Source organism: Ochrobactrum sp. XJ1 (genome assembly GCF_024701725.1).
Taxonomy (GTDB): domain Bacteria; phylum Pseudomonadota; class Alphaproteobacteria; order Rhizobiales; family Rhizobiaceae; genus Brucella; species Brucella anthropi.
Genome location: NZ_VDGD01000006.1, coordinates 339,974 through 389,186, shown reverse-complemented (window position 1 = coordinate 389,186; position 49,213 = coordinate 339,974). Strand labels below are relative to the sequence as shown.

The window sequence follows — 49,213 nt, the reverse complement described above, 5'->3', positions numbered from 1 at the left end:
GATCCAGCGTAACAATCCCCCGACAAACGCAACCAGGCACCAGCCCAAAACCAAATCAAAACCCGCCACAACGCGGGCTTTTTTTTGACCAAAGCAGCCGGGGCAGCTGCAAAACTTCCCCGTCCCGACCATAACGACAAACTGACCCGTTTAAGCTATCAAACAGCCTCGTTATCAAAGGAAGACAATCGTGAACCTCGATCGCTCCGCGCTGGCTGATCTCAACATATTCGTGACAATCGTACGCCGCAAAAGCATGAAACTGGCCGCAATCGAGCTCGGCGTAACAACCTCCGCTGTCAGTCATCGTATGAAAAAACTGGAGGCGGATTTGGGTGTGCGATTGCTCAACCGTACCAGCCGCTCCCTCACGCCGACCGAAGCCGGTGCGGCACTCGCGACACAACTTGAAAACGGACTGCGGACGATAGGGGAAGCCTTGGAAGCTCTGACCAGTCAGCGCGACTTTCCATCGGGGCGCATAAGGCTCAACGCGCTGCGTGATGCCGCACGACTGATCATCGCGCCCATCTTACCGCGCTATACGCAAACCTATCCCGACATGCATCTCGACATCACTATAGATGACCAGATGGTTGATATCGTCGCTGAGGGTTTCGATGCGGGGATCCGTTATGGCGACCGGGTGCCGCAGGACATGATCGGCGTTGCGCTAACCGGGCCTTTGCAATGGATTGTGGTTGGTTCTCCGGTTTTGATATCGAGGGCAGGGTGCCCCGAAACGCCGGACGATCTGCTCCGCTTGCCGTGTATAGAGACGAGGCTCGGAGACAATTCCCGATATGCATGGGAATTGGGGAACGGTGCTTCCTTGCGCCGAGTCGATGTGAAAGGACCGATTTGCGCCAATGAAACCGAACAGGCTGTGGAAGCCGCTTTGGGCGGGATCGGCTTTGCCTATTGTCTGGAGCCATTGGTCAAGAACTATCTGGACGCAGGTACACTTGAAGCCGTGCTACCGGACTGGGCTTCCGAAGGTCCGCCCCTGACCATGTATTATCCAAGCAGACGACAGGTTCCATCTGGTTTGCGGCGGCTGATTGATCTCATCCGCGAAGACCAGGGCCTCGCGAAATTGGTGGTCGCTGAGGAAGTCGGATCACGTTAAGAGCCGTTGTTGATTATTCGTCATTCTTTCGTTGAGTAACATTCAGCAGATTAGCATTGCCTCGACTCCCCTTCGGGATCAAATATGCGTCACACCTGTTATGCATGGGATCGGCGCTGTCTTCCATGCGTGGTCAAACCATTTCACTCATGGAGATGCGTTATGCATTATTCTGCAGCGGCTGATCGCTATCAGTCAGATATGCTCTATCGCCGCACCGGTCGGAGCGGCATCGACCTGCCAGCGATATCGCTTGGCCTCTGGCACAATTTCGGTGGCCGGGATGTCTACGAAAACGGTCGCGCGATTCTCCGTCGCGCCTTCGATCTGGGCGTGACCCATTTCGATCTAGCGAACAATTATGGCCCGCCTCCCGGATCTGCCGAAGAAAACTTCGGTCGCATCATGGCCAGCGATTTCCGGCCTTATCGCGATGAGATGATTATCTCATCGAAAGCCGGTTGGGACATGTGGCCGGGGCCTTATGGTGGCATTGGCGGCAGCCGCAAATATCTGATTGCCAGTCTCGACCAGTCGCTGCAGCGGATGGGACTCGATTATGTCGACATCTTCTATTCGCACCGTGTCGATGCCACGACGCCTCTGGAAGAGACGATGGGAGCGCTCGCGCATCTGCATCGCCAGGGCAAGGCGCTCTATGTCGGTATTTCGAGCTATTCGCCGGAACTGACGCTGAAGGCGGCGGCGATCCTGAAGGAAGAGCGCGTGCCGCTTTTCATTCACCAGCCGAATTATAACATGTTCAACCGCTGGATCGAGAATGGGCTTCTCGATACGCTGGATGAGCTGGGCGCCGGTTGCATCGTGTTTTCGCCGCTGGCTCAGGGTTTGCTGACATCGCGCTATCTGAACGGCATTCCGGAAGGTGCGCGGGCGAATCAGGGCGGCTCCCTGAAAGCCAGCGCAGAGAACGAAGAACTGCTGGGGCGCATCCGGGCATTGAACGTCATTGCGGAGCGTCGTGGACAGACTTTGGCCCAGATGGCAATTGCGTGGACGCTTCGCGATCCGCGCGTGACCTCTTCGCTCATCGGGGCAAGCTCGGTCGCGCAGCTTGAAAACTCTTTGGGTGCTCTGAAGGGACTGGAATTCAGTGCCGAGGAACTGGCTGAAATTGACCAGTATGCGCATGATGGCGGAACCGACTGGTGGAAGAGCTCGACTTCGCTTTGAGCGTCAAGTTTAACGAACAAAATGATAAAAGGCCGTACGCTTTGCGTGCGGCCTTTTTGCTGGAGCGCATCCCGAAAAGTGTGAAACGGTTTTCGGGATGCGCTCCAAAACAAATATTGAGAGCGCCGATCTGATTCAATCAGATCGAAATGCGCTCTAGGATTAAGATGCGGCGAAAGCAATTCACGTGGCGAGATGAAATTGCTATAGGCGAGAGGGGTTCACGGCTGGCGCACGATCCCGCGCCAAGTCTGGCCTTCGGGGGAAGTATATTCGAGAAGATGTCGCTGCGGTCTATTAAGGGCAGTTTGAAATATCCGCTGATCCGTGCGGGGCTGGAGGCTATTGCCTTTTCCGGTGCGTCGGCGCTTTTCCCTTCTGCCGGTGGGCGCGGTGTCGTCTTCACGATGCATCACGTCAAACCGGAAGGTGCGACAGATCGGTCAGACCCCAACGCCATTCTTTCGATTACGCCGCAAACGCTTGAAATGGCGATAGAAGCGGCATTGGAAGCGGGCCTTGTGCCGGTGCATTTGCATGACTTGCCGAGGCTGCTTTCCGAACAAGGCAGCACCCGGAAATATGTCGCCTTCACGCTGGACGATGGTTATCGGAACAATGCAGACTTCGCGGCCCCTGTGTTTGCCAGATACAGCATTCCCTACACGATTTTCATCACGACGGGTTTCGTGGAACGCAAGCGATCCATGTGGTGGCGGACCATTGCGGCTCTGGTGACGGAGGCCGACAGTTTCCAGTTCGACTTTGGCGGCGGTGTTCTCGATGTGCGCGCAGCAACTCCGGCCCAGAAATCAGCGGCCTTTGCCCAGCTTGTGCAGTTCATGCAGTGTTTCGATGAAGACGAGGCAGTAGCCCGCATAGACGCAGCTGCACAAACGGTCGGGATCGACGCAATTTCGCTTGTCGATGAATCGGTGATGAACCCATCGGAATTGCGCGCTCTTGCGCTCGATCCGCTTGTGCATCTTGGCGCGCACACTGTCACTCATGTCAATTTACGTCGTGTCGACGACGAAAGACTGGCCAAGGAAATCGCTGACTCGACCGAATCAGTAGAACGCTATGCTGGTTACAGGCCGCGATCCTTTGCCTATCCATATGGATGGAAGGCGGCCGTTGGCGAACGCGAGATCAGGGCGGTTTCAGAAGGCGGGTTCGATGTGGGCGTGACCACCCAGCCTGGTGTGCTGCAGCAAACAGGTGTGATGCCAGCTGCAGCGATTCCGCGTATTTCACTCAACGGCTATTTTCAGAAGAAACGCTATATAAAGGTGCTTGTTTCAGGCCTGCCATTCAAGCTGCTCTAGCAATGGTACACTTCCAGAAACATTGCCCTGAAACACGAAAGGCCGCCTGTCGGCAGCCTTCGTAAAACCTGATCTGAAGAAAAACTGGAGCGGGCGAAGGGATTCGAACCCTCGACCCCAACCTTGGCAAGGTTGTGCTCTACCCCTGAGCTACACCCGCTCGCGCCAGTCATTCCGGAAACCGTTCGTTTCCGTCAGGCAGGCGCTATATGGACCAACGCTCCGGAGATTGCAACAGGGAAATTTGCTTCTTTGTGCAAGATATTTTCCGGTTCCCTCCAAAGCTGTGGATGAAGTCAACGCCCGAGGCGTGTGACGCTGATCAGCGAGGCAAACAGTGCGAAGCCGGATGCGAAGAAGAGAATATAGGGTGTTCCTTCCACTCCCCATTGCGACAGCAGAAAGGCGACGAAAGCCGCCCCCAGCGATTGGCCGAGAAGGCGCGCCGTGCCCAGCATGCCGCTTGCGGCACCGCTGCGTGAGCGCGGCGTCGAGGTAATCATCATGCGATTGTTCGGTGCCTGAAAGAGGCCGAAACCAATTCCGCAAATTGCCATGCGCCAGCATATATCCGGGATCGATGGATGTTCCGGCAACATGCCCACCAGAGCAAGGCCGATGGCGAATATGATGAGCCCAAGCAGGCCCAGAATCGCCGGTGAGTGTTTGTCGGACAGTTTGCCCGAAAGCGGCGCGACGATGGCAAGCGCAATGGGCCAGGGCATCATCAGGAAACCAACCTCGATCGGCCTGAAGCCAAAGACGACCTGAAAGAGGAACGGCAGCGAGATGAACGCCATCATCTGCGCCAGAAACGACATGATCGAAGTGCAGATGGAAAGCGTAAAGACGGGAATGCGCAAGAGGTCGAGCGGCAGCAGCGGATCGGCCATGCGCAGCGACCGCCGTGTGAGGAGAACAGCCGCGGTTACGCAGCCCACCGCCTGCAACAGCACGACGAAGGACCCGATTTCGTTGCCTGCACTGTCGATGGTTGTGACCAGAAGGCCGAAGGTGAGCGCTGACAGGATGGCGCTGACCACGTCGAATTTGCGTGCGGAGTGCTCATTCTCGGGCAGGCTTTTGAGGCCCATCACGACGGCAGCAATGCCGAGTGGAATATTGATGACGAAAAGCCACGGCCAGCTCAGGGACGATAGCATGACACCGGCAAGCGTCGGCCCGATGGTCGACGAAACGGCGACGAAGAGTGCATTGAGGCCGATGGCTGTACCGAATTTCGCCTGCGGCACCGTATAGCGCAAAAGGGCGGTGTTGACGCTCATCAGGCCTGCTGCACCCAGTCCCTGTATGATGCGGGCGAAAGTGAGTGCTTCCAGTGAGCGTGAGAAAACGCAGGCGACGGAAGCGACGGTAAACAATGCCACGCCGCCAAGATAGACACGCCTGTAGCCATAGATTTCACCAAGTGCTGCCAACGGAAGCAGGGTGACCACAATTGCAAGCTGATAGCCGTTGACGATCCAGATCGAGGCAGCAGGACCAGCCGAAAAATCGGCGGCAATCGTCGGGAGGGCGACATTTGCGATAGTGCCATCGATGACGGCAAGCGTCAGACCCACCATCAGGGTTGCCCATGCCCAATAGATTCTCGGCTTAGGCAAACCGTCCGGAGCGACGGACGTGCCTTGATGGATCGCGGTTTCGTGCTTCATATTATGACCAGTATTCGGATTAATATGGCTGGCGCTTCCATGTTCGCCGGAACCGCTTCAAATGCCAAAAATAAAAACAGGTTTCCTGTAACCTTAACCCTATTGGGAAGGTCGGCAAGTTATCTAGCCGAAAATTGCCGGACGAAAACTGTTTTCGGGCCATAAACTGGCCGAGTAACGCTATTGTGTGCCACTTTCCGCCTGAACCGGCAGTTTCATGACATGCGCATACTTGTGCGGATTGAAGCTCAGATAGAGCGGGCAGATGCTCGCGACCAGAACGAGGTGCATGATCCAGCCGGAAGCAAACGAACCGGTCAGGCCATGCAGGAAAGCGGTCGCGACGGGACCGAGAGCCGCGATCAGAAAGCCACCGCCCTGCATCATGGCAGCCAGTGCGCCTGCTTCTTCCGGTTTGGGCAGGTGATCGAGTGATGTAATCATGGCGAGTGCGAAGCTGCCGCCGAGACCTGCGCCGCAGATCGCAGACCAGAAGAAAGGCGAAAGCTGGGGTGCCAAGGCAAGGCCTGCGAAGCCAATTGCCTGCATAGCCAATGTCAACAGCAGCCACGGGCGGCGGTCGGTACTGTGGCGCGCGACGAGCGGCAGTCCGAAAGCCGCTAGCGCCTGTGCAACAGCCATCACCGCGACGAGATTGCCGGTGGTGGAGGCAGCAAGCCCTAGCGATTGATAATAGGGCGCGAGCCAGGCGACCATGGACGAGTAGCCCGCATTGACGAGACCGAAAGCAGCCATCAGCACCCAGGTGCGAGGGCGCCGCAGCAGGTGCCCGGTTATTCCGGATTTTTTGCCCGGCGATGACGTTTCGCGGAGAATGGGCAGTGCCGTCAGCAAAGCCAGGAAGGCGGGGATTGCAAGGACGGCAAGGGCGAAGCGCCAGTTATGCTGGCTGCCCGCAAGCCATGGCGTCAGCCGCGCGCCGAGAGCGCCGCCGCCCATTATCATGGCAGAATAGAGCCCGGTTACGGTGGCGATGCTTGACGGGAAATTGGCTTTGATGAGGCCGGGCATCAAAGCTTGAATCATTGCAACGCCAGCACCGCACAGTACGGCGGTCAACACCAGCGAAACCCCATTCGGTACAAAGCCGCGCAGGAGGGAGCCTGCCGCAAGAATGGCAAGTGCTGCGAACATGCTGCGCCGGGTGCCGAACAGCGACTGGATACGCGGAGCCGCAAAAGCGCCAAGCCCCATCAGCATCATTGGCAGGAAGGTGAGCAGGGATAACCCACCGAAACCCATACCGGTATCGGCTGCGATATTCGAAAGTACCGGCCCCGGTGCGGTCAGGAATGGACGCAGGTTGAGGCCGATCAGGACGACGAGCGTGATGAGGGCGAGACTTGCTGTGTTCTTGCTGCCGGTCGCCGGATGGATGGTAGTCTGCATGTTTCAGGCGCCAGTCTTCTTCTTGCTTTCCCATACTTGATAGAGTTCAGGATCGTTTTCCGGCGGGGAATGTTCGAAACTGATGCCTGTCTGTGCGCTGAGAGGCTTGGCGAGTTCAACGGCGATTTTCGCGGTCGAAAGGCCGAAGGGTTCGGCCTGCTCATTGGAATAGGCGAAGCGGATTTTTTTGACACCGGCCATGCGCATCGCGGCAAAGCACATGGGGCAGGGCTGGCCGCTGGCATAGACTTCACAGCCGTCGAGCCGTGGCGATTGCAACGTCTTGCCCGCCGCGCGCAGTGCCAGCAATTCGGCATGGGCGGTCGGATCGCAATCGGCCTGCATGCGATTGACGCCTGTGGCGATGACCTTGCCGCCCTTGACGACCACGGCTCCGAACGGACGTCCGCCTTGTTCGACATTGTCGAAGGCGAGCTTTATGGCCTGATCGAGATATGTGCTGTCGCTGCTCATTTCGCGCCAGCCTTCTCCAGCAGGGCCACCATCGGCGCATAGCCGCGGCTGCGGGCATGCTGAAGCGGCGTGACGCCGTCATTATCTGCCAGATTGACGTCGGCCCCGGCATCTATGAGGAGCTTCACAATATCGATATGACGCTGGCCGCCGTCGCCGAGCATGATGGCTTCGAGGAGTGCCGTCCAGCCAAGATTGTTGACGTGATCGACCTTGACGCCAGCCTCGATCAGCGTGCGTACCGTTTCGACATGTCCGCGTTCGGAGGCGGGAATGAGTGCGGTTCCGCCATAGCGATTGGTGCTCTTCAGGTCAGCACCGTGCGCAAGCGTCATCTTGAGAATTTCGAGGTGTCCGCGTGCGCCCGCATAAAGATAGGGGCTGTCCTTGATGGCATCCTTGGCATTGACGTCGGCGCCAGCATCAATGAGCGCACGGGCGACATCGACGTGATTGGCATGGGTTGCCGCCAGAAGTGCCGTCTCGCCATTCTTGCCCCGCGCTTCGAGGTCTGTTCCGGCCTTGATGGCTGCATTGACCGCCGCCAGATCGCCAGCCGCTGCGGCCTGAAGAAGAGACGTTTCGGCTTGGGCTTGGGCTGCGGCGTGGTGGCCCGGCAATGTCGGTTCGGTCATAACTATCGTCCCTGCAATCAATGCCAAGGCACTCAAGCTGAATATTGTTTGACGCATCGGCTGGTTCTCCTGCTTGTTGCGTTCATACAAGCAGGGTGTCATATTTGGAAATTAAATGTTGAACTGATATCCAGTGGGCTTATGAATACTTCTTTCAATCTCGATCTTTTGCGGGCCTTTGTGGCCGTTGTCGACAGCCGTAGTTTTACGGCTGCGGCCTTGCAGCTGCACTCGACCCAATCGACCATAAGCCAGAAGATCATACGGCTGGAGGAAGCTGTTGGACAGGCGCTTCTGGAACGTGCCCGGCATGATGTGCGCCCGACGGATGCAGGCGAAAAGCTGCTGGGCTATGCGCGCCGTATCCTGCACTTGCATGACGAGGCGGCAGCCGCGATGACCGGCACAGCACTTGCTGCCGTGTTCCGCCTCGGCCTGCCGGAAGATTTCGCCTCACGGCTGGTTACGCCTGCGCTGGCGCGTTTCATGCGCGCACATCCGAACACGAAACTTGAGGTGACGAGCGGGCTCAGCCGTGACTTGCAGAAAGGTTTCGAGACCGGTGAGTTTGACCTTGTCATGGTGAAACAAAAACGTGGCGAAACGGTTGGGACCATGCACTGGTCGGAGCCGCTGTCCTGGCTCGATAGTGCCGATTTTCCCGTTTCCCATGTTGATCCGCTGCCGCTCGTAGTGTTCCCGCCGAACGGGCTTTATCGCAGCGACATGATGGAGGCTCTCGATCGGGTGGGCAGGCGCTGGCATGTGGTTTTCACCAGCTCCAGTCTGGCGAGTATTCAAAGTGCGGTCGCCGAGGGGCTGGGTGTCAGCCTGCTGCCGACGCGTGTTGCGCTTCCCGGTCATCAGGTGGTGCCTGCCGCAGCAGGATTGCCGTCCGTCGAGCCGATGGAAATCGTCATCCGGCACATGGACAACGGCCCCGACCAGATCCGTCAGCTTGCAGAAATGCTGGCGGAGATTGTCGGAGACTGAGAAGGTCTCAGACAGGCCGCCGACCCGTGCTCTCCCTCGACAATTGCTTGCTCTGATTGATTGTATCGTTTCGAGTGTATTTCACGAAATTTCCGGTCTTTCATTCTCTGTTTAATTTCTGAAAAGCACATCCGTTTTCAGATTGACTGATTTTGTATCCAGGATATTGTGTCCAGAAAAGTTGGGAGGCTTTTCTATTGGCGGCTTTTGAATGGCGCAGTCAGACCCGTTTGCTGGACGAAGTGGCAGAGGCACTTCGTGAGCGAATCTATGCTGGTGACTATGCGCCGGGCGCGATACTCAGGCAGGAACATATAGCGGCTGAGTTCGGCATCAGCCGGACGCCCTTGCGTGAAGCCTTGCGCGTTCTGGAGCGTGATGGGCTCGTCATTCACCTGCCAGGTCGGGGGGTGCGTGTCGCTTCCGCCGATCTCACCCGTCTGATCGATGCTTATGCCGTGCGCGAAGTGCTGGACGGTGTGGCTGCGCGCTTTGCCGCCGAACGGGCGAGCGATGCGGATATTGCAAAACTGCGTGCGCATGTTGCTGGACAGGGCACGGTCGTCGATCCGTGGGACCCGAAAGCCTATACCCAGTCAAATGTCGATTTTCATATGGCGGTGATGAACACGGCGGGCAACGCTTCGCTGATCGCCTTCGTGCCGCTTCTGCGGATGACATCGCAGGTTTTTGCGCCTTCGTTCTCGTTGTCCGTTGACAGGGCGCGCGATGCGATCCGCGAACATGGAGCCATTGTCGAAGCCATCGCTTCGCGCGATGGGGAGGAAGCCGAGCGGCTGGCGCGGGCGCATATTCGCGCCACAACCGCGAGACTGGAGGCGGAAATGCCTCTTCGGGAGAATGAAAATGAAACATGAGAACAAGACGGGAGGAGCCGGCTTGCTCCGTTATGGCAATTTCATCGCAGGCGAATGGCAGGATGCCGTTGGCGGCGAGCATATCACGCTCCGAAATCCTTCCGACGGCAGCGATCTTGCGCTGATTGCGCGGGGCACCAAGGCCGATATCGATCAGGCCGTGGCGGTAGCTCGCAAGGCGCTTTCCGGCGACTGGGGCAAGCTGACCGCGACCGAGCGTGGCCGTGTGCTGCACCACATTTCGGATGAAGTGCTAAAGAATATCGATCTTCTGACTGATCTGGAATCGAAAGATGTCGGCAAGCCGGTCACTCAGGCTCGCGCCGATGTGGTTGCACTGGCGCGTTATCTCGAGTTTTATGGCGCTTCCGCTGACAAAGTGCATGGCGACACGCTGCCTTATCAGAACGGTTTTACGGTTCTGTCGATCTATGAGCCGCACGGCGTTACGGGCCACATCATTCCGTGGAACTATCCGATGCAGATTCTGGGCCGCAGCCTCGGCGCAGCGCTGGCCATGGGCAATGCAGCCGTGGTCAAACCTGCTGAAGAAGCCTGCCTGACCATCTTGGAATTTGCAAAAATTGCCGAAAAGGCCGGTCTGCCGAAGGGCGCGCTCAATGTGGTGACTGGACTTGGTGCGGAAGCGGGTGCGGCGCTCTCCGAACATCCAGACGTCAATCACATCTCGTTTACGGGGTCGGTGCGCACGGGTGAAGCGGTGCAGGCTGCGGCTGCGAAGAACACCGTGCCGGTGACGCTGGAACTCGGCGGAAAATCGCCGCAGATCGTTTTCGCTGATGCCGATCTCGACCGCGCTTTGCCGTTTTTGGTCAATGCGGGAATTCAGAATGCCGGTCAGACCTGCTCGGCGTCGTCCCGCATTCTGGTTGAGCGTAGCATTTATGAGGAAGTCGTCGCCCGCATGAGCGAGCGTTATCGCACATTGAAGGTTGGCCCGGCCAGTGCCGATCTGTCTGTTGGCCCAGTGGTGTCGCAGCGCCAGAAGGCGATTGTTGACGGCTATCTGGATCTTGCGAAAGAGAGCGGTCTGGCGATTGCTGCGCAAGGCGTTTTGGCAGAAGACGCGCCGGAAGGCGGGGCCTATGTGTTGCCGACGCTGATCCGCGACGTGCCTGCCGATCATCGTCTGGCGCAGGAAGAAATCTTTGGTCCGGTGCAGGTCATTCTGCCTTTCGACACTGAAGAAGAAGCCATCGCGATTGCCAATGGCACGTCCTATGGCCTCGTCTGCGGCATCTGGACCAATGATGGCGGGCGTCAGTTCCGCCTGGCGCGGGCCATCCATTCCGGGCAGGTCTTCATCAATAATTATGGTGCTGGCGGCGGTATCGAACTGCCGTTCGGCGGCGTGAAGAAATCCGGTCATGGCCGCGAAAAGGGTTTTGAGGCGCTTTATGGATTTGCCTCGCTGAAGACCATCTCGGTCTGGCACGGCTGAAATAGCATTTTCAGGGAAAGTGGGAACCGGTTTCCCGTCTGAAAATGCGATGAAAATAGCATTCGGGAGAAACATAGTGTCGCTTGAAGGTAAGGTCGCGCTCATCACGGGAGCAGGTTCGGGGTTTGGCGAAGGCATGGCAAAGCGCTTCGCTGATGGCGGCGCGAAGGTCGTCATCGTCGACCGCGACAAGGCAGGCGCTGAGCGCGTCGCAGGCGAAATCGGTGACGCGGCACTCGCCGTTGCTGCCGATATTTCCAGGGAAGCCGATGTCGATGCCGCAGTGGAAGCCGCTCTGTCGAAATTCGGCAAGGTGGATATTCTGATTAACAATGCCGGTATCGGCCATAAACCGCAAAATGCCGAACTGGTTGAGCCGGAAGAATTCGACCGCATTCTCGGCGTCAATGTGCGCGGTGTCTATCTGATGACGCGCAAGCTCATCCCGCATTTCAAGGGCAATGGAGAGGGCGTTATCTTGAACGTCGCTTCGACCGGTGCGGGACGTCCGCGTCCCAATCTCGCCTGGTACAATGCCACCAAGGGCTGGGTCGTTTCCGTGACCAAGGCGCTGGCTATCGAGCTTGCTCCAGCGAAGATTCGCGTGGTTGCACTGAACCCTGTTGCCGGTGAAACGCCGCTTCTCACCACATTCATGGGCGAGGACACCGAGGAAATCCGCAAGAAGTTCCGCGATTCCATCCCGATGGGCCGCCTGTTGAAACCCGACGATCTGGCTGAAGCAGCGGCTTTCCTTTGCTCGCCTGCTGCCTCTATGATTACCGGGGTTGCGCTCGACGTGGATGGCGGGCGTTCGATTTAAAAGTTGGAGGGATAGGGGAACCCATGGGTAATTTACTGAAAGCCGGTCTTATAACGGCTACAATGCTGGCATCGATCAACGGTGCCTTCGCGAAGGATACGCTGGTGGTCGGCGAAGTGCTGGAGCCGCCGGGTCTGGACCCGACCGCCAATGCCGCTGCTGGTATCCGGCAGGTTACCTATGCCAACCTCTATGAAGGTCTTGTGCGCATTGTCGAGGATGGCACGGTGAAGCCGCTTCTGGCTGAAAGCTGGACCGTCTCCGACGACAAGAAAACCTATACATTCAAGCTGCATCAGGGCGTGAAGTTTCATGACGGCACGCCGTTTGACTGCTCGGTGGTGAAGTTCTCCTATGAACGCGCAGTGGCTCCGGATTCGACCAATGCGCAAAAGGGTCTTTTTGAGCCAATTGCGAGCACGGAATGTCCTGATCCCGCGACCGCCGTTGTGACGCTGAAGCGCCCGACCTCAAACTTCCTGTTCAATATGGGCTGGGGTGATGCGGTCATGGTCGCGCCGAATTCGGCTGGCGACAACAAGACCAAGCCTGTGGGCACGGGTCCGTTCAAGTTCAAGCGCTGGGTGCAGGGCGACCGGGTCGAGCTGGAGCGCAACCCGGATTATTGGGGGGAGCCTGCAAAGCTTTCCGCCGTCACGTTCCGCTTCGTCAGCGATCCGTCGGCTGCTGCTGCTGCTATCCTTGCCGGTGACATCGACGTGTTCCCGATGTTTCAGGCACCGGAGCTGATCAGCCGCTTCAAGAGCGACGACAAGCTGCAGGTCGAAGTGGGCGATACGGCAGGCAAGGTTCTGCTGTCGCTCAACAATGCCAAGGCGCCTTTCGATAATCTGAAGGTGCGTCAGGCACTGGCCCATGCCATCGATAGCAAGGCGCTGATCGAAGGTGTTTATTCGGGTTTCGGTACGCCCATCGGCTCGCATTATGCGCCGGTCGATCCGGGCTATATCGATCTGTCGGAAACCTATCCGTATGATCCGGCCAAGGCGAAGCAATTGCTGGAAGAAGCTGGCGTTCCGGCTGGCACCTCGATCACCATCACGCTTCCGCCTCCGGCCTATGCGCGCCGCGGCGGCGAGATCATTGCAGCGATGCTGGCGGAAGTCGGCATTCAGGCCAATCTCGTACCGATCGAGTTTGCCCAATGGCTGGATCAGGTGTTCAAGCGCTCGGATTTCGACGCGACGATCATCGCGCACACCGAAGCGCGTGATCTCGATATCTATGCCCGCGACAAATACTACTTCAACTATAACAACCCGGAATATAAGGCGCTCTACAAGGCCTATGCCGAGGCTGGAAGCGATGAAGAGCAGCTCGAACTCGTGAAGAAGCTGCAGGAAAAACTTGCTGCCGACGAGCCGAACATCTTCCTCTATGCGCTGCCGAAAATCGGTGTGTGGAACAAGAATGTGAAGGGTCTGTGGAAGAACATGCCAATCCCGGCTGACGACCTGACACAAGCCTATTGGGCTGAATAACTAGCTTGCCCCGTCGTATGTCCGGCGGGGCGGTTTTACGCGAATGGCCGCGCACCCCATAAAGATAAGGGGAGGGCGTGCGGCGAGTTGGAATGTGGAAAGCGGATATCCGTCTTTTCAAGGAGGTCGCTTTGCTGGCTTATATATCCGGGCGATTGGTTTCGCTTCTGCTTACGACGCTTGCGGCTTCCGTCATCGTCTTTCTGCTGATGCAGGTGCTACCGGGGGATCCGGCGGCGGTTATCCTCGGCATCAATGCGCAGCCTGAAACGCTGGCAGCACTTCACAAGCAGCTCGGCCTCGATCAGCCGCTGTGGTGGCGCTATCTTTCGTGGATTGGCGGTTTTCTGAAAGGTGATTTCGGCACGAGCTACACCTATTCTGTGCCGATCAGCGAATTGCTCGGACCGCGCATCATGGTCACGCTGCCGCTGGCGCTTTTGTCGATGGTTCTGTCGGTCGCGGTCGCCATTCCGGTCGGCGTCTATGCTGCTTCCAAGCGCGGCAGGACCGGCGATGTGCTCTCCATGGGCGTGGCGCAGGTTGGTGTCGCAATCCCGAATTTTTGGCTCGGTCTGCTTTTGATCCTGCTCTTCGCCTTGCAGCTCGGCTGGTTTCCTGCATCTGGCTTTGCGGGTTGGGAAGGCGGCTTCTGGAATGGCATCCGTTCGCTGTTCCTGCCGGCGCTGGCGCTGGCGCTGCCGCTTGCCGCCATTCTGGCCCGCGTCACCCGCTCCGCCGTCATCGAAACTCTGGGTGAGGATTTCGTGCGGACTGCGCGTGCCAAGGGCCTGACACGCAACGCCGCACTCTGGCGTCATGCGGTGCCCAATGCGCTGATCCCGGTTGTCACCATCATCGGCCTGCAATTCTCCTTTCTGCTGGCGGGAACCATCATCATCGAAAACGTCTTCAATCTGCCCGGTCTTGGTCGGCTGGTGTTTCAAGCCATCGCGCAGCGCGATCTCGTCACCGTGCAGTCACTGGTGACGCTGCTTGCCGCTTCCGTGATCGCGGTCAATTTCATTGTCGATCTTGTCTATGGCTTCATCGATCCGCGCCTTTCGACAGGAGGCAGCCGATGAGTGAAGCGCAAGCTCTTCCGAAACCGGGTGTGTTCAAAACAGTGCTGCTGAGCCGCAGCCTGGCTGTCGGTACACTGATCACGGTCATCCTCGTCGCGATGGCCGTTATCTCCTATGTCTGGACGCCCTATTCGCCGACCGCCATGAACTTCCGTGACAAGTTGCAAGGTCCGAGTTTCAGCCATCTGTTCGGCACGGATAATTTCGGGCGCGACGTGTTTTCCATGATTATGGTCGGCGCGCGCAACTCCATCGCCGTTTCCATCATTGCCGTGCTCGTTGGTGCCGGTATCGGGATCCCGCTTGGTGCCTTCGCGGCTGCACGCGGCGGCATGGTGGACGGCTTTGTCATGCGCATGACCGATCTGGCCTTTGCATTTCCGGCACTTCTTACCGCCGTCATCATCACCGCAATTTTCGGGCCCGGTGCCGTCAATGCCATGATCGCCATCGGCATTTTCAATATCCCGGTGTTTGCGCGTGTCACGCGTGGCGCATCACTGGGCCTGTGGAAGCGCGAATATGTGCAGGCTGCGCGTTGCGCCGGGCGTGGCGATGTCTCGATCACGCTTTTGCATGTGCTGCCCAATATCAACCATGTGCTGATCGTGCAGGCGACGATCCAGTTCGCACTCGCCATCGTTGCCGAGGCGGGCCTTTCCTATGTCGGGCTTGGCACCCAGCCGCCGATGCCAAGCTGGGGCAAGATGCTCAACGATGCACAGACCTTTATCTACGACGCGCCATGGCTCGCCATTTTCCCCGGCCTTGCCATCACGCTCGCCGTGCTCGGTCTCAACATGCTGGGCGATGGATTGCGCGATGTGCTTGATCCGCGCGTCAGGAGGCAGAGATGACAACACCTTTGCTTGAAATGGACAATATGTCCGTTGAATTGCCTATTGGCCTCAAGGTCGCGGATATCGTGTCCGATATCACGTTGACGCTCAATCGCGGTGAACGCCTTGGCGTGGTGGGTGAGTCCGGCAGCGGCAAGTCGATCACTGCCCTTGCCGCCATGGGCCTGCTGCCGGACCGTATGCGCGTGCGCGGCACGTTGCGTTTTGACGGTGAGGATCTGGCAAACAAGCCGGAGGCGGAACTGTGCAGGATGCGCGGGCGGCGCATGGCGATGATCTTTCAGGAACCGATGACGGCGCTCAATCCGGTCAAGACCATAGGCGCACAGATTGCCGAAGGTCGCCGTCTGCATTTGGGCGAAAGCCGGGCCGATGCGGAGCGCAAGGCGCGCGAGTTGCTTGATCGCGTGGGGCTGCCTGCGCCGCGCTTCAATCTCGATCTTTACCCGCACCAGCTTTCCGGCGGGCAACGCCAGCGCGTGATGATTGCCATGGCTATCGCTTGTGAGCCTGATTTGCTGATCGCCGATGAGCCGACCACCGCGCTCGATGTGACTGTGCAGGCGCAAATTCTCGATCTCATGGATGAGCTGATCGACGAAACCGGCACGGCCCTGATGCTGATCACCCATGATCTTGGCGTGGTGTCAGAAATGACCGACCGTATTGCAGTCATGTATGCGGGCCGCATCGTCGAGACCGGGCGCACGGAAGCGGTGTTCCATCGCATGGCGCATCCTTATGCAAGGGGGCTGTTTCAGGCTTCTCCACATGGGGCGGCACTTGTACGCAGTCACGGCACGGGACGCCAGCGCCTTGCTGCCATTCCCGGCGTTGTGCCGGACCCGCTGGCGCGTCCGCCCTATTGCACCTTTGCCGACCGCTGCGCCTTCGTGCAGGACGATTGCCGAAGGGCGATACCGGGGCTGGATTTCATCGCCGAGAATGACGGCATCGCGCATCGCGCCGCCTGTATTCACCCGCGAGACGGCGAGGTGGTGTTATGAGCAACATGATTTTGCAGGTGCGCGATGTGGTGCGCGAATATCAATTGCCGCGGGCATCCTTCTTTTCACGAACGAGCGCGTTGCGCGTGCTGCATGGTGTGAATGTGGAGATCGAGGCCGGCCAAAGCCTTGGCATTGTCGGTGAAAGTGGTTCCGGAAAATCCACGCTGGCTCGCGCCGTGATGGGGTTGGAACGCCCGCAATCGGGACAGATTCTTATCAACGGGCAGGATATCTACGCGCTGGATCGCTCGGGCCTGCGTGAAGCGCGCAAAGGCTTTCAGGCGATTTTTCAGGACCCTTACGGCTCGCTTGATCCGCGTCATACGGTGAAGCGGATTATTTCCGAGCCGATTGTGTCGCTGGAAAGCGGCACCAGTTCCAAGGACCGCGACGACCGCGTGGCTGAAGTGCTGGAAGCCGTGGGCCTCCCAAAAGCATCGGCGGAAAAATATCCGCATGAGTTTTCCGGTGGGCAGCGCCAGCGTATTGCCATTGCGCGCGCCCTGATCACCAAACCGGCGCTGATCGTCGCGGACGAGCCGGTTTCGGCGCTCGACGTTTCCATTCAGGCGCAGGTGTTGAACCTGATGATGGACCTGCAGGAGAAGTTCGGCCTCTCCTATCTCTTTATCAGCCATGATCTTGGTGTCGTGCGCGCCATCACCGACCGTGTTGCCGTGATCTATCGCGGCAATATTGTCGAGCAGGGGCCAACGAATGAGGTCTTCGACAATCCGCGGCATGATTATACGCGTGCGCTGGTTGATGCCGTGCCAAAACCGTTTTCGGGGCGCCGCAAGCGCGTGCGACGCCCAAGCTCCATACTGAAATTGCCTGAGTGATTTGAGGAAATATCCAATGTCGAATCTAGCCGATTTGTCAGCCGTTGAACTCGTGTCCGCCTATAAGGCGAAGTCGCTTTCGCCGGTCGAGGTCACGGAAGCCGTGATCACGCGCATCGAAGCCTATGAGCCGAAGCTCAATGCACTCTGGGCTTACGATCCGGATGCGGCGCGGGTTTCGGCAAAGGCTTCCGAAGCACGCTGGGGGAAGGGTGAACCTGCCGGTCCCATCGATGGTGTGCCGCTGACGATCAAGGAAAATATCGCGACGGAAGGGACCGCCGTTCCGCTTGGCTGCGCGGCACTGCCGCTGAAGCCTGCCGTCGCCGATGCCCCGCCTGCTGCGCGCACCCGCGAGGCTGGCGGCGTGCTGCTCGCCAAGACGACCATGCCCGATCTCGGCATGTTGTCTTCAGGCCTGTCGAGCTTCCACAAGCTCGCGCGCAATCCGTGGGATTTGAACACCAATCCGGGTGGATCGAGTGCTGGTGCGGGCAGCGCCGGTGCCGCCGGTTACGGCCCCTTGCATATCGGCACCGACATTGGCGGCTCCATTCGCCTGCCTGCCGGCTGGTGCGGTCTCGTCGGTCTGAAGCCGTCCTTCGGGCGTATCCCGATCGATCCGGCATTTCTGGGGCGTGTCGCAGGCCCGATGACGCGCACGGTCGCCGACAGCGCGCTCTATATGTCGGTTCTGTCGAGACCGGATCGCCGCGACGGCATGAGCCTGCCCCAGCAGGATATCGACTGGATGAACCTCGGTATCGACGTCAAGGGCTTGAAGATCGGCCTTTGGCTGGATGCCGGTTTTGGCGAAGAAGTTGGCGAAGAAACGAAAGCTGCCGTGGAAGCTGCGGCAAAGCTTTTCGCTGATGCAGGCGCGATCATCGAACCGGTTGCGCCATTCCTGAACCGCACCATGATCGATGGTCTGGATCGTTTCTGGCGCGCACGTTCCTGGTCGGACATCAAAAAGATGACGCCGGAAAACCGTGCGAAAATACTGCCTTATATCTATCAGTGGACCGAGAGGGCGGAAGGGCTGTCCGGCGAGGAAGTCTATCTCGGCTTTGCGCAGATGGACGCCATGCGCAATGCGGCGCTTGCCGCTTCCAAGGGGTTCGATTTCATCATTTCGCCGACTGCTCCAATGCCGACCTATCCGGCGGAATGGGCCTCTCCGGTCAATGATCCGCAACGTCCGTTCGAGCACATCGCCTTCACCGTTGCGATGAACATGTCGGAACAACCCGCGATCTCGATCAATTGCGGTTACACGTCGACAGGACTACCCATCGGCCTGCAGATTTTCGGCCAGCGCTTCGACGATCTCGGCGTGCTGCGGTTGGCAAAGGCTTATGAAGAGATGCGGCCCGTGCAGAAGCCATGGCCAGTCCTCTAGATTCCGCCTCTGGCTACCTGCAAATGGTGTCGCTCTACGCTTCCGGTGCTCATGTACGTTAAGTACACTCCGCTCCGGTTCTCGAGTGCCACCATTTTCGGCTACCCATAGACGGAATCAGTCGCGCCGTAACAAAAAGGCCGTATCTGCGGCCTTTTTATTTCTTCGGGCGAAGCGGAGCACGTTCCTTGTAACGGTCCACGGCGGTCAGCTTCTGGATCAGCGGTTCGGCATCGCGCCAGTTGTAAATCTCGGTGCGCAGATATTCGAGCTCGGCTCCGAGTTCCTCTTCTCCGATTTCCGTCCACCATGATTTCGGACGTCCATCCGTGCCATCCGACCAGCGATAGCCGCGCGCCTTCAGGTGGTCTTTCATTTCGAACGGGCTGTTTTCTGCATAGATGCGCATCCGCGCGCGCTGGCTTGCTTTCAGCAATTCGGCAAAGGGCGTGGTGTCGCCAGACTGTTCTTTCAGTACCGCGAGCAGGGCCTGACAGTCATCTTCGGCTCGGTGTCCGTTGTGGAAATAGCCGCTCTGGCCGATCAGGTAGCCAAGCTTGGTGCCTTCAAAACCGCGTGCGGTCCAGTCGATCTCCTTGACCGAGCAGGCCCAAGGCTTGTTGGCGAAAGCGATTGAGAAACGCTCGAGAAACGGACGGTCAAAACCGGCATTATGCGCGATGATGATATCGGCTTCGGCGATGAGCGCATCCAGCTTCTCACGCGGGATCGTCTGGCCTTTCACCATATCGTCGGTAATGCCGGTGATACGGGTAATGTCAGCGGGTATTGGCTTGGATGGCTGCTGCAGCGCGCCGAACGTGACGCAGACATCACCAATGGAGCCGTCATCCGCATAGCGGAAAGCAACTGCACCGATCTCGATGATTTCTTCCTGCGCGGGATTGAGGCCGGTCGTTTCCGTGTCGACAACGACGCCCAGTCGCGGAAAGGCGATCCGGTCGGCATCCGGTACCGTCGGTGGCGGATCAAGCCGCTGCAGGATGCGGTAACGCCCGCTGTCTTTCAGGCGCTGCACCATTTCCGCTTCATCGATGCCGGTCGTCTTGCCGGGCTTGGCGCGGGCAGGGCGCAGTTCTGCCCGTTCCTCTCCTTCCGCTGGGGAAAGAGCAAAAAGGTCGAACTGATGGCGCATGGAACTTCTCCGCATGGGGGAACGGGTTTGGCAAAGAATGCCATTTTGCGGTGCTGCAACCAAGGCCGCAATCGTATAAGTAACAGGTAATCATCCTGTCGAGCGGTAGCAAGGCAGGGCGCTTGCGCCGGGAAAGGGTATGAGGAGGGGACTTCGTGGCAGATTATGATTATTGCGTTATCGGCGGCGGCATTGTCGGGCTTGCGACAGCAAAAGCCATGCAGGAAGCGGAGCCGGGCGCAAGGATCATCCTGCTGGAGAAGGAAAGCGATTTCGCGCGCCACCAGACAGGACACAATAGTGGCGTCATCCATGCCGGTATCTATTACCAGCCAGGTTCGTTGAAGGCGCAATTGTGCCGGGCGGGTGCGGAAGCCACGAAAGCCTTTTGCAGGCAATATTCCATTCCTTTTGAAACATGCGGCAAGCTTCTGGTCGCAACCTCTTCGCAAGAAGTCGAACGCATGGAGTCGCTCGCCAAGCGCGCGGTCCAGAACGACATCACCTTCCAGCATGTGGACCAGCAGGCTCTGCGCAAGGTCGAGCCTGCGGTTGCAGGCCTCGGGGCACTGCTCGTTCCGGCGACGGGCATTGTTGATTATGCGAAAATATCGCGGGCGATGGCTGCGGAAATCATTGAGCGCGGCGGTATCGTGCGGCTCAAGGCGCCGGTTACGGCAATCCGGGAGGATGGCAAAGGCGTTGCGGTAACGGCAAATGGCGAGACCTTGCGTGCTTCCAAGCTGGTCGCTTGCGCCGGGTTGCAGTCAGACCGCATTGCGCGGCTTGCCGGATTGGATATCAGCCATCGCATCGTGCCGTTTCGCGGTGAATACTACACCTTGCCGAAATCGAAGGCGAATATCGTCAAGCATTTGATCTATCCGATCCCTGATCCCGACCTGCCATTTCTCGGCATTCACCTGACGCGTACGATTGACGGCGGTGTCACGGTCGGCCCGAACGCAGTTCTGGGTTTTTCGCGAGAAGGCTACGACAAAGGCAGTTTCCGTGCAGGTGATGTCGCAGATATGTCGACGTTTCCCGGCTTCTGGAAGATGGCGATGAAGAACTGGCGCTCGGCTTTAGCCGAGTTCAGCAATTCCGCGTCTCGCACACGCTATCTGAAAGAGTGCCGCAAATATTGCCCGACGCTGGAGCTTGCCGATCTTGGCGCGCCGGGCGCCGGAATACGGGCGCAAGCCGTTCTTGATGACGGCACGCTGGTGCATGATTTTCTCTTCAAGGAAACGGAGAGAATGCTGCATGTGTGTAATGCGCCGTCACCGGCCGCGACGTCTTCCATACCCATCGGCCGCATGATCGCCGAAAAGCTTCTGGGGATAAATCTGAAGGTAAAAACTGCGTGAAAAGAGTTTTTCGCTGAATGATGTTGTTTTCAATTTATTTTTAGCAATCGCTTATTCTCAGTGTTGCTCTTTTAGGTTTTAGTGTTCATCAATATTGCAAGCTTACAACTTGACTTTGATGCTGGTTTGTAATTGCACATTGGGTTCAATTTGAAATAGCGTTTTAGCATTCTCATTTTCAACCGATTTAGGGCCTGTTCGTGAAGTTTGTGCCGCCGCTGGTAGTATTGCTGTTTGCTGCGACGATGTTAGGCATTTGGATGCTCGACACGAAGCGCAGGCATCTTTTGCTTTTCGGCCTGAGCTTCGCCAGTTTTGCTTTCGGGCTTCTGGTTCCTATCTCGCTGATCTCGAACAACTTGACCCTGACCTCGCCGGTTGCCACGACTTTCCATTTTCTGGGCGGTTGGCTGCTTTGCGAGGGTGTCATGATACGCATGGGCGGACGTTATTCCCGCCTTGCATCGGGACTGATCGGGCTCGGTCTTCTTGGAGCCATGGCCTATTTCATTGCGAATGATACGAGCTATTCGCGAATTGCGCCTACTGTCCAACTGACTCTGGGCAGTCTGGTGGCCGTGCTTTGCATTCAGGCGCGCAATCTTGCACGCCGAAGCTGGATTGAGCGCGTGCTGTTTGGTGCATTGCTGTTGTTGATGGTGCATTTCTTTGTACAGGCTGGAATGGCGCTTGGGCTCCCCGCCGACATCACGCGGCCGTCGGAACTCATTCATTCGCGCTATTGGCAGGGCATCATGATATTCGGTGCCTTTGCGGGTGTCTTTGCCGGTCTGGTTCTTCTGGTGGTGACAACTTCGGATGTGGTCAAGGAATTGCAGGCAGAGCGTGACTCCGATCCGCTGACCGGTGTTCTCAATCGTCGCGGCCTTGAGCGTCATGCGACTATGCGTTTGGCCGAGGCCCAGCGTGGTGATCATGGGGTCATTATCGCGGATATAGATCACTTCAAGTCGATCAATGACGAGCTGGGTCATGCAACCGGCGATCAGGTGCTGGTTGAGTTTGCCTGCATTCTGCAAACAGTGGCAGCAAATACAACGATTGTCGGTCGCGTCGGTGGCGAAGAATTTGTTCTTCTGGTCCGGGGGGATGCCGAAACATGTGAGCGACTGGGCGATAGGCTTTGCGGGCGCGTGGCCCGACACAGTTTTCCCATGTTGCCTGCAGACCGCCGCATGACATGCAGTTTCGGCATCGCCATGGTGCGCGGCGCTGAAACATTATGGGAAACGGCCGCACGTGCCGATCTTGCCCTGATGCGGGTAAAGCACCGTGGACGCAATCGCGTTGCGGTGGAGGGGCTGGAATTCCCGAGCGCCAAACAGGGCGCCTATCTGCTGACCGCTTGAGTTGGTTTCCGAAGCCAGCTGAACCGGATTTTTTCATTCCGTAAAGGATTTGGTTACCATAATTGACGATGCTGGAGATGACCTTCCAGTCACCGCTTTGCCATGTCTTGTTCGTCTTTTTGCCGAACTGACATGCAAAGCGGTGCCGCGAAAGTTGATTTCCATTCGGATTTTGTATCATGGCGTGTGTAACAGAAGTGTATGGCTACGCAGCTCCGCGCAGCAACGGCATCAGACTTCCGCTCGGTTTCAAAGGTTTTACGCGCGTTGCGATTTTCGCCGCGACGGGACTTGTGGCCGGAAGCTGGATGATGACTGCGCTCGGCACGCTGGAAACGGTCGTGCCGGCCTTTGCGCCTGTTGCCCCGATCATGCGCCGTGTTTCCCTGACCGCGCCGCAGGCACTTGCCGTCGTTGATCACAAGATCGCGCCATCGCGGCGGATCAGGCAGAGCTTCATCAATGCCTACACTGCTGATGCGGCCTATTCCAACCTCGACTGGCACCGGGCCAAAAACGTAAACGATCAGCCGATCATTGCTGATATCGGTCCCGATTCCGTGATCGAGGACAAGCCAGTCGATACGGCATCCCTCATCGAATTGCGCGCTGATCGCGTCAGGCGCGACGAGCCTGTTGTGGCGAGTGTCGAGCAAAAGCAACCTGCCGCGACGGCTGGCGTGACTGTGGCTGCCTATGCGCCAGTGCCGACCGCACCGAACGCAGCGGCGGCCTTCAACAAGATTGATCCGCTTTCGCAAGCTGAAGAAATGGACGCCGTTGAAAGGCGGGCACATCTTCCTACCGGCAATGCCGTTCCTGTTCCGCAGCTTGCTCCGGATCAGAAAACCGACATGGCCGCAGAGGATGAAGCCAGCCGGGATGCATTCCTGCCCGATGATGTGCCGCTGCCGGGCGCCAAGCCTTCGCTGCGCCGCTCCCGCATGCATGAGAAGACCGAGCTCGCTTATGCGCCGGAAAGCGGTGCAACCGAAGAACCGCGTCCCGGCCTGTTCAGCCCGCTTCTCAATCAGGCTGCACGCAGCAAGGTTGCCATCTACGATATTTCTGCAGCCACTGTTTACCTGCCGAGCGGTGAGCGCCTTGAAGCCCATTCCGGCCTCGGTCCGATGCGCGACAATCCGCGTTATGTGAACCAGAAAAACCGCGGGCCAACGCCGCCACATACCTATGATCTGCGCATGCGCGAGGCCTTGTTCCATGGCGTCGAGGCGATCCGCCTCACGCCTGTCGACGGCAACAACCGCTATAATCGCGATGGCCTTCTGGCGCATACTTTCATGCTGGGGCGCCGTGGCGATTCCAATGGTTGTGTCGTGTTCAAGGACTATCCGCGCTTCCTGCGCGCCTTCAAGCGCGGCGAGTTCAACAAGATGGTTGTGGTGACACGAATGCAGTCTTCGAAGCCTGCGCGGATCGCATCGCTTTTCTGATAAATTGCTCGTCAAAACAAACCGCTAGAGCGCCGATCTGATTCAGTCTGATCGAAAAACGCTCCAATGCAATTACACAAGGAATTGTGATCCCCAATTCCTTGCGGGGCGCACCAGAATTGATAGAGGTCTTTCATCGAAACTGATGGGAGATTTTTATGAAGCTTTACTACAAGGTCGGCGCTTGTTCGCTCGCACCCCACATCATTCTGAGCGAGGCGGGCCTGCCTTATGAGCTGGAGGCCGTGGATCTCAAGGCCAAGAAGACAGCGGACGGTGGCGATTATTTCGCAGTCAATCCGCGCGGTGCGGTCCCGGCGCTGGAAGTGAAGCCCGGCACTGTCATCACGCAGAATGCGGCAATTCTCCAATATATCGGTGATCATTCCGATGTTGCAGCATTCAAGCCCGCCTATGGTTCAATCGAACGCGCACGCCTGCAGGAAGCGTTGGGCTTCTGTTCGGATTTGCATGCGGCCTTTAGCGGCCTGTTCGCGCCCAACCTGAGCGAGGAAGCGAGGGCTGGCGTCATCGCCAACATCAATCGTCGTCTGGGTCAGCTCGAAGCCATGCTGTCGGACAAGAACGCCTACTGGCTTGGCGATGACTTCACTCAACCAGATGCCTATGCGTCGGTGATCATCGGTTGGGGCGTTGGTCAAAAGCTCGATTTGAGCGCCTATCCCAAGGCGCTGAAACTGCGCGAACGTGTGCTGGCCCGCCCGAACGTGCAGAAGGCATTCAAGGAAGAAGGCCTGAACTAAAAATCACAGCCGGAGGTCCAAACCTCCGGCTGTTTTATTGCCTGAGTTGCGGATGCCGTAACCGGTTTACCGTCTTGAAAGAGGTAACTCGCGTCTGTTGTGGGGAAAATAAAATGGCGGAGAGAGAGCCCGCCTGTTCCCGTAACTTACTGAAATTATTGGTCTCTTTTCTTGCAGTTTTGCGTTTTTCCCGTATTTTCCTATATAAAGTTATGACAATGGGAAACGGACATGGCGCGCAACAAGCTGTCTGAAACACGGATTCGAACCCTGTCAAAGCCTGGCATTTATTCCGACGGTGACGGATTATATCTGCGCGTCAGGGCCGGCGGAAGTCGGCAATGGGTTTTCATTCACAGGCGGGCAGGGGTGCGCACCGAAACTGGCCTCGGCGGATATGGTCAAGGTACGGCGCCCGTGTCATTGGCGCTTGCCCGTGAGAAGGCAGAAGCCATTAGACAACGGCTTGCCCGTGGTGACGATCTGCATACCAGCAAAACCTTTGCGGAAGTAATGGATGATGTTCTTGACGTGAAGCAGGCCAGCTTCCGCAACGACAAGCACAAAGCGCAATGGTCGATGACACTCCGCGAATATGCAAAGCCATTGCATAAGAAGCCCATCGCCGATCTGACGCGGGATGATGTGCTTGAAGTCTTAAAGCCGATCTGGACGAAAATCCCCGAAACAGCTGACCGGACCCGGCAACGTATTGCGGCGGTGTTTGACCACGCCAGGGCACGCGGCCTTTATGTCGGTGACAACCCGGCAGACTGGCGTGGTGGTTTGAAAGAGCTCTTGCCAGCGCGCCAGAAGCTAACTCGCGGGCATCATGCGGCGGTAGTATACAAGGCGCTTCCTGCGGTCATCCAGACGCTTCGGCAATCTGCCGCGGTTTCAGCGCGGGCAGTGGAATTCATCGCTTTGACGGCGGCCAGGTCGAACGAGGCGAGGTCTGCTACATGGGACGAAATCGACCTTGAACAGAAGCTTTGGACTATCCCGGCAGCTCGCATGAAGTCGGCGCGGGATCACGAGGTGCCGTTGTCGGATGGGGCTGTTACTATTCTTCTGGCGCAAAAACAGCGTGCGACAGGCATGCTTGTCTTCGAAGGGGAGAGAGAAGGAAGGCCAATCAGCGACACTGCGATGGTTAAGGTGTTTCGTGCTGCGGGCGCTAGTGATGCGACCTTGCATGGTTTGCGAAGCAGCTTCCGCGATTGGGCGGGTGACGAAACGCACTATCCTCGCGATGTGGCTGAAGCGGCACTTGCCCATGTTCTCAAAGATAAAACGGAAGCCGCCTACCGCCGTGGATCAGCTTTGGCGAAGCGTCGGGATATGATGCAAGAATGGGCGGATTACCTAAATACTAAATGTAGCGTTAATGAAAGAAATGATCAAAAATAATCAGTTGCGCTCAGGTTTTCCTTATTGACTATATTTATGAGACAGGCATAATTTCATTCAACATCTTAGATGATGTTTTTAATTCCGACAGACTTACGTCTGGCCGAAGGATCGCTGCAAGCGATCGAAGCAGGTCCTTGGGACCAACGCCTAACGAAAAGCCGCCACCGAACCCTGCGGCACCCTCCACACCAAACCACATCACGCCAGACGTGCGACTATGCGCGCGTTGGCAACACGAGGAGATTCGTATGAACGCCAGTAATGATAACTGTCCGCGTCTCATGTCGCCGAAGGAAGCTTCCCAAGTAACAACAATGTCGCGTGTGCTTCTTGCCCTAATGGCAAAGGAGGGGCGGTTTCCGTCACCAGTTCCAATCGGTTTGAAGCGCGTTGCCTATGTCCGCTCCGAAGTCGAAGCGTGGATCGATGAGCGCATAGCCGCCCGAGCCGCCTAACACCCTCACCCCATAACCAAGCATGCGCTGACGCCCGCGCCAAGGGCCGACGCGCGCCCGCTCTCCCCAAATGGAGGATTGATGCAATACGACTCGTTACAAGACGTACCTGAAGATCAGATCGAACGCGCAATATTATTTATGGGCGCAGCGCTTCGCCTCACACACTCGCGCACTGCCGACAGAATTGCGCAGTCTATTGTCAATGAATGCCTACTGCATGGCGAATGTCGGCTATCGCACAAGGAATTCGAAAGGCGTACGGGATCGTGCCGACGCACAGTCTCGCGCGCCCTTCAAAACCTTTTATCCGCCAAACTCATCGAGCGAATAGATTTTACGGATGATCGCCGTTCGGTCTATCGCTGCCTATGGGAGCGCGCGGATGAGCATCGGGAATGGGGGAAAGAGTTTGATCTCCGTTGGGAAGAAGCGCGCGGCGCACGGCGTCTGAAGGATTTTGAGGCACCGGCCTATCCATCGCCGGGGGCCTCTAATGGCGAAGCCTAAGCCACTGCGCCCATATGCCTACGAAAAGGCGTCGTTTCTTGAAGACGCTAACGAAGACAGCACGCTGTCCTCCGCCGCGTTGCGCGTGCTTCAAAAAATCTGCGCCGCATACAATCGAAAGGCGGGATATGCGGAATGCGCGCGAACCTTCATCGTGGACCGGGTTCCAATTAGCGTCAAAACCGTTCAGCGCGTCAAAAGGGTGCTGCTACAGAGTGGCCGAATTTTCATTGTTCGTGAACCGATCGGACGCGCGTCTACTCGCTACGGGGTAAATTGGTGGTTTCGGGGGGCGGACACGGTTCGCGAGGCCAATGACGGCTTGCCTGTTTTAGACTGTCGCGTTCCTGCGCTAGGGGGGACATCGGTGTCATCCGTAGAGGGGACATTCACGACACCTGACATAGACACAAATGTCCCCCCTATAGTCCGTAGAGGGGACATGATGTCCCCCAAACCTATTATTAGTCCGCAAAGCGGAACTAATAATCCCACCAGCGCATCGCACATGCGCGCCCTTGCGGGCGGCATGGCGCGCGCAGGCCGGGAAGTTGAAGTGAAAGACGCGCACCTTATCCGCAGTGGCGCCGACACCATTCTCGCAATTCATATCGAACATAAGGACGGCTCCGGCAACATCATCCAAATAGTCACGGAGTCCGATAGCGCAGATAAACAATCCGACGGCCAGCGCCAGTTAGAGCGGCTGTCCATCGCCACTAACATCACGATTGGCGAGCAATCTGACCTGATAGGCGCGCGTTTCGTCATTGGATCGGATGGCAGCTTTGAAGGAATATCGGCATGACAGAACCAGACGACCAAACTGCCGAATCCGTCCACGACGTAGTAACGAGGGCAGCGGCATGAGCGTCATGGTTGAAGTAGCGCCTGGGCGATATGTCAATGAGGCAACCGCCAGCAAGCTAGGAATGCAGGGGACGGGGAAACGCTACGTGGCGGAAGATCACGTGACTGCGCATGAACCGCCGCCAAGGACAAAAAAGAAAAAAGCGGCTCCGAAGCTTGAAAAGACTCCGCCAGCGAAAGTCATCATGGATGCGACCTTTGACTTGCCGCGTGAGGAACCGCCCGCACCAAAAACGGCTGTTCGCGAATGGCTGGCATCAATGATGAAGGGAGCAACCGTGACGAAAGTTCCAACCGTACCGCAGCCAGAGCCACGAGGATGGAAACCGCGCGAAAGGCCGAAAGCGGCCAATGATAACGAACCGGCCATACCTGTCTGCGAGGCGCTGGTGCGCGACAAGCGGGCTGATGATGCCGCAATGGTTCGGCGTTACATCATGCTTGTCGATGTGGCTGGGCTGCCAGAGGAGGACGTCAAAGCTGAGGTAGGCCATCAGGGGATAGACATTGCCCGGCGCAGAAGCTTTGACGACAATGGCCGGATGCGAGACCACGGAATGCGGGAGTCGAAGAAAGTTGCGATCTCGCGTGGCGTCCGCAATAGCGTTACCGCCGATGACGTTCCCAACCGCACCCAAGCCCCCGCAGTGCCAACGATCGGTGAGGACAGTCTGATTGCCCATATGGATGCGAAGGCCATCCTGGGGCCGCTACGGGCCGCGCTGGGGCCATTGCTTGATGTGTTCGAACTAGCTGCCTTGAGCGGCCTGACAATGACGCAGATCGGGGAGTTTCGCGGGTTCAAAGGCAAGCAGGCCAGCGCCGCTGGCAAGGCGCTGGTATATGCCGCCGTTGATGTGGTTAGGGAAGCGTGGAATCGGGAAAAATGCTTGATGGCGGTTCAGGCAAGCAGGGCAGAAATCAGGGTGCAAGCATCCATAGATGCGACGTACGCGTCAAACCTTATCTATTTTGGCAAGGACATCACCAAGAGGCCGGGAACGATCTATGGCAGGTCGAAGGCGGCTTAAACAGAAAAGGCCCTCCAAGCATTTTGGAGGGCCTTCTGTTAGAACAGCCGACTGATAAACATTGCGACTGAAGCCAAGCTGATCGATAGATCAAGCTTTAGTCGAACTGTCTTCGTCGACTGGCTGGCCTCGAGCAACAAGCTGGCATCCATTGCCTACCTCATTTCTCGTGTGCGTGGCCCTTGATGTAGCCGCCATGCACGCCAGACCCATGTTGAGGACACTTTCTTGAGCCTGGGGCAGTCCTCACGCACGCGGCTATTTCGTTGTTGAATTGGAGGTAGGTTGCGTAGCGGAGACCTGCAAGGGGCCGCAATAAAAAAATACGCGGCTTAGGTCCATATTTCGCGATCTCGTGCGGAGTATAGTGAAGGGGTTCAACCGCTATGCGGTTGCGGTGCACCCCAAACGGCTTGCCGTGGTTATAGATGAAGACACATTTCAAGGCTCGCTACGGCGGGCCTTTTTCTTTTCGGCGGTGGAATAACCGGCCGAAATGGCGAGCCCCTGGTTCCTCGCCGCCCTATGTCGCGCCCACGGCATGGGGCATCCCATCCGCATAGTCCCCTATGCGGTAGTAGCGCCCTTGCGGCGCTCATCCGCTCGCCGGTCTCTCTCCTCGTGCACCGGCGAGCGGGTTTTTCTTTTGCCCTTTAATTCCAAATCTCAAGTTTATGGAGGTGCCCGGATGCGAAAGTCCGCGGTTCAGGAACTACTTGCGCGCCGGCTACGCATTGCTCCGGGTCGCATTCAAGCAATCAGCGAACGGCTTGCAAGCGCTGGCCTGGTCTCAAACGCCGAAGGCAGCAGGCGATACCCGCCAGACCTGTCCGAACCCGAAATCGTCACGCTTGTGCTCGCGGTCATCGCTGACAGTGGCCTTGGCAGCGTGAAGGCAACCGTAGACACGTTCTCGAACTTAACCAGCGCAGGCATTGCCTTCGGGCATGTTCTTCAACGTGTGCTATTCGGCCGCCCGGTGGATATCGCTCACGTCATCGTCCGTCAGGACCCGGCCGGCGTGTCCGCTGTTCTCAACGGCAATCATGCCGTCTATGGGGCCGAGGCACCCGAAAAGGCTGCAACGAACGCTCGGATCATTCCGGGCGACGCGCTGATTGCCATCGCAGCAGAACTGCAAGGCCAGAACCTCCAACAGGCTGACGCGCTGGTTGAATTGATAAGAATTCGGAGGGCCATGCATGTCTCGGCCTGACGAACTGATCGCCCAAATCCTCGCTGTAACCCAAGCGGAGAGCGATCCGATTGCAGTCGAAATGGCTGCGATCACAAGAAAGCATCGAACACCCGAACAGTTTGCGGAGCATCGCCGATTACATCGGCTGGCCCGTAAGCATGTCGAATCCGTCGATGCGCATAACAAGCAAAACCCCGAAAAGCCGATGCAATACCAGCCCTCTTTGCTGGCCTATCTGCATGCATTTTCTTATGTCGAAAAGGACACTTAATGTCTAATCTTTCTGAGATGATTGCCGAGCTCGGCGAGAGCTTCAACGCCAAAACCGGCGATCTTTCCTCCCGTCTTGGCGAACTCGAAAAGCGCGCTGCTCGTGAGCCTTCCGGTGATGTGCTTTATGCCAATGGCGAAACCATCGCCGACAAGATGGTGGAATCCGCAGCCTTCAAGTCGCTGGAAGGTGGCCGCGTCCGTGGCCGGGCGCACGTCGAAATGGCCGCCATCACTTCCGGCAACACTACCGTTGGTACCGGTCGCTCCGCAGCAACTTCGCTTGTGGGTGCTGATCGACGTCCCGGCATTGTTACACCTGCCGAGCGCGTCCTGACCGTCCGTGACCTTATCGCTCCGGGCGAAACCAGTGCAGGCTCAATCGAATACGTCAAAGAGACGGGCTTCACGAATAATGCCGCGCCTGTCGCTGAAACGACGCAGAAGCCTTACTCCGATCTGACTTTCGATCTGGTGACGGCTCCCGTCCGTACGATTGCCCACCTGTTCAAACTGTCGAAGCAGATCATGGACGACGCGCCCGGTCTCGTCAGTTACGTCAATGTCCGCGGTACTTCGGGCCTGAAGCTTAAGGAAGAAAACCAGCTCCTCTTCGGCGACGGTACAGGTCAGAACCTTTTGGGCCTGATTCCACAGGCGACGGTGTTTGACGAAACGCTGCGCTCTACCGGCGATACCCGCGTTGACACTCTGCGCCGCGCTATCCAGCAGGTACGCCGCGCCGAATACCGTGCAAGCGGCATTATCATGAACCCGGACGATCTGGCGGACCTTGAACTGACCAAGGACGCCGGCGGCAATTACATCATTGTCGATCCCGTTGAAGGCGGTCAGGGTCGAGTGTGGCGTCTGCCTATCGTGGACACCACCGCAATGCCAGCAGGTCAGTTCCTTGTAGGTGCGCTTGATACGGCTGCCCAACTGTTTGACCGTCAGCAGGTGATCTTCGAAATCTCGACGGAGAATGCCGACGACTTCGAAAAGAATATGGCGACTGCCCGCATCGAAGAGCGTCTGGCTCTTGCCGTGTATCGTCCGGAAAGCATCGTTACCGGTCAGTTCGAAGCCTAATCACGTTCAGGCGCCGTGAATGTCCGGCCTGCCCAGTCGGTGAGTTGTGCGGCGCGGCGCCGATCCTCCTGATAGCGCTTCACAACGTGGGCACGCCCGCGACCAGAGTCCCCAGCAGCAATGCGCGTGGTCGCGGCATTATTTTTCCAACAAGGAGATTTCAATGCCGGTAGGCAAACTAAAGGCCTGGCGTAACGGCTATGGCTTTCTGACAACGGACAACGGTTCAGACATGTTCGTCCATATCACCGCATTCCAATTCGCGGGCGAACAGCCAGAAGTTGGCGCCTTTTACTCGTACAAGGCCGGGATGTTTAAGGACAAGATTATCGCGACCCATCTGAAGCGTGTGGACGAACATGCCGACGGGTAAGGTTCTGCTTTTCAATCATGGCTACGGCTTCATCGCTGCCGAGCCTTGCAACGTTTTCTTCCATCGCTCTGTCATCGACGGCGACACGCCGAAAGCCGGCGATACCGTCCGTTACGACGCCGTACCAAGCGGCATGAACAGCCCGAAGGCAACCAGCGTGCGGCTCATCGATCCCGAAGTGCTGGCCGAGGCCGAGCGAGTGTTCGGGGCGTCATGAGTAGAGGTGAAAGCGCTGCTTGGCAGCACCTGTATAAGCGGTCGCGATGGCTCAAGATGCGTGAGCGACATCTGATGCAGTCGCCCTTGTGCGTTTATTGCTTTGAATTTGGCGACGTGGAGCCTGCCACGATTTGTGATCATCGCACCCCGCATAGAGGGAGCGAGGATCTCTTCTGGGACACCGACAATCTCATGTCCCTGTGCAAGCCCTGTCATGATCGGATCAAGCAGCGCGAGGAACGCGGAGAGAAGGTCATCCGATTTGGCGCGGACGGCTACCCCATCGAGTGACCACCCACCCTATGGGGGGAATCGAAGTCTGGAAGCCGCTCGCTCTAGGAGCGGGCTGGGCCCATCGCACATACTCGCGTTGCCCCGGTTCAAAAAAAAATTGGAGGCTGAATGCCGAAAAACCCCACAAATGCGGCGATAAAGCCGCCAAGCCATCTTAAAAAACCCACTCAAAAATGGTTCGAAAGTGTTGTTGACGACTTCGATCTAGAACCACATCACGTCAAGTTGCTCACGCTTGCCGCGGAAGCGTGGGACAGATCGGTGGCAGCTCGAAGGGTCATTGATAAGGACGGTCTGACCTATCTGGATCGATTCCAGCAACCAAAAGCCCGCCCTGAAGTCGCAATTGAACGAGATTCCCGCATCGGTTTCGCACGGCTCATTCGCGAGCTTGCCCTTGATTGTGTGGAATCGCCGGAAACGCCTCGTGTGCCGCGCACTGCCGACTACGGGAATAGGCGCTGATGCCCGTTCGTCGCAAAGCCGATAGACGACGCACGGCGTTCGTCTTTGACATTTGGGAGGAATACCTGGAGACCGGCGTCGACATGTTCTCCGATCTTCACCACGCGGGGGTCACGGTCGATCACGAGCCGCCCTCGCGCGAACTGGCCGAACAGGCTTGGCGGGCATTGGGCCGTCAAGTCGTAGATATTCATGGTCCCGATTGCTGGGGCGCACGCGAATTTGGGCAACCCTGATGCCGGTCAGGAAAAGACATAATCGGCGATCTGACCGCATCGATTTCGAGATCACGCCTGAAATTCGCGAGGCTTTTGAAGCCTACATCGCAAGTGAACCGATCGATGGCGGCGGATGGCGAGAACACTGGCACCTACACGACTTGTTGCTTGTGGCCGGTGCTTTGAAGCTGCCGTATTGCCCGCCCTGCTGCTTTCACCCACAGGATCGCGGAATCCGCTGGCAATACCTGCCGCACGCCGTGGCCATCTATCGTCACTTATCACAATAGCAGCCCGCTCGGAGCGGGCTTTTTCTTGAGGAACACTCACATGGATGACCTTCCTAAATTGGTCGACGACATGACCCACCGAATAAAAGAGATTCAGCGGTCGCCGCAATCGGCGCACGGTATTGATCACCGCACACTCGTCAATCTCCAAAACAACGCCAGACGTAATGCCCCGAAAAACAGGACTATTGATATGACAGAAGTTCCATTTTCTCAGGTCACACAGCCTTTCGGTGATGCTGATTACGTATTTGCTCTATCGTGGGCAGGTGCCCAAGAATGGGAAGACAAGACTGGTCGCAGCCTCTTTCAAACCTTCAACGCCATGGTCACCCATCAAGACGGTCTTGTGTCTGACGTTCGCGAGATTATCCGTATCGCGTTGATTGGCGGCGGCCTTGCTCCTACTGAAGCGCTCAAATTGGTACGGCAATATGTTGAAAATCGACCGCTGACCGAAAGCCTACCGATCGCACTGTCAGCAGTTGAGGCGTTTCTGTTTGGCACTGATGGCGAGAAGCCAGAAACGTCAGCCACCGATGAGTAAGGCGTGGCACGCTTCAGCGGCCTTCAAGAAAAGGCTGGCAAAACTGCCGGCCTCTGTCCTTAAGAAGACCAACGAGGCCATTAAGAAAAATGCCGAGGAATGGACTGATTGGGCGCAGAAAATGGCACCTGAAGATCCGAAAGACGGCGTCCATCTCAAACCTTCTATTCGCCATTACGAGACTGAAACGGGCGGTCAAATCGTTCGAGCGGGTGGTGAAGCAACGACCGTCGATGGCTATGATTATGCCCTGGGTGTCGAGTTCGGCACCGCTCCTCACATCGCTGGTGGCGTGTTCGAAGGGGCTCATCACCCCGGTACATCAGGTCAGCCGTTTTTCTGGCCGTCGTACCGAATGCTGCGCAAGCGCATGTCCAGTCGACGTAGTCGCGCAATGAATTCCGCTATCAAGGATTTCAACAATGGCAAATGAACCAGCGCTTTATGCGCGGATGGAGATGCGCGTCAAGGACGCGGAGAAGCAGCTTGCGAAGTTTGCTCAGCGCCTCGATGGCGAAGCCACCGGGATGGAAAGGCTCTGGGGAAAAGCGACGAAGAATATGGATAACACCATGTCCCGCGGGTTAGCCAAAATGGAGAGCTACCTCTCCAATTTCGGGAAGGGGCTATGGGCGGGTATCGCTGCCGGTGGCTTCGCCGGGATCACCGTAGCAATCCAGAACGTCGCCAAGTCCTTCGCTGACCTGGGACGAGAAGCCAAAATGGCCGGCGTGAACGTCGAGGATTTCCAGCGCTGGCGGTACGTTGCCGACCAAAACCGCATTGGCATCGACGCCCTGACCGACGGTTTCAAAGAACTTTCGTTGCGCGCCAGTGAATACGTCACGACCGCCGGTAAGTCCGGCAGCGCAGCCGATGCATTCCGACAATTGGGGCTTTCCCCACAGGAAGTGCAGGAGCGCATCAAAGACCCGTCGAAGTTCATGCTTGAGCTCATCGACCGGGTGCAGCGCCTCAAGAATACTGCGAAGGGAATCCAGATTTTCGATGAGTTGTTCGGCGGTCAAGGCGGGGAACAGCTCGTTCAGCTCATTGAGCAAGGCCGGGAAGGCATTGCCGCCACGCTCAAGGAAGCTGATGCAATGGGCGTCGTCTTTGATAAGGAATGGATCGAGAAATCTGCAGAGATCGATCGGTCGTTCAATCGGCTGGCTACCACCATGGGCACAGCCGTGAAGGGCGCTATCGTTGAAGCTGCGTCTGCTCTGGAGGCATTCTTGTCTTCTTGGCGAGCGATGGAGAGCAAGACGCTTTCGGGGGTGAATGGTGAACTTGCGCAGCTTGCGACCCGTAAAGAGCAATTGCTTGCGCAGAAAGGCACCACCGAGGATAGCCTACTCAGCATCATCGGCAAAGATGCAGACACGGAGATGCGATCCCTTGACGATAAGATGGCTAAGCTGCAGGCGCGCAAAGACGAGCTGACGGCAACGAAGCTTGACACTATTGTTATTGAGCCTGCCTACAAGCCCTTGGCCGCTCCAACATCTGGCAAGTCTGATGCTGAAAAGGCCCGCGAGAAAGCGGCCAAGCAATCCGAGCGTGAGCGCAAGGCCGTAACCGACCTTATCAAAGAGCTCGAGTTCGAGGCCAGCCTGGTAGGTAAGACAGCCGTCCAGAAGGAACAAATGATCGCGCTTCGCCATGCTGGGGCAGCGGCCACAGAAGCCGAAAAGCAGAAGATCGAATCTCTCGTCGAAAGCACCTATCGCGCAAATGAAGCGCACGAACGTCAGAAAGAAGCCCTGCAAGAGCTCAACGACGCCGGGCGAGACTTCGCCGGTACGTTGGTCGATGGCTTGCTGTCTGGCGCCAAGGCTTCTGACGTTCTTTCGAATGCGCTGGGCCAACTGGCCGACCGCTTCTTGAACTCCGGCCTCGATGCTCTTTTTGGCGGCGGTGGTATAGGTGGCATCATCGGTAGCGTGTTTGGCGGCGGGAAATCAGACCCGTGGGCGGGGTTAAGGCTTGCCAGTGGCGGCCAAGTTCGCGGTCCCGGCGGCCCTCGCAGTGATAGCATTCCCGCTATGCTCTCAAATGGCGAGTACGTAATCAACGCAGCCGCAGCGAAGAAATTTGGACCGCTTCTCGATGCGATCAACGGGGGCAGGGGGCTTAAATTGGCAGGCGGCGGTCCGGTCAGCATGCCCTCCCTGTCGGCTCCGCGGATGCCGGATCTGTCCCGTATCACGAACAACCATAATAACAGCGTGAGTAGCGCGCCTGTCATTAACGTGACGGTCAATGGAGCTAGCGGCGATGATCATGTCCGCAAACTTGTGAATGAAGGCGTCAAGCAAGGTTTGTCGGGTTACGACAAGGGTAGCGCATTTCGGACAGCTCGTGATCTGCGACAGGTCAATATGAGAGGACTGGTAAAGTAAATCTCGGAGAGAAATTCAAATGGACAATTACGAAGAAGCTCTGCGCAACGCGGAGATGCGCGATCGCGCGACAGTTGCCGACGATGGAGGAATTATGGATATCGTTCGCAGTCTCGCAAAACGATAGGCTCCGAACAGTCTTAATGTTGGCGCTTCTGTGCGGAAAGGAAAAGCAACGGATAAAATTGTGCCAGTTGGTGCGGCGGCACTTCTGGCTAAGGGGTTGTTATTCAATAATTTATAGACCACATTTTAGTTGCGGACTCGTGTGAAATAAAAAGTCAAGACGCCATCTATTAAAATCGCAAAGAATCGCATTATCTTTAGAGTGAATTAACGCTCGGCCCAGTGACCGGGCTATTTGCATATGCATCAACATAAGGAGGGGTAGCGCAATGACCTTTGCCATGCATGCTAATGACCGTCCTAATCGAGATGAAGCCCGAGTTAAGGCTAGGGAACTGACTAAGGTTTTTTCCGTTCCGTCCATACCAGTTGTAGAAGTCGCTGAGATGAACGGCGTTAATGTCGTTTTCTCCGATATGGGCAAGTTTTCTGAGGATGTCGCGGGTTTGCTCGACTTTAAAGCTCGGAGAATCTATGTAAACAAGGCCGATCATCCCAATCGCCAGCGGTTTACAATCGCTCATGAACTAGGACACTGGATGCTTCACAAAGCTGCATTCGAGGCGAATCCAGGCGCATATCCAGTACTGCCGCGTTTCCAAAAAGTTGAGGCGAGCAACGCATTTGAACAGGAAGCAAATGCGTTTGCGTCAGAGCTTCTTGTCCCAGATCATCTTTTGAAACAAGTGCTCGGCGCTCCTGTGTCGGCCTTAGCTGATGTATTTGACGTTAGCCGCACCATGATGGAAATCCGCCTACAGAATGTCAGATAAAGGGAACCCGAGCCCAGCGGACATTCTGGATGAAATTCTCAGGCAAGGCACACAGGTTCCGACTGACCAGCCGGAGCCTGTTTCGCAAATTGAAAGTGACCCAGACAGCATCGATCGAGAGCTAGATTTTGAACGGCTGAAGGCATTCAAGAACCATCACGACAGCAAGAAACAATGGTCAGACTTCATGATAGATGTCATGACGATCCTCATTGGATTCCAAATGGTCTTGCTGATTATGGTTGGCTTTGGTTGGTGGGATTTTTCTAAATACGAATGGCTACTTCCATTGTTGTTGGTACAAAATTTTGCACAGATCGTAGGACTAGCGCTTGTTGTTGTCAGGTCGTTGTTTGACAGCTTCAAGGAATAACTGATCATTTCGAATTAACATCTTCTCAAGGCCCCGCAGTTGCGGGGCTTTTTCTTTGCAGGAAATCCCCATGAACAAAACAACGTTCTTCGCGTATGCGAGGCGCGTTTTGGGGCGTCTCACTTGGGATTCCTGTGAACATCGGGCTGCTGTTGAGCGGCGCATGTTGCGCGAGTGCTTCATTACGAGCAAGCTACCCTGGGGCGAGACAGGGAGATAAATGCAACCTAACTCACCAAAGCGAGATGGTAATCCCCCCGTTTTTAACGGGGCTCGTCAGTAGAATTCACGCGGCCATTTTCAGTTTCTGTGCGGGCGTTACGCCGCCGATGCCCATATTGGGACGTTCGTTGTTGTAGGTCCATAGCCACTGCGTGGCAAATTCCTGCGCCTCCTCAATGCTTTCGATGATATATTGGTCGAGCCATTCATTCCGAACGGTGCGATTGTAGCGCTCAACATACGCATTCTGTTGTGGCTTGCCGGGTTGGATATGGCTCAAGGCGATGCCTTGGTTGGCAGCCCATTCCATCAGTTTGCCACTGACGTATTCCGGCCCATTATCAACACGAATTGCGAATGGTTTGCCGCGCCATTCGATGATCTGGTTGAGGCTGCGGATGACGCGTTCGGCAGGCAGCGAGAAGTCTACCTCAATGCCCAGACCTTCGCGGTTGAAGTCGTCCAGGACGTTCAGCAGCCGGAATTGCCTTCCATCCTCCAGCCGGTCGGCCATGAAATCCATGGACCAGACCATGTTCGGCGCATCTGGCACGGTCAGAGCATCGGGCTTGTCCCGCTTCAACCGCTTGCGCGGCTTGATCCTGAGGTTCAATTCAAGCTCACGATAGATGCGGTAAACGCGTTTATGGTTCCAGTGATGCCCCCGGACATTGCGCAGATAAAGGAAACACAGACCGAAGCCCCAGGTCTTCTTTGCCCGCGTCAGTCCGATCAGGAGATCGGCAATCTGCCCGTTCTCGTCGTTCAGCCTGGCGCTGTAACGATAGCATGTCTCGCTGACCTCGAAGGTGCGGCAGGCAAGCGCAACGCTCACCCCTCGCAACGCCACTGCTTTCCCGGCCATCTCCCGGCGTTGAGATGGCCGTGTCACTTTTTTCCAAGAGCCTCTTTAAGCAGTTCCGCCTGCATGCTCATCTCCGCATACATCTTCTTCAGGCGACGGTTTTCGTCTTCCAGAGCCTTCATCTGACTGATCATCGAGGCATCCATGCCACCGTATTTGGATCGCCATTTGTAGAATGACGCAGTGCTCATTCCATGTTCCCGGCATAACTCGGGTACAGGAACGCCGCCTTCCGCCTGGCGAAGGATGGCAAGGATTTGTGGTTCGCTGAATCTGCTCGTCTTCATTAAAATCTCCTCGATCATATAGCCCGAGAAAATTCTACTTTTGAAGCCCGTTATTTGGTGGGGGGATTACCAGATCACCATGAATACCATTCCTTATACAGCTTCTCTTTCCTGCGGCGCCTGCGGCACAAAGGGCGTTCGAATTGACGACGATGCGGATGAAAACTCAATCGTTAGATGTAAGAATCCCGACTGCGACACGACTTTCGGCACTTGGGGAGAGGTCCGAAAAATGGTGCGAGAAAAAACAGCAACGAAAGCCAAGGCCGACATCGTTGCATCGCTGAGAAAATCTCTCCGGAAGAGATGACGTGGGGCGCCCTTCGGGGCGCCTTCAGCCGTCAGTAACATCGGAATCGGTGCTTTACCCGTTGATTGCCATCTATCCCTAAAAGTATCTCCGGCGGTTAATCTGAAAAATGGAGCGACACTTATTGAATAGTTCAAATTTAGTTTGATTCAACCTCGATTTAATTTTACCACTTGTTGATTCAGTAAATGGCTCGGGGCACGTTAAATGGCTAAGATCGAAAAATTCACAATAAGAAACTTTAAAGGAATCAGCAGCACCACCATTGATCTTTCGTCTCGGCTCAAGAATGATGTACTAACATTCATTGGTCTGAATGAAAGTGGTAAAACAACTGTACTAGAAGCCATTTCGTATTTCGTCACATCGGAACGCGAGAATAGTACGATATTTGAAGGTCCATACGCCCAAAGGCAGATTGCCTCTCTAATTCCAATTCATCAGCAAGCTGCCTTCACTGATTCCATTGAAATAGATGCAACTGTAGTTCTGGATGCGCAAGACAAGGAGGTGATAAGGTCTCTCTTTGAGACTGATGGGCTCAATCTCGATATTGAAAGTATTCCTGATAAATTCAAAGTTCAGAAAGCAATGAAGTTTACCAATAGTAAACCTACTGGGAGTTCCAATTATTGGATTGGTATACAGAGCCTGAGGGTTTCTAGAGGTAAAAGCAAAAAGTATATTGATTATCAAAGGCCAAAGAAAGATGAGCCGCGGCGCGATCTTTGGCTAGAGATGACTACTGCGATTAGTGAGAGGCTGCCAAGAGTAACGTATTTTCCAACTTTCTTGGTTGATCTACCCTCAAAAATATACTTGAAGGAGCATGAAAACGAGCGGCCAGTTAATAGGTACTACAGAAATGTTATTCAGGACATCTTGAAATCCATTGACAATAAACTGGATTTAAATACGCATGTTATTCAGCGAATACTGGATTTTAAAGAGGCGGACGGCACCCAGTCTTGGTTTTCTAAATTTTTCTCTCAAGTAGATAGAAGGCCTGTAGAATCTGTATTTCAGAAAATATCTGCCGCGATTACTAAAGAGGTCTTAGGCAATTGGCAGCGGGTCTTCAATACGCCCGTCGGCGCCAAACAAATTACTATAGATTGGAATATCGACACGGAGAATGGGGACATTCCATATTGCACGTTTAATGTCTCGGATGGAGAGTCGCTTTATCAAATAGATCAGCGTTCATTGGGTTTTCGGTGGTTCTTTTCATTTCTGCTCTTCACCCGGTTTAAAGCCGCAAAAGAGAGGGCCACCATATTTTTGTTCGACGAACCGGCGGCAAACCTGCATGCAAGGGCACAAGCACAGCTTTTGGAAAGCTTCCAAAGAATTGTCGACGATGGCAATATGGTTTTTTACTCGACCCATAGTCATCATATGATAAATCCTCGATGGCTGTCCGGTGCATTCATTGTCGAGAACGAAGCCATTAATTATGATAGTGCGGATTACGCTACTTCGTTTTCGGTAACCCCCACGCGCATCAAAGTTTCCAATTACAGAGATTTTGTCAGTCAGCAGCCCGACAGAATGTCGTATTTTCAACCGGTGCTTGAGCGGCTGCAGTATCAAGAGCCAATATTGGTTGGTAATGGACCACAAATATTAGTGGAAGGAATTACGGATTTTTATCTGTTTGAGTACGTTCGGTTGAAGTCTAAAAAGTTCCCCAATTTACGTTTTCTGCCGGGGTACGGTGCAGCATCCCTTAACAACGCGATAGGTAGAGCAATGTCTGAGGGGCGTAAGTTTCTGATACTACTCGATGATGATAAAGCCGGAAAGTCTTCAAAGGATAAGTACCTCGCTGACTGGTCTCTATTTGACGGCGTCGCTAATACACTCGCCGACATAGACCCGAAGCTATCCGGGAAAAAACTAGAGGATCTAATACAGCAAGAGACGAAAGAAAAAATTAAAAAGAGGTTTGATGGAAAATCAGGTAAGCGGCAGATTAACTTTTATCTAGCGGAATGTTTATCTTCTCTGGAAGACGACGCGATTGACAGTGATACGTTTAACTTGATCCTTGATATTGTTAGTAACGCCTACCAAAAGCTTAATGCGTGAAAATCTGTTGACCATCAAATTTGCGTGCTTGTATTGCCTGGACATGTGGATGATCGCGCCAGAAGTCCCTGTGCTTTCTTGAGCGGCCTTCTGGCCGCTTACTTATTTAAGAAATCGGATGCTTTGGATTTGCCGTTGATATCTGAAACCTCGAGCAGTTCCCCGCCCAGCATTGCCTTGGCTTCGCAGGTTCCTACATAGGCATCGTTCAATGCGCTGGCTATTGCTCCTTCAACCGTATCACCCTTAGGTGCAGATGGTATCTGGACGCTCACGGCTCCATCAGGAAGCCGTTTAATTCTGGCGGCAAGTCCATAGGTTGACGGCGTTTCATCAAGTGCCATTCCCGAAAACAAATAAAGGCGTCCGTCCTTTACACAAAACCAAGGCTGGTTCTTGATACCTGTTTCACCAATGGCCAAATCAGCAATCGCGGGCTTTTTGATTGCTTTGCGCAATTCCAGCGCAGTCTTGTCCATAACAAAGTCAGCGTGCGCAGTGCCTGCAAATAGCGTAGCAGCGATGAATGCTAAGCGTTTCATGAAATCCCCCGGTTGAACGGGCTTTCAATAGCACAGGCAAGCCTTACTCCGAAAGGGGTGTCAGTCCTTCACAATCATCCCGACGCCAGTTTCACCGAGAAATTCGACGCCTGCCTTTTCAAGGGCGGTGCGGATAGCTTGAAGATTGTTTGCTATCGGGACCCTTCGACCTTTTTCGAAATCTCGCACGGTGGAAAGGCTTACATTAGCCGCTTCGGCTAGCTGTGTCTGGGACCAATCTAATAGGCCGCGAGCACCGCGAGATTGTTCAGGCGTAAGCATGGTGAACGCAATCCTAATATTTTTTGACGACGTCAACGATTTTTGTTGACTGACCCATTTTTGATGCTTATTGATAACATCAACGAAAAGCGCTGACAACAACAGTCGCCAACCATAGTTAACAGCTAGTTACCGAGGAGACCACAATGTCACGCACATCTGCGCCGGCAGCCGCTAGAGGTTTGCCAAAAGACCCGCTCGAGGTCGCAAGAGAGGTTTTCTACGCACTGGACGACGCTCTCGGACGGATGGAAAGCGCCATTAGGGTAATGGACATGCTGACCGATGGCACGCCGCAAAATCATGGCCTACCGGCTTTGTTCGATAAGCATCATGAAATCGATGCCATGGTCCGACAAGCTTGGCCAATCGTCATGGGACGTGCGGATTGTGTGGTGACAGCATGAAAGAAGATCTCTCTTACGAAGTGGCAGAAGTTCGCGCGCTGATCGACACGATTTGGATGATTGAAGATAATCGGGAGATATACGACCGATCCTATCCCTACCTTATCCGCATTCTTCAGCAAAAGGCTGAAGAACTGGAAGAGAAGTACACGAAACAATTCGCCTAATTGCCTGCGTACCGGTGCCGCCTTCTAAGCGGTAAACCGTAATTGGATGATGCGCGTTCGAGTCGCGCCGCGGGCTCCAATATCCCGGCCTCACCATCCGGGAACCTGTGCAAATTTGCACAAGTTACCAAAACACGAGGAGCAAGACTGCCCATCGCGGCCACCGTCGGGTCGCAAACCTTTGCCGCAGCGCCGCGATGGGCAAGTTATTCACAGTTATGACAAGGGGAGAAAAACGGCGAAAAACTCAATGAAATCAATGAGAATGGCGGAGAGAGAGGGATTCGAACCCTCGATACGGTTTCCCGTATACACGCGTTCCAGGCGTGCGCCTTCAACCACTCGGCCACCTCTCCGTCTGCCTTGCTGTCGGGAAACCGTGTCTCACGGTGAAAACTGACTGCAAACGTGACACCGCTTTTCGAAACAGGCGCTGGTTAATCGCCAACTAGCGGGTGCGGCGCGAATATAGCCAGAAAATGCATATGTTCAACAGCTATTTGCAAGTTTTTGCGTCTAAATCGCAGAGCCTGTGTAAAGAGTGATATCAACGATATAACTGTCTGAAATTATTATATTTTATTTTAATCGTGCAATAGTGTTCCAGCTTGGCTTTGAGCCTGACGGGTTCTGTGTGCTATGCTTTAGCAACATCAAAAAGACAAATCTTCGGGAGACCGGTCAGAAAACCGGCGTCGAAATCAAGGTAGGAAATCCGGGGCAGAGAATCGTGATCCGATTTGTATTGCGTAGTTTTGCGGTTGTTTTTCTGGCTTTGGCGGTGATTTTCGCGGTCCTTGACGGCGCGCGTTCCGTCGGCGCGTCGCAGTTCATAGCGAAGCCGCTTTTTTCCATGTGGTCGCGCAACGCACCCGAGACATTGGCCGATGTAGAAACGTTCGTGACACACTATATAGGGGCAGGAGCTTGGAATGCCGTCTGCATCCCTTTGCTTGAGCGACCGGGTTGGCTTCTTTTCGGCATTCTCGCCCTTTTATTCTATGCAATCGGTCATCGTCGGGAGCGCCCTCTGGGACGCTTCACCGCTCGATAATCAGGAGGTGGATACCATGAGTTTCTTGGACAGCTATCGCAAGAAGACGCTGATGCCTTCGACGGATGAAGCTTTGCCGGGACGCGCGCAACCGATCCCGACATCTGCGACCCACTTCGTCAATAGTCGCCCGCTGAAAGAACCATGGCCGGAAGGCTATAAGCAGGTTCTGTTCGGAATGGGCTGCTTCTGGGGTGCCGAGCGCCTGTTCTGGCAGGTGCCAGGCGTATATGTAACGGCTGTCGGTTATGCGGGCGGGGTCACGCCCAACCCCACCTATGAGGAAACCTGCACGGGGCTGACCGGCCATGCGGAAGTTGTGCTGGTTGTCTACGATCCGAAGGTCGTGAGCCTCGATGAGCTGCTGACCCTTTTCTGGGAGGAGCATGATCCGACGCAGGGCATGCGGCAGGGCAACGATATCGGTACGACCTATCGTTCAGTCATCTATACTTTCGACAAGGCAGATCGTGATGTGGCGGAAAAGAGCCGGGAAGCCTATTCGCAGGCGCTTGCCGGTCGTGGTCTCGGTCCGATCACCACGGAAATCGAGGATGCGCCGGAGCTCTATTATGCCGAGGACTATCACCAGCAATATCTGGCGAAGAACCCGAATGGTTATTGCGGATTGCGCGGCACTGGCGTGAGCTGCCCGATCCCGCTGGCACAATAAGCGGGCTGTAATCAACAGATCGCGCGGTCCTTACCGCGCGATTTTCTTTTTCATGATCAGCATCCCGGCATAGTCGCCTTCCAGATGCTCGAAATCGCTCCAGCCGATCTGGCGGTAAAGGTCGGGCTTGTCTGTGTAAAGATAAGCTTCCGCATAGCCGAGTTCCCGCGCGGCATCCTCGATGGCGCCAACCAAACCTTTGGCAATGCCTTTACTGCGATAGTCAGGCGCGACGAACACACTTGCCACCCATGGCTTCAGATGTGGATGTGTTTCCAGATCGTTGTGGATCAGAAGGGCAAGACCGGCGGGTTGTTCGTTCCAGAGGGCAACTCGCGCTATCTGCCCATCGTCTTCGCGGGAGATGTCGTTAAAAGCCTTGACGGTCTGTTCGAGGGTGGAGCCGCTAAATTCGCCCCATTCCGCATGGTTCCACGCGGCACAAATGGGCACGAGATCGGGGCGGTCGGCGAGGGAGGCAATCTGAAGCATGGTGTTACCAGTGCGGTGGTTTGGTGACCGGTACGTCCGGAGCAGTCTGTTCTTCCAGTTCCAGAAAGCGGTCGGTCAAGGCGCCGAGCTTCTTGGAAAGCCGGTCTATGGTTTTCCATTGTTCGGCCAGAACGGATGACAACTCGTCGATTGTCTTTTCCTGTTCGGCTACGCGAATTTCGAGCTCGGTCAGGCGCTGGTCCGGTGTCATGGCTGGCTTCCATTGGTATTTGGGCGTCGGTGGTCAGTGGGGTTTAGCCACTTTCGATCCATATCGGAAGTACGGTATCACATCATTGCGTCAGCACGAGTACGCCGTTTGAAACTTCATAGTGACGCAGACGTTTCAGAAAGCTCATGCCGAGAAGTGTGTCGGACAAGGCATCGTCACGCAGAACCATGGCCTCCACATCCTCTACTCGAATGCGTCCGATTTCGATGCTGGGCAGGATGGCGGATGCAGCAAGGGTTTCGCCATTGGCGGTCGAGACGCGATATTTGAAATCATCGGGTTTGAGCGACAGGCCGATGCGTCGTGCAGCGTTTGCGTTGATCGCAACCACGCTCGCCCCCGTGTCCACCATTGCACGAAGGGATTGCCCGGCAATTTTTATGTCCGTGATGAAATGGCCACGACTGTCCGGTGTGATCTGCGTGCGGCGTCCGCTATAGGCGGCGGGGTTTTGCGAAGGAGCAGTCGAAGCTGTCGCGGATGTGTTTGAACCGGCTTTAGGCTGTTGCCCGAATTTTTCAAACAGAAGCGGGAAGGCAATTGCCAGTCCCGCAAATACCAGAAGGATCGTAAAAACCCGCGCCATGCTGCCCCCGTTTCCAGGCACATTAGCAGGTGCGGGTTAATGCTTACTTCGTACCGTACATACGGTCGCCGGCATCGCCGAGACCGGGAACGATATAGCCCTTTTCATCGAGACGTTCGTCGATGGAGGCCGTGAACACGTCGACATCCGGGTGGGCTTCGGTAAAGCGCTTGATGCCTTCCGGTGCCGCCAGCAGACAGAGGAAGCGGATATTGGTCGCGCCGCGTTCCTTCAGCTTATCGATGGCTGCGATTGCCGAGTGCCCGGTGGCCAGCATCGGGTCGACCACGATGATGAGGCGGTTGACGATGTCTTCCGGCGCCTTGAAGTAATATTCGACCGGCTGCAGCGTATCGTGATCACGATAAAGGCCGATATGGGCGACGCGCGCGGCGGGTACCAGATCGAGCATGCCTTCGAGAAGGCCATTGCCTGCGCGCAGGATCGAGGCGAAGACAAGCTTCTTGCCTTCAAGGACCGGCGCGTCCATTGGCATCAACGGGGTTTCGATCGGCATGGTGGTCAGTTCGAGATCGCGTGTCACTTCATAGCAGAGCAACAGCGATATTTCCTTCAGCAGCCGCCGAAAGCTGGCTGTGGACGTTTCCTTCTTGCGCATGATGGTGAGCTTGTGCTGGACAAGCGGATGGCTGACGACTGTAACGCCCATGATCTTTCCACTTTTCTTGTTATCTTTTTGACTTTAGCGGCAGTTTGCGCCGGAGAAAACGCCGGGCCAAGCGCGCACACACAGTTTTATGTCTCTTTGGCCATTTTTAAACGCTAACGCAAGACAGTTCACAAGTGCCGGATCACAAAAGGGGTAGTGGAGGACGGTCTCTGCTTGTATCGTCTGGCACAAGCTTTATATGCATTACGGAAATCGTTTTCGTCTTAATATTCAAAAGCAGGATGAGCTATGAGCCAGCAGAACGGCAATGCGGACCGCGTGGGCGCACAAGGTGGCATGGAGCATTCATTCGGCTTCAAGGCGGTCGACGAAAGCGAAAAGCAGGGTCTGGTCAACGACGTTTTCCATAAGGTCGCCAGCAAGTACGACGTGATGAACGATCTCATGTCGGCGGGTATGCACCGCGTCTGGAAAGATGCGATGATCGCATGGCTGGCACCATCGAAGCGCCCCGGCTGGACCTCGCTCGACGTTGCAGGCGGCACCGGCGATATTGCTTTCCGCATTGTGGAGGCTTCCGGTCGTCAGGCCCATGTCACCATTCTTGATATCAATGGCTCGATGCTCGGCGTCGGTCGTGAACGGGCGATCAAGAAGGGCCTTGCCGACAATCTCGAATTTGTTGAAGCCAGTGCCGAAGAGCTGCCATTTGAAGATGCGAGCTTCGATGCTTACACGATTTCGTTCGGCATTCGCAATGTTCCACATATCGACAAGGCGCTGTCCGAAGCTTATCGCGTGTTGAAGCCGGGCGGTCGTTTCCTTTGCCTCGAATTCTCCGAGGTTGAACTGCCGGTTCTCGACAAGGTTTACGACCAGTGGTCGTTCCACGCCATTCCGCGTATCGGCAAGATGATTACCGGCGATGCCGATTCCTACAGCTATCTGGTCGAATCGATCCGCAAATTCCCCAAGCAGCAGGATTTTGCCGCGATGATCGAGAAGGCTGGTTTCGAGCGCGTGAGCTATCGCAATTTCACTGGCGGCATTGCCGCGCTGCATTCCGGCTGGAAGCTTTGATTGTGCCTGTGATGAGTTGGGGTCAGGAACGGGGCATCGGGGCATGAGTAATCTATCCGCCGCTTTCCGGCTGATGCGGGCCGGATGGGTTTTGACACGTGAAGGCGTTATCAGCGCCTTGCCGGTGGAAGGGCTCTCTGGCCTTCCGGCATTCGGGCACAAGATTGCCGGTCTTCTGGCGCGTCCGCGCGCACGTCACATGCAGCGTTCCGAACGTATGTCGCGGGCCATGAACAAGCTTGGTCCGTCCTATGTGAAGCTCGGCCAGTTTCTGGCAACACGGCCCGATATTGTCGGGCGCGATGTCGCTGCCGATCTCGAACTTTTGCAGGACAGGCTCGACTTCTTCCCGCAGGTCGACGCGGTTGCTGCTATCGAAGGTTCGCTTGGCCGCAAGATCGATGATCTTTACCTGCATTTCGATGCGCCGATAGCAGCGGCGTCGATGGCGCAGGTTCACCCAGCTGAAATCATGAAAGACGGAACGCGCCAGAAGGTTGCGGTCAAGGTCATTCGTCCGGGCGTGCGCCAGCGTTTCGTCCGCGACCTTGAAGGTTTCTACATGGTCGCGCGCATGCAGGAGCGTCATGTTCCGTTTACGCGCCGCCTGCGCCCGGTTCAGGTTGTCGAGACGCTGCAACAGACAACCCGCATCGAGATGGATCTGCGTCTTGAAGCGGCAGCGCTGTCCGAGATCGCCGAGAATATCAAGGGCGATGCGGGGTTCCGCGTTCCACAGGTGGACTGGGAGCGCACCGGTCGCGATGTGCTGACGCTCGAATGGATCGACGGCACCAAGATGTCGGATATTTCGGCGCTGGCCGCTGCCGGTTTTGATCTCAAGAAACTGGCCGAAACGCTGATCCAGTCTTTCCTGCGCCATACGCTGCGCGATGGCTTTTTCCATGCCGACATGCATCCGGGCAATCTGTTCGTTGATCCGCAAGGCATTATCGTTGCGGTCGATTTTGGCATCACCGGGCGGCTCAACAAGCAGCAGCGGCGTTTCCTTGCCGAAATTCTCTATGGCTTCATCACGCGTGATTATATGCGCGTGGCGGAAGTGCATTTCGAAGCAGGCTACGTGCCGCATACGCATGATGTGGCGAGCTTTGCGCAGGCTATCCGCGCCATTGGCGAGCCGATCCACGGTCAGCCGGCGGAAACCATTTCCATGGCCAAGCTGCTCACGCTGCTGTTCGAAGTAACCGAGCTTTTCGACATGGAGACCCGACCGGAACTCCTGATGCTTCAGAAAACCATGGTTGTGGTCGAAGGTGTGTCGCGCACGCTCGATCCGCATTTCAACATGTGGAAGGCTGCGGAACCGGTGGTGGGCGACTGGATCGCCAGGAATCTCGGACCGCAAGGTATGCTTGCCGATGCGAAGGACAGCGCTTATTCGCTGCTGCATTTCACGCGTAAGACACCGGAACTTGTTGCGCGTGTGGAACGTGTTTCCGTTGCTCTGGACGATATGGCTGCGAACGGATTGCGCTTTGACGAAGCGACGGCAGAAGCTATCGGCCGGGCTGAAGCGCGCCACTCACGTT

General features: G+C 56.0%; 55 protein-coding genes and 3 tRNA genes (1 of these 58 only partly in view). 43 read left to right on the top strand and 15 right to left on the bottom strand.

All coding sequences use genetic code 11. The features are described from left to right. Positions 1 to 190 precede the first annotated feature (190 nt). From FG152_RS13605 to FG152_RS13595, 3 genes are all read left to right on the top strand, one after another. Positions 191 to 1,129, top strand: coding sequence for a LysR family transcriptional regulator (locus FG152_RS13605; RefSeq protein ID WP_151576224.1), 939 nt, complete (start codon positions 191 to 193; stop codon positions 1,127 to 1,129). 162 nt (positions 1,130 to 1,291) lie between these two features. Then, on the top strand, positions 1,292 to 2,323 hold the full coding sequence (gene mgrA, locus FG152_RS13600) for an L-glyceraldehyde 3-phosphate reductase (protein WP_010659356.1): 1,032 nt from the start codon (positions 1,292 to 1,294) through the stop codon (positions 2,321 to 2,323). Between the two features lie 281 nt (positions 2,324 to 2,604). Further along, positions 2,605 to 3,651: a polysaccharide deacetylase family protein gene (locus FG152_RS13595; RefSeq protein ID WP_010659357.1), complete on the top strand. Its 1,047-nt coding sequence runs from the start codon at positions 2,605 to 2,607 to the stop codon at positions 3,649 to 3,651. Positions 3,652 to 3,736: 85 nt separating this feature from the next. Here FG152_RS13595 and FG152_RS13590 read toward each other — a convergent pair. The 5 genes from FG152_RS13590 to FG152_RS13570 form a co-directional block, all read right to left on the bottom strand. Next, positions 3,737 to 3,811: transfer RNA gene (locus FG152_RS13590), tRNA-Gly, on the bottom strand. Positions 3,812 to 3,947: 136 nt separating this feature from the next. Continuing rightward, positions 3,948 to 5,327, bottom strand: coding sequence for an MFS transporter (locus tag FG152_RS13585; protein WP_010659358.1), 1,380 nt, complete (start codon positions 5,325 to 5,327; stop codon positions 3,948 to 3,950). A 180-nt stretch (positions 5,328 to 5,507) separates the two neighbouring features. Next, positions 5,508 to 6,737 carry a cyanate transporter gene (locus tag FG152_RS13580; RefSeq protein ID WP_010659359.1) on the bottom strand — a complete coding sequence of 410 codons (1,230 nt, stop codon included), beginning with the start codon at positions 6,735 to 6,737 and terminating at the stop codon, positions 5,508 to 5,510. Positions 6,738 to 6,740: 3 nt separating this feature from the next. Beyond that, positions 6,741 to 7,211 (bottom strand): nucleoside deaminase, encoded by a 471-nt coding sequence (locus FG152_RS13575; RefSeq protein ID WP_010659360.1) that lies wholly within the window; start codon positions 7,209 to 7,211, stop codon positions 6,741 to 6,743. Further along, the gene (locus FG152_RS13570) at positions 7,208 to 7,846 is read right to left on the bottom strand and encodes an ankyrin repeat domain-containing protein (protein WP_050897438.1); all 639 of its coding nucleotides are present in this window, start codon (positions 7,844 to 7,846) and stop codon (positions 7,208 to 7,210) included. The genes FG152_RS13575 and FG152_RS13570 overlap by 4 nt, the downstream gene beginning before the upstream one ends. Before the next feature lie 141 nt (positions 7,847 to 7,987). Between FG152_RS13570 and FG152_RS13565 the strand changes: the two genes are divergently transcribed. From FG152_RS13565 to FG152_RS13520, 10 genes are all read left to right on the top strand, one after another. Next, positions 7,988 to 8,839 (top strand): LysR family transcriptional regulator, encoded by an 852-nt coding sequence (locus FG152_RS13565; protein WP_010659362.1) that lies wholly within the window; start codon positions 7,988 to 7,990, stop codon positions 8,837 to 8,839. Between the two features lie 197 nt (positions 8,840 to 9,036). Beyond that, positions 9,037 to 9,717, top strand: a complete 681-nt coding sequence (locus tag FG152_RS13560) for a GntR family transcriptional regulator (RefSeq protein WP_010659363.1) — start codon at positions 9,037 to 9,039, stop codon at positions 9,715 to 9,717. Further along, positions 9,707 to 11,179, top strand: coding sequence for an aldehyde dehydrogenase family protein (locus tag FG152_RS13555; protein WP_010659364.1), 1,473 nt, complete (start codon positions 9,707 to 9,709; stop codon positions 11,177 to 11,179). Before FG152_RS13560 ends, FG152_RS13555 begins: the two co-directional genes overlap by 11 nt. A gap of 76 nt (positions 11,180 to 11,255) precedes the next feature. Further along, the gene (locus FG152_RS13550) at positions 11,256 to 12,002 is read left to right on the top strand and encodes a glucose 1-dehydrogenase (protein ID WP_010659365.1); all 747 of its coding nucleotides are present in this window, start codon (positions 11,256 to 11,258) and stop codon (positions 12,000 to 12,002) included. A 23-nt stretch (positions 12,003 to 12,025) separates the two neighbouring features. Then, positions 12,026 to 13,504, top strand: coding sequence for an ABC transporter substrate-binding protein (locus tag FG152_RS13545; RefSeq protein WP_010659366.1), 1,479 nt, complete (start codon positions 12,026 to 12,028; stop codon positions 13,502 to 13,504). 131 nt (positions 13,505 to 13,635) lie between these two features. After that, positions 13,636 to 14,589: an ABC transporter permease gene (locus tag FG152_RS13540; RefSeq protein WP_010659367.1), complete on the top strand. Its 954-nt coding sequence runs from the start codon at positions 13,636 to 13,638 to the stop codon at positions 14,587 to 14,589. Next, positions 14,586 to 15,446, top strand: coding sequence for an ABC transporter permease (locus FG152_RS13535; protein WP_010659368.1), 861 nt, complete (start codon positions 14,586 to 14,588; stop codon positions 15,444 to 15,446). The genes FG152_RS13540 and FG152_RS13535 overlap by 4 nt, the downstream gene beginning before the upstream one ends. Next, the gene (locus FG152_RS13530) at positions 15,443 to 16,456 is read left to right on the top strand and encodes an ABC transporter ATP-binding protein (protein ID WP_010659369.1); all 1,014 of its coding nucleotides are present in this window, start codon (positions 15,443 to 15,445) and stop codon (positions 16,454 to 16,456) included. Before FG152_RS13535 ends, FG152_RS13530 begins: the two co-directional genes overlap by 4 nt. Continuing rightward, on the top strand, positions 16,453 to 17,301 hold the full coding sequence (locus FG152_RS13525; protein WP_010659370.1) for an ATP-binding cassette domain-containing protein: 849 nt from the start codon (positions 16,453 to 16,455) through the stop codon (positions 17,299 to 17,301). The genes FG152_RS13530 and FG152_RS13525 overlap by 4 nt, the downstream gene beginning before the upstream one ends. A 16-nt stretch (positions 17,302 to 17,317) precedes the next feature. Then, a complete protein-coding gene (locus FG152_RS13520; protein WP_010659371.1) occupies positions 17,318 to 18,703 on the top strand; it encodes an amidase in 1,386 nt (461 codons plus the stop codon). Positions 18,704 to 18,860: 157 nt separating this feature from the next. Here the strand turns inward: FG152_RS13520 and FG152_RS13515 are convergent, their stop codons facing one another. After that, positions 18,861 to 19,859 carry a 3'-5' exonuclease gene (locus FG152_RS13515; protein WP_010659372.1) on the bottom strand — a complete coding sequence of 333 codons (999 nt, stop codon included), beginning with the start codon at positions 19,857 to 19,859 and terminating at the stop codon, positions 18,861 to 18,863. A gap of 155 nt (positions 19,860 to 20,014) precedes the next feature. Between FG152_RS13515 and lhgO the strand changes: the two genes are divergently transcribed. From lhgO to FG152_RS13435, 16 genes are all read left to right on the top strand, one after another. After that, positions 20,015 to 21,229, top strand: a complete 1,215-nt coding sequence (gene lhgO, locus FG152_RS13510) for an L-2-hydroxyglutarate dehydrogenase (RefSeq protein ID WP_010659373.1) — start codon at positions 20,015 to 20,017, stop codon at positions 21,227 to 21,229. 200 nt (positions 21,230 to 21,429) lie between these two features. Further along, positions 21,430 to 22,599: a GGDEF domain-containing protein gene (locus tag FG152_RS13505; protein ID WP_029376031.1), complete on the top strand. Its 1,170-nt coding sequence runs from the start codon at positions 21,430 to 21,432 to the stop codon at positions 22,597 to 22,599. Between the two features lie 179 nt (positions 22,600 to 22,778). Next, complete coding sequence (locus FG152_RS13500; RefSeq protein ID WP_029929381.1) at positions 22,779 to 24,053, top strand: DUF2778 domain-containing protein; 1,275 nt, start codon at positions 22,779 to 22,781, stop codon at positions 24,051 to 24,053. Between the two features lie 158 nt (positions 24,054 to 24,211). After that, complete coding sequence (gst, locus tag FG152_RS13495; protein WP_010659377.1) at positions 24,212 to 24,817, top strand: glutathione transferase; 606 nt, start codon at positions 24,212 to 24,214, stop codon at positions 24,815 to 24,817. A 231-nt stretch (positions 24,818 to 25,048) separates the two neighbouring features. Continuing rightward, positions 25,049 to 26,227, top strand: a complete 1,179-nt coding sequence (locus tag FG152_RS13490) for a tyrosine-type recombinase/integrase (RefSeq protein ID WP_498986851.1) — start codon at positions 25,049 to 25,051, stop codon at positions 26,225 to 26,227. Between the two features lie 251 nt (positions 26,228 to 26,478). Then, positions 26,479 to 26,685, top strand: a complete 207-nt coding sequence (locus FG152_RS13485; protein WP_151611982.1) for a helix-turn-helix transcriptional regulator — start codon at positions 26,479 to 26,481, stop codon at positions 26,683 to 26,685. A gap of 81 nt (positions 26,686 to 26,766) precedes the next feature. Further along, positions 26,767 to 27,195 carry a MarR family transcriptional regulator gene (locus tag FG152_RS13480; protein ID WP_498986846.1) on the top strand — a complete coding sequence of 143 codons (429 nt, stop codon included), beginning with the start codon at positions 26,767 to 26,769 and terminating at the stop codon, positions 27,193 to 27,195. Continuing rightward, a complete protein-coding gene (locus FG152_RS13475; protein ID WP_498986843.1) occupies positions 27,182 to 28,003 on the top strand; it encodes a hypothetical protein in 822 nt (273 codons plus the stop codon). Before FG152_RS13480 ends, FG152_RS13475 begins: the two co-directional genes overlap by 14 nt. 58 nt (positions 28,004 to 28,061) lie before the next feature. Next, the gene (locus FG152_RS13470; protein WP_498986841.1) at positions 28,062 to 29,096 is read left to right on the top strand and encodes a hypothetical protein; all 1,035 of its coding nucleotides are present in this window, start codon (positions 28,062 to 28,064) and stop codon (positions 29,094 to 29,096) included. Between the two features lie 688 nt (positions 29,097 to 29,784). After that, positions 29,785 to 30,312: a hypothetical protein gene (locus FG152_RS13465; RefSeq protein ID WP_498986838.1), complete on the top strand. Its 528-nt coding sequence runs from the start codon at positions 29,785 to 29,787 to the stop codon at positions 30,310 to 30,312. Continuing rightward, positions 30,299 to 30,565 (top strand): hypothetical protein, encoded by a 267-nt coding sequence (locus FG152_RS13460; protein ID WP_498986836.1) that lies wholly within the window; start codon positions 30,299 to 30,301, stop codon positions 30,563 to 30,565. The genes FG152_RS13465 and FG152_RS13460 overlap by 14 nt, the downstream gene beginning before the upstream one ends. Next, complete coding sequence (locus FG152_RS13455) at positions 30,565 to 31,656, top strand: phage major capsid protein (protein ID WP_498986834.1); 1,092 nt, start codon at positions 30,565 to 30,567, stop codon at positions 31,654 to 31,656. Before FG152_RS13460 ends, FG152_RS13455 begins: the two co-directional genes overlap by 1 nt. 163 nt (positions 31,657 to 31,819) lie before the next feature. Further along, positions 31,820 to 32,029 (top strand): S1 domain-containing protein, encoded by a 210-nt coding sequence (locus tag FG152_RS13450; protein WP_498986831.1) that lies wholly within the window; start codon positions 31,820 to 31,822, stop codon positions 32,027 to 32,029. Further along, positions 32,016 to 32,246, top strand: a complete 231-nt coding sequence (locus tag FG152_RS13445) for a cold-shock protein (RefSeq protein ID WP_498986829.1) — start codon at positions 32,016 to 32,018, stop codon at positions 32,244 to 32,246. The genes FG152_RS13450 and FG152_RS13445 overlap by 14 nt, the downstream gene beginning before the upstream one ends. Then, positions 32,243 to 32,539, top strand: coding sequence for an HNH endonuclease (locus tag FG152_RS13440; protein WP_498986828.1), 297 nt, complete (start codon positions 32,243 to 32,245; stop codon positions 32,537 to 32,539). The genes FG152_RS13445 and FG152_RS13440 overlap by 4 nt, the downstream gene beginning before the upstream one ends. Positions 32,540 to 32,650: 111 nt before the next feature. Next, entirely contained in the window at positions 32,651 to 33,007 is a 357-nt protein-coding gene (locus FG152_RS13435) for a P27 family phage terminase small subunit (protein ID WP_498986825.1), read from the top strand. Here FG152_RS13435 and FG152_RS13430 read toward each other — a convergent pair. Continuing rightward, positions 32,989 to 33,201 (bottom strand): hypothetical protein, encoded by a 213-nt coding sequence (locus tag FG152_RS13430; RefSeq protein ID WP_498986822.1) that lies wholly within the window; start codon positions 33,199 to 33,201, stop codon positions 32,989 to 32,991. The genes FG152_RS13435 and FG152_RS13430 overlap by 19 nt on opposite strands. A 41-nt stretch (positions 33,202 to 33,242) precedes the next feature. Here FG152_RS13430 and FG152_RS13425 point away from each other — a divergent pair, with 41 nt between their 5' ends. The 6 genes from FG152_RS13425 (at position 33,243) to FG152_RS13400 (ending at position 37,739) form a co-directional block, all read left to right on the top strand. Beyond that, complete coding sequence (locus FG152_RS13425) at positions 33,243 to 33,515, top strand: hypothetical protein (protein WP_498986820.1); 273 nt, start codon at positions 33,243 to 33,245, stop codon at positions 33,513 to 33,515. A 40-nt stretch (positions 33,516 to 33,555) separates the two neighbouring features. Beyond that, the gene (locus FG152_RS13420; RefSeq protein ID WP_498986817.1) at positions 33,556 to 34,062 is read left to right on the top strand and encodes a gene transfer agent family protein; all 507 of its coding nucleotides are present in this window, start codon (positions 33,556 to 33,558) and stop codon (positions 34,060 to 34,062) included. Further along, the gene (locus FG152_RS13415) at positions 34,055 to 34,495 is read left to right on the top strand and encodes an HK97 gp10 family phage protein (RefSeq protein ID WP_498986814.1); all 441 of its coding nucleotides are present in this window, start codon (positions 34,055 to 34,057) and stop codon (positions 34,493 to 34,495) included. The genes FG152_RS13420 and FG152_RS13415 overlap by 8 nt, the downstream gene beginning before the upstream one ends. Beyond that, a complete protein-coding gene (locus FG152_RS13410; RefSeq protein WP_498986810.1) occupies positions 34,485 to 36,467 on the top strand; it encodes a hypothetical protein in 1,983 nt (660 codons plus the stop codon). The genes FG152_RS13415 and FG152_RS13410 overlap by 11 nt, the downstream gene beginning before the upstream one ends. A 395-nt stretch (positions 36,468 to 36,862) precedes the next feature. Further along, positions 36,863 to 37,366: an ImmA/IrrE family metallo-endopeptidase gene (locus FG152_RS13405; protein WP_498986808.1), complete on the top strand. Its 504-nt coding sequence runs from the start codon at positions 36,863 to 36,865 to the stop codon at positions 37,364 to 37,366. Then, positions 37,356 to 37,739 carry a hypothetical protein gene (locus FG152_RS13400; RefSeq protein WP_498986805.1) on the top strand — a complete coding sequence of 128 codons (384 nt, stop codon included), beginning with the start codon at positions 37,356 to 37,358 and terminating at the stop codon, positions 37,737 to 37,739. Before FG152_RS13405 ends, FG152_RS13400 begins: the two co-directional genes overlap by 11 nt. Before the next feature lie 286 nt (positions 37,740 to 38,025). Here FG152_RS13400 and FG152_RS13395 read toward each other — a convergent pair. Continuing rightward, positions 38,026 to 39,113, bottom strand: a protein-coding gene (locus FG152_RS13395) for an IS3 family transposase (protein WP_086000475.1) whose coding sequence is annotated in 2 segments (ribosomal slippage) — positions 38,026 to 38,852 and positions 38,852 to 39,113 — 1,089 coding nt in all. Because the reading frame shifts where the segments join, the coding sequence is not laid out codon by codon here. A gap of 517 nt (positions 39,114 to 39,630) precedes the next feature. Here FG152_RS13395 and FG152_RS13390 point away from each other — a divergent pair. Then, positions 39,631 to 41,514 (top strand): AAA family ATPase, encoded by a 1,884-nt coding sequence (locus FG152_RS13390; RefSeq protein WP_498986803.1) that lies wholly within the window; start codon positions 39,631 to 39,633, stop codon positions 41,512 to 41,514. Between the two features lie 98 nt (positions 41,515 to 41,612). On the opposite strand, the gene FG152_RS13385 is transcribed toward FG152_RS13390, so the two are convergent. Continuing rightward, positions 41,613 to 42,056, bottom strand: a complete 444-nt coding sequence (locus tag FG152_RS13385; protein WP_498986802.1) for a hypothetical protein — start codon at positions 42,054 to 42,056, stop codon at positions 41,613 to 41,615. Between the two features lie 60 nt (positions 42,057 to 42,116). Further along, entirely contained in the window at positions 42,117 to 42,437 is a 321-nt protein-coding gene (locus FG152_RS13380) for a helix-turn-helix domain-containing protein (protein ID WP_498986799.1), read from the bottom strand. A gap of 47 nt (positions 42,438 to 42,484) precedes the next feature. On the opposite strand from FG152_RS13380, the gene FG152_RS13375 reads away from it, so the two are divergent. From FG152_RS13375 to FG152_RS13365, 3 genes are all read left to right on the top strand, one after another. After that, a complete protein-coding gene (locus FG152_RS13375) occupies positions 42,485 to 42,745 on the top strand; it encodes a hypothetical protein (RefSeq protein WP_498986796.1) in 261 nt (86 codons plus the stop codon). Continuing rightward, positions 42,742 to 42,912, top strand: a complete 171-nt coding sequence (locus tag FG152_RS13370) for a hypothetical protein (protein WP_498986794.1) — start codon at positions 42,742 to 42,744, stop codon at positions 42,910 to 42,912. Before FG152_RS13375 ends, FG152_RS13370 begins: the two co-directional genes overlap by 4 nt. Positions 42,913 to 42,914: 2 nt before the next feature. After that, positions 42,915 to 42,991: transfer RNA gene (locus tag FG152_RS13365), tRNA-OTHER, on the top strand. Between the two features lie 187 nt (positions 42,992 to 43,178). Here FG152_RS13365 and FG152_RS13360 read toward each other — a convergent pair. Next, a tRNA-Ser gene (locus FG152_RS13360) sits at positions 43,179 to 43,268 on the bottom strand. Positions 43,269 to 43,642: 374 nt separating this feature from the next. Between FG152_RS13360 and FG152_RS13355 the strand changes: the two genes are divergently transcribed. Beyond that, positions 43,643 to 43,966, top strand: coding sequence for a hypothetical protein (locus tag FG152_RS13355; protein ID WP_010659378.1), 324 nt, complete (start codon positions 43,643 to 43,645; stop codon positions 43,964 to 43,966). A gap of 16 nt (positions 43,967 to 43,982) precedes the next feature. After that, on the top strand, positions 43,983 to 44,639 hold the full coding sequence (gene msrA / locus FG152_RS13350; protein WP_010659379.1) for a peptide-methionine (S)-S-oxide reductase MsrA: 657 nt from the start codon (positions 43,983 to 43,985) through the stop codon (positions 44,637 to 44,639). Between the two features lie 30 nt (positions 44,640 to 44,669). On the opposite strand, the gene FG152_RS13345 is transcribed toward msrA, so the two are convergent. The 4 genes from FG152_RS13345 to upp all read right to left on the bottom strand — a co-directional run bounded on the left by FG152_RS13345 (position 44,670) and on the right by upp (position 46,619). Continuing rightward, a complete protein-coding gene (locus FG152_RS13345; RefSeq protein ID WP_010659380.1) occupies positions 44,670 to 45,131 on the bottom strand; it encodes a GNAT family N-acetyltransferase in 462 nt (153 codons plus the stop codon). Between the two features lie 4 nt (positions 45,132 to 45,135). Next, entirely contained in the window at positions 45,136 to 45,342 is a 207-nt protein-coding gene (locus FG152_RS13340) for a SlyX family protein (protein WP_010659381.1), read from the bottom strand. Positions 45,343 to 45,424: 82 nt separating this feature from the next. Next, positions 45,425 to 45,949, bottom strand: coding sequence for a retropepsin-like aspartic protease family protein (locus tag FG152_RS13335; RefSeq protein ID WP_010659382.1), 525 nt, complete (start codon positions 45,947 to 45,949; stop codon positions 45,425 to 45,427). Between the two features lie 43 nt (positions 45,950 to 45,992). Then, complete coding sequence (gene upp, locus FG152_RS13330) at positions 45,993 to 46,619, bottom strand: uracil phosphoribosyltransferase (RefSeq protein WP_006467614.1); 627 nt, start codon at positions 46,617 to 46,619, stop codon at positions 45,993 to 45,995. 249 nt (positions 46,620 to 46,868) lie between these two features. On the opposite strand from upp, the gene ubiE reads away from it, so the two are divergent. Both ubiE and ubiB read left to right on the top strand, forming a co-directional pair. Beyond that, positions 46,869 to 47,660, top strand: coding sequence for a bifunctional demethylmenaquinone methyltransferase/2-methoxy-6-polyprenyl-1,4-benzoquinol methylase UbiE (gene ubiE / locus FG152_RS13325; protein WP_010659383.1), 792 nt, complete (start codon positions 46,869 to 46,871; stop codon positions 47,658 to 47,660). A gap of 43 nt (positions 47,661 to 47,703) precedes the next feature. After that, positions 47,704 to 49,213, top strand: the 5' portion of a protein-coding gene (gene ubiB / locus FG152_RS13320) for a 2-polyprenylphenol 6-hydroxylase (protein WP_010659384.1). The gene runs 74 nt beyond the window's last position; only the first 1,510 of its 1,584 coding nucleotides appear in the window; it begins with the start codon at positions 47,704 to 47,706; its stop codon lies beyond the right edge, outside the window.

What these genes read in the sequence shown, in the direction of transcription:
- FG152_RS13425 (WP_498986820.1), top strand. Translation starts at nt 33,243, where the DNA reads ATGCCGGTCAGGAAAAGACATAATCGGCGATCTGACCGCATCGATTTC.
- FG152_RS13445 (WP_498986829.1), top strand. Translation starts at nt 32,016, where the DNA reads ATGCCGACGGGTAAGGTTCTGCTTTTCAATCATGGCTACGGCTTCATC.
- FG152_RS13385 (WP_498986802.1), bottom strand. Translation starts at nt 42,056, where the DNA reads ATGAAACGCTTAGCATTCATCGCTGCTACGCTATTTGCAGGCACTGCG.
- FG152_RS13545 (WP_010659366.1), top strand. Translation starts at nt 12,026, where the DNA reads ATGGGTAATTTACTGAAAGCCGGTCTTATAACGGCTACAATGCTGGCA.
- mgrA (WP_010659356.1), top strand. Translation starts at nt 1,292, where the DNA reads ATGCATTATTCTGCAGCGGCTGATCGCTATCAGTCAGATATGCTCTAT.
- FG152_RS13525 (WP_010659370.1), top strand. Translation starts at nt 16,453, where the DNA reads ATGAGCAACATGATTTTGCAGGTGCGCGATGTGGTGCGCGAATATCAA.
- FG152_RS13335 (WP_010659382.1), bottom strand. Translation starts at nt 45,949, where the DNA reads ATGGCGCGGGTTTTTACGATCCTTCTGGTATTTGCGGGACTGGCAATT.
- FG152_RS13530 (WP_010659369.1), top strand. Translation starts at nt 15,443, where the DNA reads ATGACAACACCTTTGCTTGAAATGGACAATATGTCCGTTGAATTGCCT.
- FG152_RS13460 (WP_498986836.1), top strand. Translation starts at nt 30,299, where the DNA reads ATGTCTCGGCCTGACGAACTGATCGCCCAAATCCTCGCTGTAACCCAA.
- FG152_RS13490 (WP_498986851.1), top strand. Translation starts at nt 25,049, where the DNA reads ATGGCGCGCAACAAGCTGTCTGAAACACGGATTCGAACCCTGTCAAAG.
- FG152_RS13375 (WP_498986796.1), top strand. Translation starts at nt 42,485, where the DNA reads ATGTCACGCACATCTGCGCCGGCAGCCGCTAGAGGTTTGCCAAAAGAC.
- msrA (WP_010659379.1), top strand. Translation starts at nt 43,983, where the DNA reads ATGAGTTTCTTGGACAGCTATCGCAAGAAGACGCTGATGCCTTCGACG.
- FG152_RS13585 (WP_010659358.1), bottom strand. Translation starts at nt 5,327, where the DNA reads ATGAAGCACGAAACCGCGATCCATCAAGGCACGTCCGTCGCTCCGGAC.
- FG152_RS13440 (WP_498986828.1), top strand. Translation starts at nt 32,243, where the DNA reads ATGAGTAGAGGTGAAAGCGCTGCTTGGCAGCACCTGTATAAGCGGTCG.
- FG152_RS13575 (WP_010659360.1), bottom strand. Translation starts at nt 7,211, where the DNA reads ATGAGCAGCGACAGCACATATCTCGATCAGGCCATAAAGCTCGCCTTC.
- FG152_RS13405 (WP_498986808.1), top strand. Translation starts at nt 36,863, where the DNA reads ATGACCTTTGCCATGCATGCTAATGACCGTCCTAATCGAGATGAAGCC.
- FG152_RS13485 (WP_151611982.1), top strand. Translation starts at nt 26,479, where the DNA reads ATGAACGCCAGTAATGATAACTGTCCGCGTCTCATGTCGCCGAAGGAA.
- FG152_RS13400 (WP_498986805.1), top strand. Translation starts at nt 37,356, where the DNA reads ATGTCAGATAAAGGGAACCCGAGCCCAGCGGACATTCTGGATGAAATT.
- FG152_RS13345 (WP_010659380.1), bottom strand. Translation starts at nt 45,131, where the DNA reads ATGCTTCAGATTGCCTCCCTCGCCGACCGCCCCGATCTCGTGCCCATT.
- FG152_RS13455 (WP_498986834.1), top strand. Translation starts at nt 30,565, where the DNA reads ATGTCTAATCTTTCTGAGATGATTGCCGAGCTCGGCGAGAGCTTCAAC.
- FG152_RS13420 (WP_498986817.1), top strand. Translation starts at nt 33,556, where the DNA reads ATGGATGACCTTCCTAAATTGGTCGACGACATGACCCACCGAATAAAA.
- FG152_RS13340 (WP_010659381.1), bottom strand. Translation starts at nt 45,342, where the DNA reads ATGACACCGGACCAGCGCCTGACCGAGCTCGAAATTCGCGTAGCCGAA.
- FG152_RS13535 (WP_010659368.1), top strand. Translation starts at nt 14,586, where the DNA reads ATGAGTGAAGCGCAAGCTCTTCCGAAACCGGGTGTGTTCAAAACAGTG.
- upp (WP_006467614.1), bottom strand. Translation starts at nt 46,619, where the DNA reads ATGGGCGTTACAGTCGTCAGCCATCCGCTTGTCCAGCACAAGCTCACC.
- gst (WP_010659377.1), top strand. Translation starts at nt 24,212, where the DNA reads ATGAAGCTTTACTACAAGGTCGGCGCTTGTTCGCTCGCACCCCACATC.
- FG152_RS13370 (WP_498986794.1), top strand. Translation starts at nt 42,742, where the DNA reads ATGAAAGAAGATCTCTCTTACGAAGTGGCAGAAGTTCGCGCGCTGATC.
- FG152_RS13595 (WP_010659357.1), top strand. Translation starts at nt 2,605, where the DNA reads ATGTCGCTGCGGTCTATTAAGGGCAGTTTGAAATATCCGCTGATCCGT.
- FG152_RS13565 (WP_010659362.1), top strand. Translation starts at nt 7,988, where the DNA reads ATGAATACTTCTTTCAATCTCGATCTTTTGCGGGCCTTTGTGGCCGTT.
- FG152_RS13500 (WP_029929381.1), top strand. Translation starts at nt 22,779, where the DNA reads ATGGCGTGTGTAACAGAAGTGTATGGCTACGCAGCTCCGCGCAGCAAC.
- FG152_RS13555 (WP_010659364.1), top strand. Translation starts at nt 9,707, where the DNA reads ATGAAACATGAGAACAAGACGGGAGGAGCCGGCTTGCTCCGTTATGGC.
- FG152_RS13390 (WP_498986803.1), top strand. Translation starts at nt 39,631, where the DNA reads ATGGCTAAGATCGAAAAATTCACAATAAGAAACTTTAAAGGAATCAGC.
- FG152_RS13435 (WP_498986825.1), top strand. Translation starts at nt 32,651, where the DNA reads ATGCCGAAAAACCCCACAAATGCGGCGATAAAGCCGCCAAGCCATCTT.
- FG152_RS13430 (WP_498986822.1), bottom strand. Translation starts at nt 33,201, where the DNA reads ATGAATATCTACGACTTGACGGCCCAATGCCCGCCAAGCCTGTTCGGC.
- FG152_RS13450 (WP_498986831.1), top strand. Translation starts at nt 31,820, where the DNA reads ATGCCGGTAGGCAAACTAAAGGCCTGGCGTAACGGCTATGGCTTTCTG.
- FG152_RS13520 (WP_010659371.1), top strand. Translation starts at nt 17,318, where the DNA reads ATGTCGAATCTAGCCGATTTGTCAGCCGTTGAACTCGTGTCCGCCTAT.
- FG152_RS13415 (WP_498986814.1), top strand. Translation starts at nt 34,055, where the DNA reads ATGAGTAAGGCGTGGCACGCTTCAGCGGCCTTCAAGAAAAGGCTGGCA.
- FG152_RS13580 (WP_010659359.1), bottom strand. Translation starts at nt 6,737, where the DNA reads ATGCAGACTACCATCCATCCGGCGACCGGCAGCAAGAACACAGCAAGT.
- ubiE (WP_010659383.1), top strand. Translation starts at nt 46,869, where the DNA reads ATGAGCCAGCAGAACGGCAATGCGGACCGCGTGGGCGCACAAGGTGGC.
- FG152_RS13480 (WP_498986846.1), top strand. Translation starts at nt 26,767, where the DNA reads ATGCAATACGACTCGTTACAAGACGTACCTGAAGATCAGATCGAACGC.
- FG152_RS13475 (WP_498986843.1), top strand. Translation starts at nt 27,182, where the DNA reads ATGGCGAAGCCTAAGCCACTGCGCCCATATGCCTACGAAAAGGCGTCG.
- FG152_RS13465 (WP_498986838.1), top strand. Translation starts at nt 29,785, where the DNA reads ATGCGAAAGTCCGCGGTTCAGGAACTACTTGCGCGCCGGCTACGCATT.
- FG152_RS13410 (WP_498986810.1), top strand. Translation starts at nt 34,485, where the DNA reads ATGGCAAATGAACCAGCGCTTTATGCGCGGATGGAGATGCGCGTCAAG.
- FG152_RS13470 (WP_498986841.1), top strand. Translation starts at nt 28,062, where the DNA reads ATGAGCGTCATGGTTGAAGTAGCGCCTGGGCGATATGTCAATGAGGCA.
- FG152_RS13515 (WP_010659372.1), bottom strand. Translation starts at nt 19,859, where the DNA reads ATGCGCCATCAGTTCGACCTTTTTGCTCTTTCCCCAGCGGAAGGAGAG.
- FG152_RS13570 (WP_050897438.1), bottom strand. Translation starts at nt 7,846, where the DNA reads ATGACCGAACCGACATTGCCGGGCCACCACGCCGCAGCCCAAGCCCAA.